At 45.4% G+C, this 57,671-nt stretch carries 45 protein-coding genes (1 of these 45 running past the window's edge); 15 read left to right on the top strand and 30 right to left on the bottom strand.

Annotation, left to right across the window (positions count from 1 at the left end):
* Positions 1 to 30: 30 nt before the first annotated feature.
* From AAEY83_RS06575 to AAEY83_RS06605, 7 genes are all read right to left on the bottom strand, one after another.
* Positions 31 to 9,282, bottom strand: coding sequence for an ESPR-type extended signal peptide-containing protein (locus AAEY83_RS06575; protein WP_351058736.1), 9,252 nt, complete (start codon positions 9,280 to 9,282; stop codon positions 31 to 33).
* A 949-nt stretch (positions 9,283 to 10,231) separates the two neighbouring features.
* Complete coding sequence (locus tag AAEY83_RS06580; RefSeq protein ID WP_025644046.1) at positions 10,232 to 10,930, bottom strand: class I SAM-dependent methyltransferase; 699 nt, start codon at positions 10,928 to 10,930, stop codon at positions 10,232 to 10,234.
* A 518-nt stretch (positions 10,931 to 11,448) separates the two neighbouring features.
* Positions 11,449 to 12,072, bottom strand: coding sequence for a hypothetical protein (locus AAEY83_RS06585; protein ID WP_025644044.1), 624 nt, complete (start codon positions 12,070 to 12,072; stop codon positions 11,449 to 11,451).
* A gap of 80 nt (positions 12,073 to 12,152) precedes the next feature.
* Positions 12,153 to 12,788: a hypothetical protein gene (locus AAEY83_RS06590; protein WP_025644043.1), complete on the bottom strand. Its 636-nt coding sequence runs from the start codon at positions 12,786 to 12,788 to the stop codon at positions 12,153 to 12,155.
* 14 nt (positions 12,789 to 12,802) lie between these two features.
* Entirely contained in the window at positions 12,803 to 13,552 is a 750-nt protein-coding gene (locus AAEY83_RS06595) for a PhnD/SsuA/transferrin family substrate-binding protein (RefSeq protein WP_025644041.1), read from the bottom strand.
* A 3-nt stretch (positions 13,553 to 13,555) separates the two neighbouring features.
* Positions 13,556 to 14,050: a PAS domain-containing protein gene (locus tag AAEY83_RS06600; RefSeq protein WP_025644039.1), complete on the bottom strand. Its 495-nt coding sequence runs from the start codon at positions 14,048 to 14,050 to the stop codon at positions 13,556 to 13,558.
* A gap of 97 nt (positions 14,051 to 14,147) precedes the next feature.
* Positions 14,148 to 14,510, bottom strand: a complete 363-nt coding sequence (locus AAEY83_RS06605) for a roadblock/LC7 domain-containing protein (protein WP_025644037.1) — start codon at positions 14,508 to 14,510, stop codon at positions 14,148 to 14,150.
* A gap of 1,155 nt (positions 14,511 to 15,665) precedes the next feature.
* Between AAEY83_RS06605 and gdhA the strand changes: the two genes are divergently transcribed.
* On the top strand, positions 15,666 to 17,012 hold the full coding sequence (gene gdhA, locus AAEY83_RS06610) for an NADP-specific glutamate dehydrogenase (protein WP_025644035.1): 1,347 nt from the start codon (positions 15,666 to 15,668) through the stop codon (positions 17,010 to 17,012).
* 142 nt (positions 17,013 to 17,154) lie between these two features.
* Here gdhA and AAEY83_RS06615 read toward each other — a convergent pair whose 3' ends face one another.
* On the bottom strand, positions 17,155 to 18,009 hold the full coding sequence (locus AAEY83_RS06615; RefSeq protein WP_025644033.1) for a hypothetical protein: 855 nt from the start codon (positions 18,007 to 18,009) through the stop codon (positions 17,155 to 17,157).
* Between the two features lie 517 nt (positions 18,010 to 18,526).
* Here AAEY83_RS06615 and AAEY83_RS06620 point away from each other — a divergent pair.
* Genes AAEY83_RS06620 through AAEY83_RS06630 form a run of 3 tightly spaced genes read left to right on the top strand, consistent with a single transcriptional unit; the run spans position 18,527 to position 20,888 of the window.
* Positions 18,527 to 19,360 carry an amino acid ABC transporter substrate-binding protein gene (locus AAEY83_RS06620; protein ID WP_025644031.1) on the top strand — a complete coding sequence of 278 codons (834 nt, stop codon included), beginning with the start codon at positions 18,527 to 18,529 and terminating at the stop codon, positions 19,358 to 19,360.
* The gene (locus AAEY83_RS06625) at positions 19,360 to 20,097 is read left to right on the top strand and encodes an amino acid ABC transporter permease (RefSeq protein WP_025644029.1); all 738 of its coding nucleotides are present in this window, start codon (positions 19,360 to 19,362) and stop codon (positions 20,095 to 20,097) included. The genes AAEY83_RS06620 and AAEY83_RS06625 overlap by 1 nt, the downstream gene beginning before the upstream one ends.
* Positions 20,098 to 20,144: 47 nt before the next feature.
* Positions 20,145 to 20,888, top strand: coding sequence for an amino acid ABC transporter ATP-binding protein (locus AAEY83_RS06630; RefSeq protein ID WP_025644028.1), 744 nt, complete (start codon positions 20,145 to 20,147; stop codon positions 20,886 to 20,888).
* A gap of 426 nt (positions 20,889 to 21,314) precedes the next feature.
* Here AAEY83_RS06630 and AAEY83_RS06635 read toward each other — a convergent pair whose 3' ends face one another.
* The 8 genes from AAEY83_RS06635 to uraD all read right to left on the bottom strand — a co-directional run bounded on the left by AAEY83_RS06635 (position 21,315) and on the right by uraD (position 27,762).
* Entirely contained in the window at positions 21,315 to 22,133 is an 819-nt protein-coding gene (locus tag AAEY83_RS06635) for an EamA family transporter (protein ID WP_025644026.1), read from the bottom strand.
* 188 nt (positions 22,134 to 22,321) lie between these two features.
* The gene (locus AAEY83_RS06640; protein ID WP_025644024.1) at positions 22,322 to 22,888 is read right to left on the bottom strand and encodes an ureidoglycolate lyase; all 567 of its coding nucleotides are present in this window, start codon (positions 22,886 to 22,888) and stop codon (positions 22,322 to 22,324) included.
* Between the two features lie 137 nt (positions 22,889 to 23,025).
* Positions 23,026 to 23,859 (bottom strand): bifunctional allantoicase/(S)-ureidoglycine aminohydrolase, encoded by an 834-nt coding sequence (locus tag AAEY83_RS06645; RefSeq protein ID WP_025644022.1) that lies wholly within the window; start codon positions 23,857 to 23,859, stop codon positions 23,026 to 23,028.
* A gap of 85 nt (positions 23,860 to 23,944) precedes the next feature.
* The gene (gene puuE, locus AAEY83_RS06650) at positions 23,945 to 24,937 is read right to left on the bottom strand and encodes an allantoinase PuuE (protein WP_025644020.1); all 993 of its coding nucleotides are present in this window, start codon (positions 24,935 to 24,937) and stop codon (positions 23,945 to 23,947) included.
* 73 nt (positions 24,938 to 25,010) lie between these two features.
* Positions 25,011 to 25,394 carry a cytosine permease gene (locus AAEY83_RS06655; RefSeq protein WP_025644019.1) on the bottom strand — a complete coding sequence of 128 codons (384 nt, stop codon included), beginning with the start codon at positions 25,392 to 25,394 and terminating at the stop codon, positions 25,011 to 25,013.
* Between the two features lie 64 nt (positions 25,395 to 25,458).
* Positions 25,459 to 26,754 (bottom strand): urate hydroxylase PuuD, encoded by a 1,296-nt coding sequence (locus AAEY83_RS06660; RefSeq protein ID WP_025644017.1) that lies wholly within the window; start codon positions 26,752 to 26,754, stop codon positions 25,459 to 25,461.
* A 57-nt stretch (positions 26,755 to 26,811) separates the two neighbouring features.
* Positions 26,812 to 27,180: a hydroxyisourate hydrolase gene (uraH, locus tag AAEY83_RS06665; RefSeq protein WP_025644015.1), complete on the bottom strand. Its 369-nt coding sequence runs from the start codon at positions 27,178 to 27,180 to the stop codon at positions 26,812 to 26,814.
* 66 nt (positions 27,181 to 27,246) lie between these two features.
* Positions 27,247 to 27,762, bottom strand: a complete 516-nt coding sequence (uraD, locus tag AAEY83_RS06670) for a 2-oxo-4-hydroxy-4-carboxy-5-ureidoimidazoline decarboxylase (protein ID WP_025644013.1) — start codon at positions 27,760 to 27,762, stop codon at positions 27,247 to 27,249.
* A gap of 309 nt (positions 27,763 to 28,071) precedes the next feature.
* Here uraD and AAEY83_RS06675 point away from each other — a divergent pair, with 309 nt between their 5' ends.
* Positions 28,072 to 28,731 (top strand): TetR/AcrR family transcriptional regulator, encoded by a 660-nt coding sequence (locus tag AAEY83_RS06675; protein WP_025644012.1) that lies wholly within the window; start codon positions 28,072 to 28,074, stop codon positions 28,729 to 28,731.
* Positions 28,732 to 28,938: 207 nt separating this feature from the next.
* Here AAEY83_RS06675 and AAEY83_RS06680 read toward each other — a convergent pair whose 3' ends face one another.
* The gene (locus tag AAEY83_RS06680) at positions 28,939 to 30,354 is read right to left on the bottom strand and encodes a uracil-xanthine permease family protein (RefSeq protein WP_025644009.1); all 1,416 of its coding nucleotides are present in this window, start codon (positions 30,352 to 30,354) and stop codon (positions 28,939 to 28,941) included.
* 485 nt (positions 30,355 to 30,839) lie between these two features.
* Between AAEY83_RS06680 and AAEY83_RS06685 the strand changes: the two genes are divergently transcribed.
* Together AAEY83_RS06685 and AAEY83_RS06690 are read left to right on the top strand one after the other, a co-directional pair.
* Positions 30,840 to 32,897, top strand: a complete 2,058-nt coding sequence (locus AAEY83_RS06685) for a TonB-dependent receptor domain-containing protein (RefSeq protein WP_025644007.1) — start codon at positions 30,840 to 30,842, stop codon at positions 32,895 to 32,897.
* Between the two features lie 257 nt (positions 32,898 to 33,154).
* Positions 33,155 to 33,910, top strand: a complete 756-nt coding sequence (locus tag AAEY83_RS06690) for a siderophore-interacting protein (RefSeq protein WP_025644005.1) — start codon at positions 33,155 to 33,157, stop codon at positions 33,908 to 33,910.
* A 26-nt stretch (positions 33,911 to 33,936) separates the two neighbouring features.
* Here AAEY83_RS06690 and AAEY83_RS06695 read toward each other — a convergent pair whose 3' ends face one another.
* The 4 genes from AAEY83_RS06695 to AAEY83_RS06710 all read right to left on the bottom strand — a co-directional run bounded on the left by AAEY83_RS06695 (position 33,937) and on the right by AAEY83_RS06710 (position 38,217).
* Positions 33,937 to 34,704, bottom strand: a complete 768-nt coding sequence (locus tag AAEY83_RS06695; RefSeq protein ID WP_025644003.1) for an iron ABC transporter ATP-binding protein — start codon at positions 34,702 to 34,704, stop codon at positions 33,937 to 33,939.
* Between the two features lie 40 nt (positions 34,705 to 34,744).
* Complete coding sequence (locus AAEY83_RS06700) at positions 34,745 to 35,641, bottom strand: iron chelate uptake ABC transporter family permease subunit (RefSeq protein ID WP_051397506.1); 897 nt, start codon at positions 35,639 to 35,641, stop codon at positions 34,745 to 34,747.
* A gap of 333 nt (positions 35,642 to 35,974) precedes the next feature.
* The gene (locus AAEY83_RS06705) at positions 35,975 to 37,084 is read right to left on the bottom strand and encodes an ABC transporter permease (RefSeq protein WP_025644000.1); all 1,110 of its coding nucleotides are present in this window, start codon (positions 37,082 to 37,084) and stop codon (positions 35,975 to 35,977) included.
* Positions 37,085 to 37,179: 95 nt separating this feature from the next.
* Positions 37,180 to 38,217, bottom strand: a complete 1,038-nt coding sequence (locus AAEY83_RS06710) for a siderophore ABC transporter substrate-binding protein (RefSeq protein ID WP_025643998.1) — start codon at positions 38,215 to 38,217, stop codon at positions 37,180 to 37,182.
* A gap of 552 nt (positions 38,218 to 38,769) precedes the next feature.
* Between AAEY83_RS06710 and AAEY83_RS06715 the strand changes: the two genes are divergently transcribed.
* Positions 38,770 to 39,120, top strand: a complete 351-nt coding sequence (locus AAEY83_RS06715; protein ID WP_025643996.1) for an IS630 transposase-related protein — start codon at positions 38,770 to 38,772, stop codon at positions 39,118 to 39,120.
* The gene (locus tag AAEY83_RS06720; RefSeq protein WP_037058605.1) at positions 39,107 to 39,613 is read left to right on the top strand and encodes an IS630 family transposase; all 507 of its coding nucleotides are present in this window, start codon (positions 39,107 to 39,109) and stop codon (positions 39,611 to 39,613) included. The genes AAEY83_RS06715 and AAEY83_RS06720 overlap by 14 nt, the downstream gene beginning before the upstream one ends.
* A 96-nt stretch (positions 39,614 to 39,709) precedes the next feature.
* Here the strand turns inward: AAEY83_RS06720 and AAEY83_RS06725 are convergent, their stop codons facing one another.
* Positions 39,710 to 40,252: a DUF2799 domain-containing protein gene (locus AAEY83_RS06725; RefSeq protein ID WP_227501957.1), complete on the bottom strand. Its 543-nt coding sequence runs from the start codon at positions 40,250 to 40,252 to the stop codon at positions 39,710 to 39,712.
* 296 nt (positions 40,253 to 40,548) lie between these two features.
* Here AAEY83_RS06725 and AAEY83_RS06730 point away from each other — a divergent pair, with 296 nt between their 5' ends.
* Entirely contained in the window at positions 40,549 to 41,202 is a 654-nt protein-coding gene (locus AAEY83_RS06730) for a hypothetical protein (RefSeq protein ID WP_025643989.1), read from the top strand.
* A gap of 290 nt (positions 41,203 to 41,492) precedes the next feature.
* On the top strand, positions 41,493 to 44,267 hold the full coding sequence (gene topA / locus AAEY83_RS06735) for a type I DNA topoisomerase (RefSeq protein WP_025643987.1): 2,775 nt from the start codon (positions 41,493 to 41,495) through the stop codon (positions 44,265 to 44,267).
* 223 nt (positions 44,268 to 44,490) lie between these two features.
* Here the strand turns inward: topA and AAEY83_RS06740 are convergent, their stop codons facing one another.
* The 5 genes from AAEY83_RS06740 to lon form a co-directional block, all read right to left on the bottom strand.
* Positions 44,491 to 45,414 carry an IS3 family transposase gene (locus AAEY83_RS06740; RefSeq protein WP_156923935.1) on the bottom strand — a complete coding sequence of 308 codons (924 nt, stop codon included), beginning with the start codon at positions 45,412 to 45,414 and terminating at the stop codon, positions 44,491 to 44,493.
* On the bottom strand, positions 45,318 to 45,836 hold the full coding sequence (locus AAEY83_RS06745; protein ID WP_025643983.1) for a helix-turn-helix domain-containing protein: 519 nt from the start codon (positions 45,834 to 45,836) through the stop codon (positions 45,318 to 45,320). Before AAEY83_RS06745 ends, AAEY83_RS06740 begins: the two co-directional genes overlap by 97 nt.
* Before the next feature lie 101 nt (positions 45,837 to 45,937).
* A complete protein-coding gene (locus AAEY83_RS06750) occupies positions 45,938 to 46,495 on the bottom strand; it encodes a superoxide dismutase family protein (RefSeq protein ID WP_025643981.1) in 558 nt (185 codons plus the stop codon).
* A gap of 173 nt (positions 46,496 to 46,668) precedes the next feature.
* Complete coding sequence (locus AAEY83_RS06755; protein ID WP_025643979.1) at positions 46,669 to 47,250, bottom strand: META domain-containing protein; 582 nt, start codon at positions 47,248 to 47,250, stop codon at positions 46,669 to 46,671.
* A 242-nt stretch (positions 47,251 to 47,492) separates the two neighbouring features.
* The gene (gene lon, locus AAEY83_RS06760; RefSeq protein WP_413771567.1) at positions 47,493 to 49,868 is read right to left on the bottom strand and encodes an endopeptidase La; all 2,376 of its coding nucleotides are present in this window, start codon (positions 49,866 to 49,868) and stop codon (positions 47,493 to 47,495) included.
* A 477-nt stretch (positions 49,869 to 50,345) separates the two neighbouring features.
* Here lon and AAEY83_RS06765 point away from each other — a divergent pair, with 477 nt between their 5' ends.
* On the top strand, positions 50,346 to 51,719 hold the full coding sequence (locus tag AAEY83_RS06765) for a Na+/H+ antiporter family protein (protein ID WP_025643975.1): 1,374 nt from the start codon (positions 50,346 to 50,348) through the stop codon (positions 51,717 to 51,719).
* 119 nt (positions 51,720 to 51,838) lie between these two features.
* Here the strand turns inward: AAEY83_RS06765 and AAEY83_RS06770 are convergent, their stop codons facing one another.
* The gene (locus AAEY83_RS06770; protein WP_025643973.1) at positions 51,839 to 52,708 is read right to left on the bottom strand and encodes a 5-formyltetrahydrofolate cyclo-ligase; all 870 of its coding nucleotides are present in this window, start codon (positions 52,706 to 52,708) and stop codon (positions 51,839 to 51,841) included.
* Between the two features lie 227 nt (positions 52,709 to 52,935).
* Here AAEY83_RS06770 and fumC point away from each other — a divergent pair, with 227 nt between their 5' ends.
* The 3 genes from fumC (at position 52,936) to AAEY83_RS06785 (ending at position 55,729) form a co-directional block, all read left to right on the top strand.
* Positions 52,936 to 54,336: a class II fumarate hydratase gene (gene fumC, locus AAEY83_RS06775; protein WP_025643971.1), complete on the top strand. Its 1,401-nt coding sequence runs from the start codon at positions 52,936 to 52,938 to the stop codon at positions 54,334 to 54,336.
* 307 nt (positions 54,337 to 54,643) lie between these two features.
* Positions 54,644 to 55,243: a hypothetical protein gene (locus AAEY83_RS06780; RefSeq protein WP_025643969.1), complete on the top strand. Its 600-nt coding sequence runs from the start codon at positions 54,644 to 54,646 to the stop codon at positions 55,241 to 55,243.
* 138 nt (positions 55,244 to 55,381) lie between these two features.
* Entirely contained in the window at positions 55,382 to 55,729 is a 348-nt protein-coding gene (locus AAEY83_RS06785) for a hypothetical protein (protein ID WP_025643967.1), read from the top strand.
* A gap of 229 nt (positions 55,730 to 55,958) precedes the next feature.
* On the opposite strand, the gene AAEY83_RS06790 is transcribed toward AAEY83_RS06785, so the two are convergent.
* A complete protein-coding gene (locus tag AAEY83_RS06790) occupies positions 55,959 to 56,774 on the bottom strand; it encodes a MipA/OmpV family protein (RefSeq protein WP_025643966.1) in 816 nt (271 codons plus the stop codon).
* A gap of 134 nt (positions 56,775 to 56,908) precedes the next feature.
* Positions 56,909 to 57,671: the 3' portion of a rhomboid family intramembrane serine protease gene (locus AAEY83_RS06795; protein WP_037058600.1), read on the bottom strand. The gene runs 260 nt beyond the window's last position; the window shows 763 of its 1,023 coding nt (coding positions 261–1,023); its start codon lies beyond the right edge, outside the window; it ends in the stop codon at positions 56,909 to 56,911.

Below are 57,671 nucleotides of genomic sequence, written 5' to 3' on the forward strand. Positions count from 1 at the left end.
TGGTTTGATTATTATCGTCAGGCTGCGTAATTAAAATCTCCCAAGTTTATGTGTACGGATTTGACGGCAGGGGTCAGTACCACTATCACCCCCAAAGTCTAAGCCTTGGTTGATAGTCGCATTGGTTTGATTCAGCTGGTAGACATTGACGGCATCAGTATCATCCTCACCAGCAGTAAGACCCGTAATTTTACCGGTATTCTCAGCGTTGATGGTTACCTCACCAAACTTCGGTGAATCAGCCATTTGAATCTCAATACCACCACCTTGTGTCGCAATCGTATTGATATTGCCTGATGAGTATGTACCAACCGCTGTTTTACTACCAACAATCTGCATCTCCTTGTTTAGGTTGCGAGTGACATAGCCAACAGTCGGATTATCGTTACCAGAGAAGCGTAAACCATCATCTTCTAACGTCGCTATGGTATGACTGTTACCGTCACCATCTTCGTAACTTAAGCGAGTGACGTCTGTGTCATCATCAAATACGTCGCCAGACTGGATTTCTGGACGCATGGTCAGCGTTGGACTCACACCGTCTATCCCTGCAGGACCCGTTAGACCGATTGTGCCATCAGCGCCATTAATCGCCACGCCAGATGCACCGTCTGCGCCATTCACACCGATGAAGCCATCTACACCATCTTCACCGTCTTGACCTGCTCCACCAACATTGAGGTTGTCGCCCAATGCAAAGTCGATTTCATTATCTGCCACTGTAGTGACGATACTGCCATCTGCACTGGTGTATTTGACCGTATCACCAAGTTTGACTTTGTCTTTAGTCTCACCAGGCGCTAATGAGGCGTTGTCAGCCGTGATGTCGAAACCTAAGTCAGTCAGATCCGTTGTCACGTCATTCAACTGATCAAGGTTCACCGCATCAGTACCATTGACACCTTTTCCAAGGTTGGTGATGGTGTTGGTTGGGTAACCCTCCTCATCAACGTTGGAACCCATATCGATACCCGTACTACTGATGATTGGACCACCATTATTGATCATGATGCTCTCAAGATCCGTTAGGTTCTTAGCCATCACTAGGTTTAGCTTGCTACCGTCACTGTCAACACGTAGGTTTGCACCTGATGCATCAGCAGAGTCAGCTAACGTACCTTCGATGTTCAACGTTTCATTGAGCTTCTTAGCAATGGTATCGCCCGTGTTACCGGCAAACTTCATACCATCTTCCATGGTGGCAACTTGGATATCACCAAGGACGATACGTGTAATGCCGTCCTCACCATTAACACCGGGTACACCATTGACGACACCGATGGTACCTGATGGAGCTGGCTCACCATTAAGACCTGCAGGACCCGTTAGCCCGATTGTGCCATCAGCGCCGTTGATGCTCACGCCTGAGGTACCGTCTGCGCCATTCACACCGATGAAGCCATCTACACCGTCTTCACCGTCTTGACCTGGACTACCAACACTGAGGTTGTCGCCTAACGACACAACCAAGTTGTTATCTTCATTGGTCACACTAATATTACCGTCACCGTTGATCGTAACGACGTCATCTGGCTTGACATTGCTCTTCGCGCCATCACCAGAATCAGTACGGACAAACCATCCTTTATTGGCTGTTTCGTTGACTTCGTTCAACTGATCAAGGTTCACCGCATCAGTACCATTGACACCTTTTCCAAGGTTGGTGATGGTGTTGGTTGGGTACTCATCCTCATCAGCATTGGAACCCATATCGATACCCGTACTACTGATAATCGGACCGCCGTTATTGATGGTGATGCTCTCAAGATCCGTTAGGTTCTTAGCCATCACTAGGTTTAGCTTGCTACCGTCACTGTCAACACGTAGGTTTGCACCTGATGCATCAGCAGAGTCAGCTAACGTACCTTCGATGTTCAACGTTTCATTGAGCTTCTTAGCAATGGTATCGCCCGTGTTACCGGCAAACTTCATACCATCTTCCATGGTGGCAACTTGGATATCACCAAGGACGATACGTGTAATGCCGTCCTCACCATTCACACCGGGTACACCATTAATGACACCGATGGTACCTGCCCCTGCAGGACCCGTTAGACCGATTGTGCCATCAGCGCCATTAATCGCCACGCCAGATGCACCGTCTGCGCCATTGACGCCGATGAAGCCATCTACACCATCTTCACCGTCTTGACCTGCTCCACCAACATTGAGGTTGTCGCCCAATGCAAAGTCGATTTCATTATCTGCCACTGTAGTGACGATACTGCCATCTGCACTGGTGTATTTGACCGTATCACCAAGTTTGACTTTGTCTTTAGTTTCATTAGGGGCTAAGGAAGCATTGTCAGCCGTGATGTCGAAACCTAAGTCAGTGATAGTGCCACTAAGCCCTGACAACTGTTCTTGAGTAGCCGCTATGCCACCAGTATAGGTCGTTGTTGGATCAAAGGTTCTATTGGTTAGACCTGAGATTGTACCCGTATTACCATTGATACTGACAGGATTGGTTGTGCCAACTTGAATCATGTCAGCTAAGCCAAGTTTAATGCCATCACCTAATGGTAATGCTGTGGTAGTCAGATTGCTATCGGTGTCAAGCTTGATTTCTTCACCTAAAGCAAAGGTACGTTTTAAAGTGCCACGACTGCTAGCATCGTTTACGTTAAACTTAATACCCTTGGCAATCTCATTATTTGTCTCATAAAGTTGGCCACCATTAATGGCATCCTTACTGTTTAGACCTATCAGTCCATCATCAACGTTAACAACCTTCTTATTACCAGCATTGACACCGCCACTCTTAGTGATGCTTGGACCATTCAGGATGGTCAAACCATTACTAGTTAAAGCTGCGCTAGAAGGATTGAATGGATTTAAACCTGTTACTGTGACACCTGCACCACTGACCGTAGTAACGCCACCCGTTAGCAATCCACCTGTCACCATGCCAAGGCGATTAACGTTAGTGCCACTTAACACGTTACCTGTGGTGACAGTGCCGTTATTGCCTAAATCGAGATTGTTATTAAGCACGACTTCAACTTTGCCACTGTCTACTTGCGTAGTAATGTTGCCATTAGAGCCTATAATATCTACTGTCTGACCTAGGTTCTTCTGAACTGTATTATTATCAGCAGCCTTGATACCGAAGCCTAAAGTGGTTACGTCCCCGATGGCATTGTTTAGATCGCCGATGTTGGCTGCGTTGTTCTGATCATTTAGATCTGTTAGTGAGCCTCCACTGGCTACCCCTGTAATCTGGTTGCCACCGTTATGTAAACCAGCATCGCTTAACTGTACGCTGCTACCGCCAAGGAAGGTAACACCATCATTATTACTCATTACCGTATTGCCAGTAGTCACACTATCAAGACCGGTTAGGTCTTTTGCCAGCTTGACGGTTAGAGTCTTGTTGGTATCGTTAGCAACTACACCGATATTGTTATCTGACAAATTGGTCGCCCCGCCTTTTACTGTGAGCGTATCGCCCATTTGGCGGGTGACGGGGGTGCCAGTATCCCCATCAAACTTAAGCCCTTGATTCACTACTCCAGACAGACCTTTTAATTGCGCCACGTTTACCGCGTCGCTATCATTGGTACCTGCAGCTACATTGACGATCTGACGATTGCCGCCCTCAGCTCCATTTCCTACTGAGACAGCACCATACCTTGCACCACTTTGGGTAGCTTTGATAGCGGCATCGCTACTACCGGTTGGATCATAGCCCATAGCACCACCTGCTACATTGGCCACTGACCCTGCCCCAAGTGCTACTGAACCTTCAGCGACGGCTGAAGACCCCATACCAAAGGCAGAAGAGGCATCACCGGCTGAGCTGGAACGCACACCAACAGCGGTAGATAGCGCACCCTCAGACAGTGCTTTTGCACCAATGGCGATGGAGGCTGCACCATCCGATTCTGTGTTTACCATATAAGGCGGTGACTCAACAAGGCTACTACCTGTATAGGCTGTAAACATAGCTCCAGCATCTGCTGAGGCAGCATCTAAATCATCACCACCAATGGCGATAGAAGAATTACCACTTGATACAACGTTGGCACCAATGGCGATAGATTGCTGACCACTAGCTACGGTGTTCTGACCACTCTCACCACTACCAATGGCAATGGCTTGACCACCTGTAGCACTGGCGTTGCCGCCCATAGCCATAGAGTTTGGTCCCTGTGCACCATCGTTGTTTTTGTTTCCTGTAGCACCACTTTTTACACTGTAGTACTTGGTTTTGTTGGCGATAACTGTACCACTCAAATCATCAATTGCTTCGTTAGTAGCATGTAACTGACTACCATTGATGGCATCAGTACTGTTATCACTAATACGTCCAGCAGCTACATTAGTAACGGTACGTTCTGCACCTACAGATCCGACACTTACTGTGCCTTTTGGTACAGCTCCAGCAAAAGTATACGTTCCGTTAGCTAGTACAATGCTAGATGTGCCAATGGCCGCAGCTGTTTTAGAGAACGATCCTAAGGCTACTGAGTCTGCATCCTTAGCTTCAGAGAAACGACCCAATGCAGTACTATCTTTACCACTAGCTTTTGCATTAGTGCCAACAACGGTTGCACCTTGACCTGCGAAGCTCTGAGTACCTAATGCTACTGTTCCGCTATTTAGGGCATTTGCATTCATACCTAAAGCAATGCTATTACGACCAGCTTGAGCTTTGTTACCAACAGCTGTTGCATCGATAGCTTTAGCGAATGCATTAGTACCAATCGCCGTCGCACCCTCCATTGCAGCTTTCGCTTTATGACCGAAGGCGCTAGCCTCGACAGCCGTTGCTTCAGCTTCAAAACCAACAGCTGTAGCGTTTTCACTTTTAGCTTGAGAGAAACCACCTAAAGCCATTGCACCTGATCCGTCTGCTTTAGAGCGACGACCTAAAGCAGCACTGTTTTCGCCCCGAGCGTTAGCAGTAGGACCAACCGCTGTAGCACCTAAACCTTCGGCGTTACTCTTGACGCCTAAAGCAACTGATTCGCCGCCTTTAGCCTTAGCTTCAAAACCTGATGCTAAACTGCTACGAGCTGTAGCTTCTGCGCCAGAACCGAAGGCACTAGCTTGGATACCAATAGCTTTAGCGTTTTCTCCAACACTGGTTGAGCGGTCACCGTTTGCTATAGCATTAGAGCCAACCGCCAATGCATTGGTACCTGTTACTGATGTAGTGTATGGCTGCACATTACTTGAACGGATAGGGAAGTCGATGTCACTAATCGCTTCGTTAGTGGCATGTAACTGACTACCGTTGATGGCGTCAGTACTGGTTGCACTTACTTCGCCTGCAGCTACGTTAATTATCTGACGTTCGCCATCAACAAAACCAACACTCATGACACCATTTGTAGCAGAGCCTTTACCGGCATAACTATAATTCGTTCCATTAATGGTGATGCCAGTTTCAGTCGTAGCAGCACGATCAGTAGATAAATGACCTAGCACAACGCTGTTGTCTTGTGTTGTGCCAACATTATTACCCAGAACAAAAGTATTGTTATTAGCAATATTGTTGTTATTACCCACCGCATAACTACCAGTGCCACTAATAATATTAGGGTCACCAAAAGCACCTGAGTTGTCGCCTGAAACCACATTACCAGTACCAACACTGATGGACTGCTTGCCGCTAGCAATAGCACCATGACCCATAGCAATAGAATCATCCCCTGTCGCTTCAGCATCTTGCCCTAATGCCATACTATCTTTAGCAGACGCTGTGGAATTTAGTCCTAATGCTATAGCGGCAGTATCACGACCAGCAAATGCATTGCCATTACCAGAAGCTGTGGCTCCATGCCCTAATGCTATACTATTATTGCCCACTGCTTTAGCCTCTCGTCCTAACGCAGTACTATATACTCCAATCGCTTCGGATTGGCTTCCTATAGCGGTTGAGCCTTTCTTTTCAGCCTTAGACCTCTCTCCTATCGCAGTAGAGGCATAACCCGCTGATGCGCCATATCCTACCGCCGCAGCATTATTATGGTTGGCATTAGCTTGATGACCTAGAGCAACTGAGCTTCTACCTTTAGCTTTTCCATTAAAGCCAACTGCAGTACTCCATTTTCCCTCAGCGTTCGAAGCAGAGCCAACTGCAGTGGCATCTAAGCCTACTGCGTTAGCATTGACTCCAGCTGCCATCGCATTATTACCAGTCGCGCCATTGTTGTTGTAGTTGCCCGCGGTCGGATCTGTATTATTGACACTATAAAAGTGCGTTTTATTAGCCACAACCGTATTATTCAATTGTTTCAACTGAGAGACATTCACTGCATCAGTGTCCGCACCACCCGCAGCAACATTGGTTAAGCGCCGCTCATTATCTGCACTACCGACACTGACCACATTGCTACCAGTTGCGGTTCCTACAACACTAGTTGCGCCAGTAGGGACAAAGCTAGTGACCGTAGAAGCTGTGACAGTAGAGTTATTACCAATACCAACTGCACCGTCTAAGCCCGCTGCGACAGTAACGTTATTACCGACCACAAAGGCGTTATCCGCATCGATGATATTGTTATTACCAACCGCATAACTACCTGTACCGTTGATAATATTAGGATCACCAAAGGCACCTGAGTTATCGCCATTGACGATGTTACCTGTACCAATTGCGATACTATTAACACCGTTCGCTTTGGATCCGTCTCCGATAGCCACACTAGAATCACCACTGGCAGTAGTATTATACCCCAGCGCTACAGTATTCTTTTTAAGTGCTTTAGCCGCGCGTCCTAAGGCTGTACTGTACTCTCCAGTCGAGACAGACTTGCTTCCTATCGCTGTTGACCCTTTTTTGGTCGCTGTTGCGGCATCTCCTATCGCAATTGCAGCATAACCCGCGTTAGCAGCATACCCTATCGCAGTGGAGTGTTTATTACTAGCATTAGCTTTATAACCTAAAGCAATTGCGTTTCTATCTTTAGCTTGTGCTTTATAACCAATCGCAGTGCTCCGCGTACCTTCAGCGTTAGAGTTTGTTCCTAGCGCTGTCGCATTCTCACCCTCCGCTGACGCATCAATTCCAGCTGCCATGGCATCAACACCAGTCGCACCATTGTTATTGTAATTGCCACGAGTTGAATCTGTGCTATTTACACTATAGAAGTGCGTCTTGTTAGACACAACTACATCACTTAAATCTTTAACAGACTCGTTAGTAGCATGTAATTGGCTACCATTAATACCGTCCGTACTGGTTTTACTTACTTCGCCACTAGCGACATGCTTGATTTGACGCTCACGCTCTTCTGAGCCAACAGAGACCTGTGCTCCTTTATCATTGGTCGCGCCAGCGTAAAAATAATCCTTATTACCAATAGTAAGCTTCTCTTGGTAAGTTGCATCATTAAGCGTAGTAGAACCTGCACCTAGTGCCACCGAACCGTCTTTACTTGCTGATGACCCCATACCAAAGGCAGAAGATGCCTGTCCTGATGAGCTTGAACGTACACCAACAGCGGTAGATAAGTCACCTTTAGACAGTGCTTTTGCACCTATCGCTATAGAGGCGGCACCATCTGATTCTGTGTTTACCATATAAGGCGGTGTCTCAACAAGGCTACTGCCTGTATAGGCTGTAAATATAGCTCCAGCATCTGCTGAAGCAGCATCTAAGTCATCACCACCAATGGCGATAGAAGAGTTACCACTTGATACAACGTTGGCACCAATGGCAATAGACTGCTCACCACTGGCTAAAGTGCGCTGAGCGGAGCCTCCTCCTACACTACCAATAGCAATGCCTTGACTACCAGTCGCACTGGCGTTTCGACCCATAGCCATAGCGTTGACACCCGTTGCACCTTGGTTGTCATCGTTGCTACCGCCCATTGATTTCACGCTGTAGTACTTGGTTTTGTTGTTCGAGACAGCATCGTTTAGATCACCGATGTTGGCTGCGTTGTTCTGATCATTGGGATCTGTTAGTGAGCCTCCACTGGCTACCCCTGTAATCTGGTTGCCACCGTTATTGAGACCGTTTCCACTTAAGCTGACGGTGCTACCACCTAAGAAGGTGATGTTGTTCATGTTAGTGAGGTCTTTGGCCAGTTTAACCGTTAAGGTATTGTCACTATCGTCAGCTACCACACCGATGTTACCACTTGACAATGCCGTGGCGGCGCCGCCTTTGACGGTGAGTTTCTCACCCAATTTACGACTGACCGTATTACCTGTATCACCATCAAAGTCGAGCTCTAAACCTGCAAGCCCCTTAAGTTGGCTGACGTTCACCGCGTCGCTGTTGTTGGTACCTGCTGCAACGTTGACAATCTGACGACGAACCGCTGCTTTCTCGTTGGAGGCAGATCTACCCACACTCACAGCACCAGTCGTACTTTTTGTGGCTGTGATGGCAGCATTATTATTACCTGTTGGATCATAACCTGTGATGCCACCTGCGACATTGGCAGTTGAGTATGAGCCTAAAGCGACACTGTCCTCTTTTAAACTTTCTGCACCGCTACCTAAAGCGATGGAGTCTTCGCCTTCCGCTAAAGTCTGCTGATTGATTTGGTATGTGACGCCTTCTTGATCACCCTTCTTCCCAGCATTAGCAATATCTGCAGAGCCAATAGCAATCGAGCGGTAACCTTCTGCTCTAGCAGAATGACCGACTGCTAAAGAGCCTGTACCCGTAGCAGAAGCAACATTACCGATTGCTTGAGCAAAGTCAGCTATTGCGGCAGATTGACGACCTAAAGCAAGTGACGTATTACCTTTGGCTAGGGCAGCGGGCCCAATAGCGAGCGCTGCTACATTGTCAGATTTTGCTTGAATACCTAAAGCTACGCCTAGATTCCTGGACGAAGCATGCATGCCTATCGATGTACCTGCCTCTTTAGCTTTGGCGCCAGTACCAATCGCAGTAGAGTTAAAATCCGTATTTGTATCAACAATAGGAGGTTTGTTATCAGGATTTTCTCTATCATAAAAATATATATTAGGATCAGATGATAAGTCTGCAACAGAATCGCAACCCACTGCGACACTATCAGTCTTCCCTGCTATTGCGCTTGTACCACAACTGGTTACGCCAGTGGCTACTGCACCATTTACTCCAGTAGCAGAGAATACCTGTGGCGACATAGTAAGACCAGCCGCTATCAGTCCTATTCCTATGGTAGATAAACGAAAAAAACGAGTAGAAGAAAGGTTAGAAGTGGTATTAATGCTAGCATTCGCGCTAACGCTGGATTTGGAAGATTTGCCGCGTGTTTTGGCGTATTCACCCACTGCGGTGAAGCAATTTAAGGCTTCATTCCATATGACTTTATATATGCGGTTCATGAGCTGAATTCCTTTTCAGAGTTGGTGCTAGCATTAGATCGGCACCAAGATAATGTAAGTAGATAAGCTGAGTTAAGGAATTAGCGGTTATAAGGCACTTATTAATTAGTACTAAATGGTATAAGTAGATATCACCGTTTAAATACCAAAAATTACTCACTATGCTCTTAACCCTTCTGCTATTTAAGCAGCCTTGGAAAACTTACCTACTCTATATATTAACTTTACCGAATATAAAAGCAATGCCACTCAAACCAAATTTACAACCGTCTATCCGTTTATGTGAATATATAAATGAGAAACGAGCTAATTAGGTCTAGATAACTATGTCTATAAAAGAAAAAGTAAGAGAGTTAAAGGCTTTGAAGCTACAGGTTAGCAGTAATGCCTTTATGACACACTTCTAAAATAAGGACGATGAACCGGATAAAGTTGCAGATAAGAGGTATCGGCTATTTTTAGCTAAAATTTTTTATAAAATATAAACCGTTTATCCTCAAAAACGACCTTCTATAATTTTTTATAGATTAACTAAGAATGACTTGAATGATAATTACAGGGACGTTAGAGCTAATTAACTATCTTTGATAAGGTTTAGATAAGGAGTAGGTAGGAGTTTAATCAACACTTTATTTAGGAGTTAGTAGGCAGGTTTTTTATAATATAAAAATCATATAACAGGCCGGTATGCTGTCTGGGAAGTGTTAGATAAGAATAAGTGTGGTAACGAATTATATTAGAGAGAATAGTGATCAAGAGGAGAGTGGAATGGGGTGAGTCTAAGTATAGTCATTTCTAGTGGGTATAATAAATGCTTATCTATTGTTTTTTGCTTGAGCCTGCTATTGGAACTAGCCGTTTAATAGTATAAAAAAGTGCTTAGTAACCTAGACAGACGAGGTATCAAGCACTGTTTTTTAATAAGTAGTAACATACTATCTAATTAATATTAGGTTACTTTAGGCTTTGACTGACGCAAAAACATCAATAAATGCCCCTTAAAGGGCTGATCCAGATAGATCGTATCTATAGGTTTTTGCTGCTCACTACTAAACCCTTGTTCCTCCATCTTAGCGATGAGTTTGTTTTTCCGGCCTCGTCCCGGATCGACGATGATGACCTCGCAGTTTGGCTTAGCATGTCGTCCAATAAAGCCTGCCAGTAGCGCCACGTGCGGCTCTTCATAGAGCAAATCGCTACCGATGATAGTATCGAATAGACCCAAATCGCTTTTATGCTCTGACCACTCCAAACGCTCAAAAATGATACGCTTATTGCCATTGAGCTCTGCATTTTTGTCTAAGAAATACTGCACTGCTGGATGGTAGTCCGTCGCGGTGATATCTGCTTGACGATGATTGAGCAGCAGGCTTGAGAGCGCCATACCGCAGCCAACCTCCAAGATGCGCTTGCCTGCTATATCGTACTCTAGCATATGATGAGCTAGTACCAAGCTTGATGGCCACAGCACCCCAAAGATTGGCCAGGAGGCTGAGCAGATACCCAAAGTGGCTGCTATACCGTCCGGATCGCTATACTCTTGATTGTCGCGTAAGGTACAGACATGAATATCTATATCGCCAAACTCAAGCGTTTGATAACGTAAGCGTACATCCATAGGGGTAGTTGGATCAGTCGGAGTAGTCATAGCGGATCCTAAACAGAGGGGAAATGGCATAGGGGAGTACATGGAAATGGTTAAGGAAGATCGAACAGTAGGGAAGGTTGCACTATGCCTAGTGACCTAACTCAAAGCGATGACTGAGTCAGGATAAAAACTTAAATAGAACCGTTAATACAGCATACTTTTAACAATGGTAAAAAGGAGTGATAGGGGGGTATTTATAACAACTGCAGCTTTACTCGCTAATAAGCAAACACAGCTAGGATAGTATGCCCTATTATGCGCTGAGTTGTCGCTATTTATTAGCCTAAGTTTTTATAAATAAACCATTTTTTTAGAAGGTGGCTTGCCGATAAGAGTAAGACAGGGTTTTGAATGTTACAACAAAAAAAGCCTTGCGCATCTTCTTTATTGATAGAAAATGCTCAACGCTTTTTAAAAAAAGTTCAATCATTGTTAGACTAAGCAGTCTTTTAGACGAAGTAAGCTCTAGGATAAGTAGATTAGGAGAATTGATAAACAGGCAGTCTAGAGTTTCATTTCTAAGCTTCTGTCGTTTCAAACTTTAGCCCTGAGGTTTTGATACCCCAAATCAGCTCAACGAAGGCACGGTTATTGGTTAAGGGCTCACCATCGATGATGACGGCATAACCATCATTATCAATCCACAAAAACACAAAGCTTGTCTCAGGGATGAGCAGATCCACTTGTTGAAAGAACGAGATGGCGCGGCTATCCAATGACCAGCCACGCTGCTGCTGCCTAAGCATAAACCCTGAAAAGTCCGCCGCCGCGACACTCAGCATATCCGCTTCTTCTTGACTATAACCAATCCGTGCCAAACAAAAGCCCTCATCTGAGGCGATAGCAGCACGGCGCTTGCCTGAGAGGCTAGCGACGACATATGGCAAAAACTGATCTAGCGGTAGGTTAGGCGCAGGTAAAAAGGTTGAGAGCTTCTCAATAAAGCCCTGCTCAACGAAACCCTCAAGCCACAGCTCAGGAAACGCTTTGAGCCAATCGGCGACTAACATAGTCTCTCGGTGCGATAACAGCGCTTGTAGAGCCAATTGCATCGCCGTAGGCTTGGGCTGTGAGAAGGCTTCAAAAACGCCCGCTGGGGTCAACGTGATATAGGTTTTTTCGGCATGAGCAAAACTGGACATAAAGGTAACCTTATTTGTAGTGCGTATCTAGTTGCTGAGTGAAAAAGTGAGATAAGAGCTCAGAAGGAGCTAAGCTGTAGTTAGGCGTCTGTTGCTACTGATGCGACTTGGGTTTGCTCCAAGTGCTCTTGACAGCTTTGCCAGCGCTGATCGAACTGCCAGTCGCTCTTACCTAAACGAAACCAGACGATAGAGAAGGCGAGACGATCGTTACAAGCTAAGCAGTGCGCAAAAAACTCGTTCTCTATCTGCTCGATAGTGCTCCAGTCCTCATTATCGCGCGCGCTCATCAGCTCAGTGGTGATGTTCTTAGCGATCTCTTTCGCGTCATCGCTACTGATACGCAGGCGGTGCGTATCGACATTGAGTGAAGGGGTAATCAGCACGCTCCAGCGCGTGGCAAACTCGCTGCTATGCCGGATATAGTCAATCTTATTAATACAGTTACGAAACGCGCGCTCTATCTGCGGATGCAAGCGGTTCTGGATACGGATAAATATATCCTCAACATCATAGGGAATGTCGTACCAACAGCCATAAAAAAAGTCAGCGACCGCGCCTTGTAGCGGCTCTTTTTCTTTGAGGAGCAAGGCGGCGTTGATGCGCTGCTCATGATAATAGCGATTATTGGGCGCAGAAAATATCTTGCGCGAATAAAAACGAAAATCATGACGAGCAGTTGCTTCTTGCATCGCGGTGGTAGAGAGGTCATTCATAGCAGTATCCTAAACTAATCAAGCAAAGTTTCCATTAGATCTATCATAAACTCGCCGTCTTCTTCGCTCATAGCCTCAAACCCTTGCGCCATACCGAGCTCAGTGAGTACTTCTTTGCCATCTTCGTCTTTATGTAGGTTTAAGATCGCATCCATCAAGACTTGACTATCAGCAAAGCCTTCTTTGACAAGTAACACATGACTGATATCTGCCAAGTCGCTCTCGATTAGTACTGAGAGCTGAGCTTTGGTCAACCTTGAGAAGCTATGAAAGATCTCAGCTAAAAAGAACCCGACTTGCGCCTCGCCTTTGATGACTTTGCGCGCCGCGGCTTGGTAAGTTTCAGTGATATCCCAGCTCAGATCAGGCTCCATGATATCGACCGCCTCGAGCAAACGTAGGCCAATCAGTTTGACATCGCGGTTATTGGCCATTGCGACGGTCATCCCAGTAGTAACGTGCTCTAAACTGCCAATCTCGCCATTACTTGCAGCAGCAATGACCATCTCGTCTGACTTACCAATAGGACGCGCCACGGCGCGATAGCCCTGCTCACGAATGAGGGCCGCAGCATCGAATGGATTGGCATAAATGACTTGAATATCACCTTGAGCGATAATGTCTTCTTGCTCAGCATGAGCTGCTGGCATATTGAGATGCATATTGATGTTGGCGCGTTTTTGGATCAACGTGTTGAGCATGTGCCAGCCTGCAAACCGCTCAGGTGAAAAATCAGGGGCGATTAACATATTATGTGTCGTCATGATTTAACCTTCCTCATCTTGTTTCATTTGCGCATATTGCGTGGTGGCATCGGCTATCTTACTGCGTGATGGCTTACGGCGTACTGACGTATAGCCGACAGTCTCACCGCGGCGAACATTTGGTACAACGGTGGCGTAGACCCAGTAGTGGCTGCCATCTTTACATAAGTTCTTCACATAGCCATGCCACTTTTGGCCGGCTTCAGCGGTACTCCATAGATCTTTATAGGCCGCTTTTGGCATATCAGGATGACGCAAAATATAATGCGGTTTACCGATGAGCTCATCGATATCATAGCCACTGATCTCAACAAAAGCGTCGTTGACGTGGGTAATGTTACCCGCCAAGTCAGTACGCGAAACAATGAGTTTGCCATCGGGATATGGGCGCTCAATCCCAGTATCATAGATGATGCGTGATGCGCCGTCATGATAAGTCATGGTGATAGGTTCTGCAGTAGCGTCGGGCTTAGTGGCATCCGGTAGGGAAGCGACCATAGCAATCTCCTTTATTTAGCCTAATCATAGTGATGTCGTCATTACTATGGCAGGTACTATAGTGATAAATATAAAGTCAACAGGTGAAAATGAGCGGTTAAATTAGTTTGGCTAGTGCTTCTGAAGCGCGCTTGATGTCCAAAAATATCAGCCCAAGCTTAGCGTTCGGCTTTGCCATGACGGTTAAGACCGCCTCGTCACCAGAGGAGGTCATAATGACGTAGCCTTTTTCGCCCTGAATCATAATGCGATCGATACTGCCACGAGCAAGCTCACGGCCTGCACGGTCACCTAATGACAGCAGCGCGGCAGACATAGCGCCAACCCGGTCTTCGTCAACGCCAGTCGGTAATGCTGAGGCAATCATAAGGCCATCGTTGGAGATTAGTGCTGATGCTTCGACGTCTGCTGATGAGCTATTTAGGTCTTCCAAGATTTGTTGGAATGAATCTGTACGCATAACTTTTCTCTACAATTGGTGGTGAAATAAACATTAGGGCGTGTTGAACATTCGACCATGGCACTGACAGCGACTATTTTTTAGGCGATTCGATGTTAAAAATAATAAGTTTAGTCATTCTAAGCGCTTATTTTTAACGATGAAGCGGCAAAAAAGAGTCCTGTCCCTGTTGTTGTCGTGAGGGCTGATGCTAAAATTGCCCCATACTGCGTTACAAATCTCGCTAAGGCATCTGCATTATCGTCGCTTTGTGCCTTGTCTGGAACAATTTTAGCGATCAGCAGTGCCTATTTGCGAATGCTCAACACGCCCTAGATAAAAGATAAATAGTCTGGCAAACTAGACTGAGTATTATAAACCCTTACTAGCATTAATGATATAGATTGATGGTCTGGATATCTTAATGTTTGCTATTTTCTTACCTTTTATCTTGTTTTATTAACCTTTCGTGCGTTTATAGCTGCTTGAATAATTGACAAGTTATATATGAATTTGACAGCTACAAGGATAAAAATTAGTATAAGTTGTGCGTCTGCACTGCTATCAGTAATGATCACGGCTTGATTGAGCAAGGTTATAATGTGATGTAGCACATCTTTTGTTCACAGTTATAGCTTAAGCGACAAGGTCTAGCATCACTACAGCAACTTGCTTGTCAGCCGTTTATCTATCGCCATCTAGCTATTGTCAGCAAAACAACATGACCGCCGAGGACTATTATAACTTCCGATGATATGGTTATTTACTAGACTCATACGCGCAAAAAATGATATATAGTCGTATCGAAACTATGGTTTCATTAATTCGATTTCATTAATTTGATTTCATCGGTTTTATCCTTTTGGTCGTCAAATAAACGCTTGGAGCGCCTGCTAAAATTGTCCTTTAACAGACTCGCTTTAATAGACTTGTTATAGAGCAATGAGCAAGCGATGAACGCCACGCTATTGAGCGACCAAACTCGGATGTGTAAATACCTTGAATATACTAGTACAAGGATCTACATAGGTCGCCGTGTGCTATTCTCTCTTATTCTAATAATTAATCCTACATCGTTATGGACAGTACCTTGCTTGTAGTGCAAGCAGGTGATAGCACGACACCGTTATACCATGATCAATTATAGAATTATCATCTCTACTTTAAGGACGCTATATGAGTATCAGTCAAGCCATCGAAAAAGTCGAAACCCGCTACGCCCATCAGCCCGAATTTGTACAAGCCGTAAAAGAAGTTGCGCTTACTATTGCTCCTTTATATGACGCCCATCCTGAATACGAAAAAAATAAGATATTTGAACGCTTAGTAGAGCCTGATCGTATCCTTGCTTTTCGTATTAACTGGGAAAACGACAAAGGTGAAGTACAAGTCAACCGCGGCTGGCGGGTACAGTTTAGTAATGCGCTAGGGCCTTATAAAGGCGGCGTCCGTTTTCATCCTACCGTTAACCAATCGGTACTCAAGTTCTTAGGCTTTGAGCAAATCTTCAAAAACGCTTTGACTGGTCTGCCAATAGGCGGCGGTAAAGGGGGCTCAGATTTTGACCCTAAAGGTAAGTCTGACAGTGAGATTCGCCGCTTTTGCTACGCCTTTATGCGCGAGCTGCATCACTACGTCAGTAAAGACATGGACGTACCTGCAGGCGACATCGGTGTCGGTGGCCGTGAGGTCAGCTATATGTTTGCCATGTACAAGAACTTGACCCATGAATACAGCGGCGTGTTAACCGGTAAAGGTGTCGGGTTCGGTGGCAGCTTGATGCGTACCGAAGCTACAGGGTATGGCGCAGTGTACTTTTTAGAGAACATGCTTAAAGTACAAAACGAGAGTATCGAAGGCAAAAGAGTATTAGTCACAGGCGCCGGTAACGTCTCACTACATGCTGCCGAAAAAGTAGTGATGCTTGGCGGCATAGCTATTACTGTCTCGGATTCTAAAGGCACTTTGTACGACGAAAGTGGCTTCGATCAAGAAAAAATCGACTGGCTGAAGAAGCAAAAAGATCAAAGCAAGCCTTTGGCCGACTATGTTGATAAGTTTGGCGGTGAGTGGTTTGCAGGCAAAAAGCCTTGGCACATCAAAGGTGATATCGCTATCCCATCAGCGACGCAAAACGAAGTCGATGAAGACGATGCTAAGATGATGGTCGACAATGGTATCAAGTATGTGGTGGAAGGCGCGAACATGCCACTCACTGCCGAAGCGATCGATCATATCCGTGAGCACCGCGTCCATTATGCGCCAGGTAAAGCGGCCAATGCTGGCGGTGTTGCGGTATCAGCGCTTGAGATGTCACAGAACTCTGTACGTCAGTACAAGAGCTTTGAGCAAATCGATACGCGCCTAAAAAACATCATGAAAGATATCCATGACAGCGCTGCGTCTGCTTCTGACAAATACAACCAGACCGATAATGGTTATATCGACTATATGGCAGGTTCAAACATCGTTGGCTTTAAGCGCGTTGCTGATGCGTTATGCGCTTATGGCATCTTGAACTAATAGCGGCTTAGCGTAAGCTTGCTATCTGTGAGCTTGCCTAAATATTAGTATACAAAAATATCGCGCTTGGCTGTTTAAAAGCCAAACGCGGTATTTTTTGGTTTAGAGTTTGGGTTTATTGAATTTATCATTTAAATAAACGCTAATACTGACGGATAATTTTCACCCCAACAGGCGGCGTAGCGAGCTCTTGACGCTCAAAAGCCCAATTATGACCTTCCCAAAAGTGCGCCGTCTTGTCGTCGTCATTAAAGCCAAGCAGCAGTATCTCTAAAGGCGCGATTGTTTTTTGTAGATGATTTATACTCTGCAGGCGCGGCACTGCCTTGCGAGCCGCTAATAGCAATCGATACAACAAAAACCCAGAGGTCGGCGCTGAAGAATGGATGTCAGCAAAGCTCGGATAGTCAGCGACCACCGGATGCTGCTCGGATAGTACGCGGCAATACTCCGTGCTATCAAAGATAGCCTTTAAGTCGTTCGTCATACTCAAGACTCGCTTGTCGCTGATAGGATCATCGTTCGGTTTAGGGTCATCAGCAGGGGTAGGGAACTGATAACTGATATTACTAAGAAAAATACCCAAAGTGGCCTGCTGCGCTATCTGCTCGATTGCGATTAAGTTATTGCTTCTCGGCGGCAAGCCAAAATGCAATTGACTATCGCCAATCTGCCTAAAAAATAATAGCTTAGGTAAGGTTTTGGCAAGTGCATGAGTGGCAAAGAAGTCAGCATGAATGAAGTCATTGAACAGGACTAAGATATCGGTAGGCTTCAGAGTTTGCTCTAACGTTTCGATAGTGATTGAGGGGTTGTTAGCCATAATGACCAAGCGTTTTTGGCTTAAAAGTGCTTTTTGTATCGTTGCAGGTAAGCTTTCATACGCAAGCGCCGAGATGTCCGTATTATTGCTATTATTCAAAAGCAGCTCAGAGTTGTTGTTAGCGTTATAGCTGCTAGGACTAGCATAAGATAAATCTGATAAGGCAGTTTTCATAGCGGGCTTAATTCTTAGAAGGTTAAGGAAAGATATAGAGGGAAAGAAAGTGAGTATTTTGAGTAAAGTTATGCAAGTATTTTTATCCGACTACTTATGGAAACATCAATAATAACAGTCCTAAAATGGGCGCGTTATTATAGCATTTACAAGTAGCAAGCAGCAGCCAGCTACATGTTACATCACTGTTGAGACGTGATAAATTCTATGAGCCTAATAACGATGACACGGTAGCAGCGTTTTTTTTATCAGCCCCAAATCTAGGAAGCCTCAATCACTGATTGGGGCTTTTTATATATGGCAAACTCAAAAATATAAAACTTTCTTGCCCCATCCTCACTAGCTACTCTTGCAATTTTGCTGTGCAACCTCAACCTTCTGACCTCTGCTCACTATTTTTGTACGTTTTTTTTTGCCCTATGATTACCGAGTCAAGTTAAACTAGTGGTAAATAACCGCACTGATAATAATAACTTTTAATTTGTAACTTATTTAATCTGTAACTTAAGGATATCCTATGAAACGCCGTGCCCTATTAACTTTAGCAGCTAGCACTGTATTGCTAGCGGCCTGTAGCCAATCTACAACTGATGAGACAGCTAGCAATGCTGATAGTACTACTGAGGGTGGCTCAGAACTGCTACAGCGTATCAATAATGGCGGCACGATCAATGTCGGCACTGAAGGTACTTATCCGCCGTTTACCTACCATGACCAAAGCGGTGAACTGACCGGCTACGACGTGGAAGTCACCCGTGCGGTCGCTGATAAGCTCGGCGTCGATGTTGAGTTTAAAGAAACCCAGTGGGATGCAATGCTAGCAGGTCTCGACTCGAAGCGTTTTGATATGGTGGCCAACCAAGTTAGTCTCACTACCCCTGAGCGCCAAGCAAAGTATGACCTCGCGCAGCCTTATAGCTGGTCTGGCGCTGTGGTACTAGCGCCCACCGATGACAATCGTTATGGCTCGTGGGATAACCTAAAAGGTCTACGTAGCGCCCAGTCGTTAAGCAGTAACTATGGTGAGTTGGCCGAACGCTATCAAGCCGAAATCGTCCCTGTCGATGGTATGGCGCAAGCGATTCAGTTGGTCAAGCAAGACCGCGCTGACTTTACCATGAATGACAATTTGGCCGTACTTGATTATCTAAAAAAATTCCCAGATAGTGGCCTTGAGATCAAACTGGTTGCCCCGGCCGACGAGCAGCGCGGTTCAGGTTTGGTACTATTAAAAGGCAATGACGCTGTCGTGACGAAGTTAAATGAAGCCATGAGCGAGCTGCATGCCGACGGCACGCTGACCAAGCTTAGCGAAGAATTCTTTGGTGCTGATATAAGTCAACAAAAATAATGCTAGCGTCTCTTACTTCAGCGTTAACAGATTTATTGGCACTACTGCCCTTTATGAGTCCTGATCGGGCGCAGATCGTCATCGATTCGTTTTGGCCGATGCTCAAAGGCGGTATCTATTACTCAATACCGCTGGCTTTGATTTCGTTTGCCATCGGTATGATGATTGCGCTGGTCGTGGCGCTGATTCGTATCGTGCCACGTACCGGCTGGCTGCATGAGATTGTCTACCGTCTGGCTCGTATTTATGTCTCGGCGATTCGCGGGACACCGATGCTGGTGCAGTTGTTTATTATCTTTTATGGCCTGCCAAGCGTCGGCGTCAAGCTCGACCCGTTTCCTTCAGCGATTATTGCCTTTTCGCTCAATATCGGTGCTTATGCCTCAGAGACGGTACGTGCCTCGATTTTGTCGATTCCAAAAGGTCAGTGGGAAGCAGGCTCGACGGTCGGTTTGACGTATCTGCAGACCTTTCGCCACGTGATTTTGCCGCAAGCGCTTAGAGTATCCGTGCCGCCCTTGTCTAATACCTTTATTAGTTTAGTCAAAGACACCTCGCTAGCTTCTTTAGTGCTGGTCACTGAGCTCTTTAAACAAGCGCAGATCATCACCGCCCGCAACTATGAGTTTATGCTGGTCTATACTGAAGCGGCCTTTATTTATTGGGCCATTTGTCTGTTCTTGACCTTTATCCAAGGCAAGCTTGAGACGCGTCTTGATCGCTATGTGGCAAAATAGCTTAACCATTAACTGCTAGCTTTTCATTTGTAAACGGAAACGTCTTTATGATTCAAATCACGAACATCCACAAAGCTTTTGGTACCAATCAAGTGCTAAAGGGCATAGATTTGAGCATTGATAAAGGTAAGGTGGTGGTGATATTAGGGCCATCAGGATCAGGCAAAACTACTTTTTTACGCTGTATTAATGCGCTGGAGATTCCTGACCAAGGGGTGATCGCTTTTGATGATAATAGCTTAAGTGTAGATTTTAGCGCTAAGCCAAATAAAAAAAAGCTATTGGCCCTGCAGCGTAAGTCGGGCATGGTGTTTCAGTCTTACAATTTATTTCCACACAAGACGGCGCTACAGAACTTAATGCTTGGGCCGACCGTAGTGCAAGGCGTCTCAAAAGCTGACGCGCAGGCGCAAGCGCTAGCACTACTCAACAAGGTGGGGCTTGCGGACAAAGCCGATCTGTATCCGTTTCAGCTATCAGGTGGTCAGCAGCAGCGCATCGGCATTGCCCGCGCTTTGGCCATTGAGCCGTCGCTGTTGCTATTTGATGAGCCGACCTCAGCGCTTGATCCGGAGTTGGTACAAGATGTGCTTGAGACCATGAAGCAGCTGGCAAGTGAGGGCTGGACGATGGTTGTGGTCACACATGAAATCAGCTTTGCGCGCGATGTCGCCGATCATGTGGTATTAATTGAGGATGGCCATGTGGTTGAGGAGGGCAGCGCTCAGCAGATGTTTGAGCTATCCACTCACCCGCGTACGCAAGCGTTTTTGCAGCGTATTGAACAATAATAGATTTACAGCCATTCAAATCATCTATCAAATCTTATAGCATCAACCTTTAATTTTAAGCGAAATAAAGCTCCAACTGTGGTGTCATGGTTGGGGCTTTTTTGATAACGATTAGGGCGTGTTGAACATTCACAAATGCGCACTGCTGATCGCTACTAGTTAATCAAAGCTGTGTTCTAGTCGTCGTTAAAATTGCAGATAATGCTTATTGCATTGGCTAGCTGATTTTATTTAAACAGTCGCAACGACTAGGGCGATTTTAGCATCAGCCCTCACGACAACAACGGGGACAGGACTATTTTTTGCTGCTTTATTGATAAAAATAGACGCTTAGAACGACTAAACTTACCATTTTTATCTGCAAATCGCCTAAAAAATAGTCTCTGTCAGTGCCATGGTCGAATGTTCAACACGCCCTAATAAATACTAGACTTTTTGCCGTCGTCGCAGCCACCGTGGCACTCGAGTAGTAGTACCGTTAAGTAGCGCATTAAATAGCGCGGCGAGTAAGATAAGCATGACGCCTAAATACTGAACAAGGCTAAGCGACTGGTTCAATAGTAATATTGCTAAAGCAATAGCGGTCAGCGGCTCAAAAATAGTAAACACTGAAGCGCGAGAAGCGGGTAGTTTTTCTAGCGCTTTCATATATAAGGCAAACGGCACGACCGTACCAATCAGTGCGAGCCCTAATGCGTAGCCTAAGCTCAATACAGGCAAGCTCAATAACTTGCTATAAGTATGATAAGTCTCAGGTAATAATAACAGTACGCTGGCGCTAATCACGATAGAGGTAAAAAACACTAAGGGAGCCGGATGCGCGTAGTGCATAGCGCGTTTGCCAAGCACACCATATAACGAATAACACACCCCTGCTAATAGTCCTAACCCTATGCCCCAGTTGACTTGCGCGCCAGCACCAACATAGGACACAGCAAAGAAGTAACATAGCGACATACCCAGTACGCCAATCAGCGATTGCAATGCCAAGCCGCCCCATTGTTTGGCGCTAAGCTTGAGCAGCTGCGGGTATAGTTTGGGCAGCATAAAAAGAACAATTAACGACGCGGTCACGATACGCAAGATAGTCACCTGCCAGCCACTAAAGCCTAATTGGTTCAGATAGGTTGAGAATATCCCAAGCGTACCCCAGCAGACTGCAGCGGTGATAATTTGGATCGTACCTAACCACTGTCCTGATCCTCGTATCGATCCTTGCTCTGTCAGTAAATTGCTCTGTGTCATACCTTAGTCTCTTAAACACTAATACAAATTTGGGTAGATGACGTTTATCAGATAACGCTATAAAGGGATGCCTTACATATAAAAAGACAACCCTGTAAGGGCTGTCTTATCTAGACGCGCACGGACTGTATCTAGCTTTATGGTAACTAAATGAAGTAGGTATAAAGCTAATCGTTCAGTACCGACATCTAAACCTGTTCTTGCTCTACTCGTTGCGCTTTAGGGTCAGGTTGCTCGTTTTCGATCTCAATCGTGACGCCCCAATCATCAATATTTAACTCATGGCAGTTATTGCCAGGGCCGTTGATGCGATCGACGACTAAGAAGTCGCAATCAGCACCTAGCGCTAGTAGTGGGTGGTGCCAGACATTTCTATCGTATTGCACTCCTTGATGCGACTTGGCATAAAACACGGTCAAATCATCAGCTGATTTTGGCGGCTCGCCTGCAGGGGCCACGACTACGACGTAGTCTCGGCCATTCATGGAAAAGAAGGCTTGCGTGCCAAAAGGATGATATTCCATCACGGATAACCTGATAGGGTGGTCGCGCTTTTTGGCCCGAAAAATACTTAGGCCAACTTCACCGCCATCTAGCGCTACTTTGGTAATAGCGTGATGACGACAAGCATAACCTTGGTTGATATGATAACAATTATCAGGCGTTTGTTGCTCATCATCATAAGGTTCAATCACCGTGCCATAGGGAGCAAATTCAGCTTTAGTTAAAGGTTTTGCAACGATCGTAGTACTCATGACTTTGCCTTACTTTTATTATGACTACCTGCAAATTCCTTACAAATTTGCAGGCGACTTAATACGCCATTTAAGTGCAAATGGCGTATTAGAATGAATGCTGGTATTTGATACTATCTACTATTCCAGATGACCTATTATTCTGGACGAATAAAAGGCATATGTCTATTCACATCTTTATAGAGTAAGTATCTAAAGGGACCAGGGCCGCCAGCGTAGCAAGACTGCGGGCAAAACGCACGTAGCCACATAAAATCACCGGCCTCAACTTCGACCCACTCAGCATTTAAGTGGTAGACCGCTTTGCCTTCTAGCACGTATAAGCCGTGTTCCATTACATGCGTTTCATCAAATGGAATCACGCCGCCTGGCTCAAAAGTAACGATGTTTACATGCATATCGTGGCGCATATCAGACTGCTCAGTGAACCGCGTGGTTTTCCAGACGCCATTGGTATCTGGCATGGCGATCGCTTCGACCTCATGGTCACTGGTAACAAAAGCTTCAGGAACATCGATGCCTTCTACATACTGATAGGCTTTACGGATCCAGTGGAACTTGACGTGGGTGTCGCTATTGTTTTTCAGCGTCCATTTGCAGCCAGGAGGTAAAAACGCATAACCACCGGCCTCCATATGATGCGTCTCTCCCTCGATAGTCACGTCCATCTCACCTTCAACGACGAATAATACGGCTTCGGCTTTCGCATCGAGCTCAGGCTTGTCAGAGCCGCCATTGGGTGCGACTTCGACGATATATTGTGAAAAGGTTTCTGAAAAACCGCTTAACGGACGAGCAATCACCCACATACGCATACCTTCCCAAAAGGGCAGGTAACTAATCACGATGTCAGTGAGGACACGTTTAGGGATAATAGCATAAGCTTCAGTGAAGACAGCGCGATCGGATAGCAGCTGGGTTTGCGGCGGTAAGCCGCCAGTTGGTGCATAATACGTGCTTTTTGTTGACATAGTTAAGAGTCCTTAGTCATTAGGGGCCGTGATAAATTTGAGTCTAAGACCATGATGATATCTATTCCGATGATATCGATCATAGTTACATCCAGTCTGCGGTATTATCCTTAGTCGCTGGATGGTTGTCGTACCAGTGTTTAGCGATCTCATCGCGGCGACAGACCCAAACGTCAGGCTTATTGGTAATATATTGCAAGAATTTTTTGAGTGCGACAATACGCCCAGCGCGGCCTATGATACGGCAATGCAGGCCAATGGTCAGCATTTTGGGCGTGTTTTTGCCGTTTTTATCCCCTTCCTCATACAGCGTGTCAAAGCTGTCTTTGAGATACTGATAAAAAGGCTCAGCATTGGTGAATCCAGGGCTGGATGAGAAACGCATATCGTTAGTCTCAAGCGTATAAGGAATAACCAGATGCGGCTTACGTAATATTTTATCGCCATCTTCGCACTTGACATTTAGCCAATAAGGCAGCTCATCAGCGTAGGAGTCAGAATCATAACTATAACCGCCTTGCTCGACGACCAGCTCACGAGTATTGGGACTATCACGTCCGGTGTACCAGCCTATAGGCTGCTTGCCGAGCATACGCTCAAAGATCTCAGTAGCACGGCGCACATGCTCACGCTCGATTTCGCGGTACATATACTGGTAAGTGATCCAGCGCAGGCCGTGGCTAGCAACTTCGTGGCCATCTTCTAGTACACGTTCAATGATATGCGGGGTTTTTTCTGCGGCCGCAGCACAAGTGAATGTCGTGATGGGCAGGCCATACTCTTTAAAGACATCCAAGACGCGCCAAACGCCGACGCGGCTACCGTATTCAAACGCCGATTCGATAGACTGATGACGATTGTTAAACGAAGGCGTGCCCAATATATCAGATAAAAACCGCTCTGATTCGCTATCACCGTGGATGATACTATTTTCTGCACCCTCTTCAATATTCAAGACGAACTGAACAGCGATTCTAGCGCCGCCAGGCCAGTTGGCTTTAGGGGGAGTATCAGCATAGCCTTTTAGATCACGCGGATAAGCGGAGTGATCAAAGTCGCTGGTGATTTTTTGCGTCATAATGTTTTTCCTTCTATTCATACTGTTTGCTAACCATCTAGCTATTTATTAGCGCCTTAACAGTACACAGTGCTTATTTGTGCGTTAAAGTTTTATTGAGCTCAATGCCATATTTGCGCATGAGAAGCCAGTAAATTAACCCGCCGATTGCTGCGCCTAATAAGAAGCCGTAACCTTCGAATTTTGCCAAATTAGGTACGAGTACTGTCGCGACAGAAAACAAAGCGCCGATAGCAAAGGCGATAAGACCACGGATATTCCAGCCTTTGGTATAATAATAAGCGCCCGTTGGCTGCGCAGAAAACAAGTCATTCATGTTGATGTTTTGACGTCTAATAATGTAGTAATCGATGACCAAAATTCCAAAGAATGGCGCAATGATAGCGCCCACGACGTTGACAAAACCGACGATACCAATTTTACTGATGACTGATAACCAAAGCGCGCCGACGGTCAAGCGAATTATTCAATATTGTATATTGGCCTACCTTTGCCGTCTTATTTTAACCGCTTAAAGCATTCTATAGCCCAGCGGCATACGCCACAATTTGAGCGCGCTCCTCATCGGTTAATTGAGTGATATTGCCTAATGGCATATAGCCGGTTTGTACCGCAGTGACCACTTTAGCTTGATGAGTTTTCATATCTTCAGGGGTTTGCAATATAATGCCAGCAGGCGGCGCGTTAAAGCCTTGCTGCGTCGGCTGCGCCATGTGACAAGTTGCGCATTTTTCTTGTACCACACTCATAACCGCATCGTTAGCTGAGACAGTTACGGCTTCCCCAGTGCTATCAGCCGCAGCTATTGCTGGATTAGTTGCGTCAGTAGGTGTCGGCGTCTCAGGGGCAGCTTCTACAGGAACCGCAGACTGTACGGGTGGTACAGGAAGCGGCTCAATAGGTGCAGGGCGCATCCAAATAATCAATAAAACAGTCAATAAAGCTGGAATCCATAGGAATTTGGGCTGCGTATTGCCCAGATGCTTTTGGTTAAAATAGTGACGTACGAGCGCAGTAATGACCCCGACAAACACTAGCACTAACCAGCCATGCGCGTGTGAGTACATCATCGGATAGTGGTTACTAATCATGGTAAAGATAAGCGGCAGGGTAAAATAATTATTCATCAAAGAGCGGTTCTTGGCCATAAGTGCCAAGTCTGCGACTTCTTTACCCGGCTTTTCGCCTCTACGTACGCAGTCCACTAGCGCGCGCTGAGCGGGCATAATCCCAAAAAACACGTTACCCGCCATAATCGTACCTAAAATAGCACCGACATGGATAAAAGAGGCGCGATCACTAAACAGCTGGTATGAGCCCCAAGTTGCAAGCACTAGCAGGATAAAGATAGTAGAGCTAAACACTAACGCATTCTTGCCGATGCGGCTACGGACGATAACCTCATAGACAAAGTAGCTACCGAACAAGAAGAGTAAGCTGGTCGAGATAGCGCCAACATGACTACCAAAAGCGACTTTGCTGGGGTCAATCAGATAGGCGGTCGCATTGGCGTAGTAGACAATCGCCATCATCGCCGCACCAGTTAGCCAAGTGGTATAAGCTTCCCACTTGAACCAATGCAGCGTCTTTGGCATCTCTTCAGGTTCGAGCTTATATTTAGCGATTTCATAAAACCCGCCACCGTGTACCGCCCACAAGTCGCCAGAGATACCTTTATCGGCTTTCCACTGCGGCGGCTTACGTAAGCTCAGATCGAGCCAAACAAAATAAAAGGACGCACCAATCCATGCTACGCCGGCGATAACGTGAAACCAGCGAAAAAATAAAGCGACCCAATCAAGAAGATATGCACCCATGCGACTACTGTCCTTTTATACGATGTCTTAAATACTGCGTTTGATACGAAAAATAAATTACGAGCCGCGATAAGTGCTGTAACCGTGAGCACTTAGTAATAGGGGCACATGATAGTGACTGTCGTCACTGACCACAAAGTCGATGATGACTTGTGGATAAAAAGCCGTTAGTTCTTGAGTGTCAAAATAGGCTTGCGTATCAAAGGTAAGGGTATAGCGACCCGTACTCAGCTCACGATCAGCTGCGCTCACGGCCTCATCAAACTGCCAGCTATCTGGGCTTACGCGGCCATCACTATTGGTAGTGCCATGAGCCAAAAGCGTGGCGTTTGAATGGTTATCAACTCGGCGTAGAGCAACTGCGATATCGGCGGCAGGTCTGCCCAAATGAGTGTCTAAGATATGCGAGGAAAGAGAAGCTGACATAATAAATCCTTTGATGTTTTTGGTATTTTCAGTGTTTTAAAAGTACGGTTAGTTGAGCTAAACGGCTTATTCAAATAATTTGTTTAAACGCAAGCGCGTGATTTTATTTTGTTCTGTCGCGGCGTTGACAAGCTCAGTGGCGCGCTCATTCGGCAAACGCGCTAATAGTAAGTCGAGCATTTGCTTAGCGCTTTTGCCTGTGGCAAAGACGATAAAGATAAAGCCAAACTTATCAAGATAGGCTTGATTGCCTTGTGCTAGAGCTTCAAGAACCTCATCATCTGCTTCATTCGCGCCTGATTGTTCATGAGCAGCGCTATCTGCAGTATTGCGGTACTTTTCTTTGAGCGTGGCGACATTACCGATTTGCGGATGGCCGTCAAGCGCCTCTAACAAGTCCGACTCTTGCTGTTGCACTTTGCTCCATACCGTATCGCTATGAGCGATCAGAGCCTCTAGCGTCTCGAATGGTCGAGCGCTTGCTACGTTATGCGCCCAGCGAGAGCTGGTACAGCAAGTAAGTAGTGCGGAGGTGGCTTGGTCTTGGTCAAAGTCGTTGAATTGCGCTAAGGTTAAACTCACGATGAAGTCCTTTTCTTGTAGGGTGGAAGCCTCATAGCCTTTCAAATCATAGCGTATCAAAAATAAGGACATGCCTTAGGTGTTTGGCAGTCTATTGGTATGCTAAAGTGATATCGCTGAGAGTGATAATAAAAGTGTAAATAAGTCGCCAAATGGTTTATATTGGCTATTCTGCTTAAAGCTGACCAAATGGTCAACTACTTTATACAATATATCATAATTTATCGCATTTAGTACTCAATAATTTAAGCGTTATCAGCATTACTTAACCACTAAGCTGTCATTATTTGCTTTTTATAGGATACATTTATGACTTTTACCACCGATGATTTGAGCACTTTAGATAATGACACTCACCGCAGTCAGCAAGACATTCGCGCTCATAATCAAGCCGTCATTCTCAAGGCTGCTGAAGAGGAGTTTGTGCTAAAAAGTTTCCGCGGCGCTACGATGCAGGGCATTGCCGATCGTGCCGGACTCCCCAAAGCCAATGTACATTATTATTTTAAGAATAAAAAAAACCTCTATGAAAAAGTACTGCGCGCCATTATTGAGGAGTGGAACGAGGGTCTTGTAACAATGACGGTAGATAGCGACCCAAAAACCGTCATTGAGAAGTTTGTCAGAACTAAGCTGCACCAAGCTTTTGCTCATCCCAATCGCCATAAGCTTTTCGCTCTTGAAGTCATCGGCGGCGCTCCGCATTTGCATGATTTTATGTCGTATACGATGCAAGACTGGGCGCTTGATAAGGTGGAGGTGATGAAAACTTGGCATCAGCAAGGCAAGATAGGTATCAAAGATCCGCTTCAATTGCTTATTCTGATTTGGGCGACCACCCAGCGTTATGCTGAATTTGAAACTGAGATTGTTGGTTTGTTGCAAAAACAGGCGTATGAAGAGAACGATGAAGCGCGAGCAGCCGAGTTTTTGATACCGTTTATCTTACGCGGCTGTGGACTTGAGTAATTAGCGCTCCAGCGGTATAGCAATGCAATAATGCTAAGCCAGTGAGGTACTCAATGCTATCACTTCGTTGTTAGATTCATCAATACAAAACCGCCATAAAATAATCTTATGGCGGTTTTTGTACTTTTTATTCTAACAATCTGCCTTAGTAATAATCTATCCTAGCGATAGTCTATGACGACATTATCACTACCATCACTTTTATCACTAGGGTGCATGACTGCCTGTCTTTAAGCCATCATCTATATGCTGATCAGCCGTATCAAATTCAGCACCATAGCTCTTAGGCAAGATAGTATCCAATAAGATAGCAACCACACCAGACATCGTTACCGCTGAGCCAAAGATATTGCGGAACATCTGCGGCATTTGTGCAAACACATCAGGGACAAAGGCGACGCCCAAACCCAGACCCAGTGAGGTGGCGATAATTAATACATTACGATGAGTGAAGTTGACTGTCGCTAGAATACGAATACCTGCAGTCGCTACGGTCGCAAACATCAGTAGCGTCACCCCGCCAACGACTGGCTTTGGCAGCTGAGTAAAAATAGCACCAAGAAAGGGAAACAGACCCATAACAAATAAAATGCCTGCTACAAAAAAACCGACATAACGGCTGGCGATACCGGTCATCTGAATGACCCCGTTATTTTGGCTAAAAGTCGTCACAGGAAAGCTATTAAATACCCCAGCGATGGCGGAGTTGACACCATCGCCTAATACTCCGCCCTTGATACGTTTTTCGTATAGCGGGCCTTTGATCGGTTCACCTGAGATCATCGAAGTTGCAGTGAGATCTCCTGAGGTCTCGATACTGGTAATGATGTACATAAAGGCGATTGGAATAAAGGCCTGCCAGTCAAAACCAAAACCGAACTTGAACGGAACAGGCACGGTAAAGAGAGGGGCTTCAGCGACCAACGAGAAGTCGATACGGCCCATAAACATAGCGACAGCCAAACCCAGCATCAGTCCAATGAAAATAGCGCTTGAGCGAATGACTTTATTATTGACGATACTGATCAGTACGACGCTGACCAAGACCCCGCCGCCAAGCATAAGGTTAGGAATGCTACCAAAATCTTCTGCACCCACTCCGCCTGCTAGATCAGTCAGACCTACCTTAGTCAGTGACAGACCAATGGTCACAATAACGCAGCCGGTCACAATCGGACTCATAAGCGACTTGAGCTTAGTGATGAACTGACTCAAAAATATCTCGACAAAAGCACCAAGAAAGGTCACCCCGAAGATAACTGAGAGAATCTCCTCAGGACTACCGCCGCGGTTTTTGACCACAAACCCTGCTGCTAGTACTGCGGCTAAGAAGCCAAAACTAGTGCCTTGTAGCGCCATAAGTCCAGAACCGACGGGACCGACTTTGCGTGTCTGGATGAAGGTGGCGACGCCAGATACCATCAGTGCCATACTAATCAGGTAGGGGATGTGCTCCCCTAGACCTAAAGCACCGCCGATGATTAACGAGGGCGTAATCACCCCAACAAAGGCGGCTAGTACATGCTGTACTGCGCCCAAAAATGCTTTTCCCGCGGCAGGGCGATCGTGCAGTCCATACAGTAAGTCTGGATTTCCTTGCGTCTGTACAGTCGTTTCACTCATGATAACTTCCTTTTATATGACCTTTGCAGTCCTTTGGAACAAAGAGTAGTACTTGTCCATATGCTAATAAACAAGAATAATTGTTTAGTTACTCTATCGAACGTTAACGATATAACCTGACCATTTAGTCAGCTATCTGTAGGATATAGTGAAAGGGTTCATTATTGCAACGCTTTTTTAGCCTAAAAGTGGCAATTACTAACAATAAAAGCTGCTAGTAAACTTAGTGACGAGCTTATTTCTATATCAAAGCTTTAATTCATTGTTGCCAAATTATAAATACTTCGCTATTATACTTTCCGAAATGTTAATGATAATAATTATCGTTAATATTATCATATAGGGTAGTGGATGGTTATAGCAGTTGAGCTGCGAATGAGATACATCATTCGTTAACAGCCGATCAAAAATGCGGCTTTACTGTTTTATACATCGTTCACTAACTTTTGGGCATAGATTTGGCAGTTAAATTAAGTGAGTATTTTATGGGCGTAGTAACGTTTTCAAGTCGATTATCGGTTTTATCTATAGGGGTAGCCACAGCGCTATTTTCACAAATGGCTAATGCTGCAGAGGCGATGCCTAGCACGACGCTACAAACGATTACGGTAACGGCAAACACCTCAGTACGTGAAAATGTACAAGAAGACTCAGTCTATATCGACAACTATACGCCCGCAGCGCAGGCAAGCCACTTAAGTGATTTTTTGGATGTGATACCTGGAGTCGAGGTCGGTGGTACTTCAACGGTGAATCAGCGTATCAGAGTGCGTGGTCTTGACGATACCAATCTTAAAGTCACCGTCGATGGCGCGCGTCAAGAGGGTGCCCTCTTTTATCATATGGGCGATGTCACTCTTGATCCTGACTTGCTAAAACAAGCTGAGGTAGCGGTCGGTAATAACTCAGTCACGCTGGGTAACGATGCCTTAGGCGGCGCGGTCGCGTTTGAAACGGTCGATGCTGCAGATTTATTAAAGCCCGGTCAAAAGATCGGCGCAAAACTAAAGGCAGGTTATGCCAGTAATAATGATGAGCTACTTACGTCAGCGACTGTGTATGGTGCGCCAACAGACAATATTGACCTATTGGCTTATTATGGCAAGCGCGATACCGACTCTGGCGAAGATGGCGACGGCCGTGAGCTTTATGAGGACAGTGAGAGCGAAAACATCTTATTAAAAGCAGGCGCGTATATTGGTGACGACCATCATGTCGGTGCAAGCTTTAGCCGTACCGAAAAAGAAGGTGTTTTCCCTTATCGACCAGATTTTCCAAGTCTTCCTAACAGTCGTGGTCCTGATGTCATCCCACAAGAAATAAAGCGCGATACTTATACGCTCGATCATAACTTTAATCCAGCAAACTCACTCATTGACGTTGATACCACCGTTTATCAAACAGAAACGCAGATTCTGCGTGATTCTGAAGACGTAGGCAACTTTGATTTTGATGCAAAAGTAAAAACCACAGGTGTTAAGATTGAAAATACCAGTGTTATTGACACAAATAACGGTCGTCATAAGCTAATCGTAGGCGCCGAGCACTACGAAAAAGAGTCAGAGATGGCACGTGATGGTTCTGCAACTGCGAATGATGATGCCAATAACACCTCAGTCTATCTAGAAGACCAATGGCAAATGGGCAAACTGACGCTGACACCAGGTGTACGCTACGACCGCTATGAGTCTCCTGAATTTGTGGCGGGTGGTTCTACTTACGACAATGTGGTTGGCGCGCTAGCAGCCAGCTACGAGGTTGCGCCGCGTACGCAAGTGTTTGCCAGCTACACAGAGCTGTTTAATGGCCCAGATTTAGGCCCAACTGTCTTTAACAGCAATGGCGAGGGTATTTATGTCAATGATGATCTCAAGCCAGAAGAAGGCTATAACTCTGAGGTAGGTGTGACCACCACGCTACGCGATCTAACCATTGCTGATGATGCGCTACAATTGAGTGCAAAATACTTTAGATCTAATATCGAGAACTATCAGCAGTTTATGCGTACAGGTAGTCGCCCTGGTAGATTTGGGATTGACTGTGAGACCGGCGCGATAGGCGGTGACTGTCAAGGTATGTTCAACAGTGATGAAGACTATAAAATAGATGGTGTTGAGCTGGCTGCTAACTACACTACTCGTGACTTTGGTATGGGGCTGAGCTACTCACGTGCTCGTAGCGAAGGCGATAAGACAGGCAATAGTATCCCATCAGTAAGTGGCAGTGGTGCTGACTCAGGCGATCGCTACATGGTGAACTTAGATTATGCAGCTAATGATATGGTTGATTTAGGCTGGCGCAGTACTTATGTAGCATCTATTACTGATAATCAAGGTGAGACTAAGCCAAGCTATGATGTGCACGATATCTATATGAATTATGCGCCCCGTCAGCTCGAGAATGTCAAAGCCACCGTTGGGGTTTATAACTTATTTGATGAGACTTATGCCAGTCACGCATCGCGCTTAAATACGGCTGATGCTACGGCTACAGATTTTGAGATGGGTCGTAATATCAAAACCTCTTTGACCTATCAATTCTAAAAGTCGTTAACTCTAAAATCTATCAGCTCTGACTGCATAATCGTAGTGTGACTGATGAAAAATAAAAAGCCAGCTGTCTGACGAGGAGAGCTGGCTTTTCTTATCGTAATTTTAGACCTCACCAAGATGGTTGTATGACTGTGCTACTGGTATAAATTTTCTTTGCGTGCTGCTTACACAGAGGCTGCACAAAATTCATCCCAGTAGCATGGTATCGTTTTTAAAGTGGGTTAACTAGACAGCTAAAAGGATAAAAAATGACCAAACCTAATCCAAGAGTATTAGAAGTAAAAGGCATCAAAGATATCACCCCAAACATGCGCCGCATTACACTTGGTGGAGCGGGCATGCAAGACTTCCCAGCAGATCAAGAAAGCGCCTATATCAAACTGATGTTTGCAGGGGAGGCAGGAAAAAAGCCCATCATGCGCACTTATACCATTATCCAGCAACGTGACGATGAAATCGATGTTGACTTTGTCTTACATGGTCTCAACCACAAAGGCGCTGAAGGTCCTGCCTCACATTGGGCCAAAACCACACAAGCCGGTGATACCATTCTGATTGGGGGACCAGGCCCCAAAAAGCTTATCAATCACGAAGCGGATTGGTTTTTATTGGCGGGAGACATGACCGCGCTGCCCGCCATCACGGTAAACTTAGCACAGCTGCCCGAGGATGCCGAGGGCTATGCCGTCATCGAGGTGCTGAGTGAGGATGATATCCAGCCGCTACAAAAGCCGAAGAATATAACGCTTGAGTGGGTAATCAATGCCGAAGCAAGCAGCAGTCATTACCCCATTCTTGAGCGTATTAAGACGCTAGGCTGGCCGGCTGGTGAAGTGGCAGTGTGGGCGGCGTGCGAGTTCAATAGTATGCGAGCGCTGCGTCAGTACTTCAAACAAAAAGAAGTGGCTAAGAGTCATCTTTATATCTCTAGCTACTGGAAACTTGACAGCAATGAAGATGAGCATAAAATCGTCAAACGCGAAGATGCTGCATTAGGGTTATAAGGTGACGTAGCTACAGTCTTGCTTAACTATAACTGTAACAATGTATCGACAATCACTGGCCGACCTTGATGGTTAAGTACCGTCACATCGACGTTATATAAGTCTTTCATGGTATCTTTAGTGATGACATCGACAGGCTGCCCAACCGCCATCACTTGGCCAGTTTTCATCATGACCACAGTATCGGCAAACTGCGCGGCTTGGTTGATATCATGTAGGACGATGACTACGGTTTTTTGCTGACTGCAGCTAAGCTCGCGCAGCTCACGCATCAGACGCCCTGCATGGTACATATCCAGATTGTTTAGCGGCTCATCGAGCAGTAGATACGGCGTGTCTTGGCAGACAATCATCGCAATCAGCACGCGTTGCCGCTGACCACCAGAGAGCGTCGATAAAAAACGCTCGGCTAAGTGCTCAAGCTCAAAACGCGCGATCACTTCTTGTACTTTTTGCTTATCCTGTGCGCTTGGCTGTCCTTGATGATACGGGTAGCGGCCAAACATCAGCAGCTCATGCACGCGCAGGCGACCTTGCACTTGGTTGTCTTGCCCAAGCATCGCCACCGTCTTAGCCAAAGTGCGCGCAGGGCAGCTGACAATATCATGCTCACCAAACATCACCTTCCCAGACTGTAGCGGTTGTAGCCTCGCCATGACCGAAAATAAGGTGGATTTGCCCGCGCCATTGGGGCCGATTAGGGCAATCACTTGGGCGCTTGGTAAGGACAAGCTGATGTCATGCAGGATTTGTTGTTTGCCGATATGGTGGGAGATATTATCGAGTTTAATCATAATAATTCTTATTTTTTATATAGGTTAATACGACATGTCATCAACGCCGCTGGGTCATAAATAACAGTAGCAAAAACACCAAGCCGCCCGCCAGTTCAATCACCACGGATAACACTCCCGCCATACCCAATACTTGCTCAAACAGCGTCTGACCGAGGACCAAACAAATCATCGCCACCAAACTGACCAATATCAAACGCTCGCTATGATACATATGCCGTGCGATGCGATTGGTCAAAGCGCAGACCAGCAAGCCAAAAAAAGTCACCGGCCCGACCAGTGCCGTGGCGGTGGCGACCAATACCGCAATGACCGTCAATAGCCCAAATGCGAGGCGTTGATAATTAATGCCCAAATTAATCGCTTGCGCCTTACCGAGCATTAAGACATCGCATTGATAGCGCCAGCGCCAAATACACAGCGCGCTAATGGTGCAAATAATGAAGCTAATCCCCAATAGCTGCGGGTTGACGGTATTAAACTGCGCGTAACTGGCCGACTGTACCACGACAAAATCATCGGGGTTAATCAGGCGCGCAATTAGTGCTGATAAGCTGCGAAACAACACCCCAAAGATAACGCCCACTAGTATCAGCCGCGTCAAATCCTGACTGCTTTTTGAAAACAGCACTCGAAACAATAATAACGACGCGCCAAACATCAGGACAATCTCAAGGGTGAATTTGGCAATAGGATTGATGCTGGTAAAGCTCATTGCCCCCAAAAAGAACACTAGTAAGCTTTGGAGCAGCACATACAGCGAGTCAAAGCCCAGTAGAGAAGGGGTCAAAATAGGATTGTGTGTTAAGGTTTGAAAGAGCAGAGTCGATACGCCAATCGCATAGCCGACCACCATGAGCGCCAGCAGTTTTTTACCTCGTAGTGGTAGGGCAAAATCCCAATGACCATTGACATTGAGCGTCAAAAATAGCGTCATCGAGACCAGTAAAATAACTGCCGCTACGGCGCGCGGATATTGAGTGCTAGTTTGCCAAACTTGCAATAACGCGCGCGCTAATAATGAGCTATCGGCTTGAGAATCAGCTTTGTTATCAGTGTCTTTGATAGTTGATGAGGAAGGGGAGAGCATACGCTATAGTCGATCCTAAATAAAACTGAAACATTTTTGTCATGTGTTGTTGGTATGAATTTTACGCAGCCTCTGGAGTGACAAAGTCGCACAGCAAGCAAGAAAAATTTATACCAACGGCACTACACCGTTTTCGAAGTGTCTTAACTATAACCTTATAAAATAAAAGGAGAGAGAGCATTAAGACTCGCTAGGCGTACGTAATAACAACCATAAAAATACCACCGTGCCCACCACACCAAACACCGTTGCTACGGGCACCTCAAACGGATAACGAATAGAGCGGCCAATGATATCGCACAAGAGTACCGCTGAGGCACCAAGCAGCGCTACTGCAGGCAGACTTCGCCGCAGCTTGTCGCCCATAATACGGCTAACAATGTTGGGCACCACTAAGCCAATAAAGGGAATCATCCCGACTGTGACCACCACAACCGCGCTCATAATCGCTACCATCGCAACACCAAGCCAAGTGACTTGGCGTTTGTTAATGCCTAAGTTGAGCGCGATATTGTCTCCTAAGCCGACGATAGTGAGCTTATCAGCGATAATGTAAGCGATGATACATAACGCGCCCGTCAGCCATAACAGCTCGTAGCGCCCTGCTAGCACCCCAGAAAAATCACCAAATTGCCAAACACTGAGCATCTGCAGGGTTTCGGTTTGATAAGCAATAAAAGTCGTCACCGCCTCGATGATCCCGCCAAAGACGATACCGATGAGTGGAATCATCAAATAATCCGTCGGCGGTATGCGGCGGATAAGGAGCATAAATAACATCATGCCAAACACAGCTGAGACAGTGGCGACACTCATCTTGACAATAAGGGCGCTGGCTGGAAACAGCAAGCTGACCATGAGCAGCCCTAATGCCGCGCTTTGGGTCGCGCCCACCATAGAAGGCTCAACAAAACGGTTTTTTAGCACTACTTGAATGATCATCCCTGCTACCGCCATAGCGATACCAGTGAGAATGATAGCGATAGTACGCGGCAACCGGCTGACCAGCATCAGCGAGCTGTCGGCATTGGCATTATGATTGACAAGGCTTTGTAAGACCCCGGACCAAGAAAAATCCGCCACCCCAATCGATAAGCTGATCAAAACCAATAGCCCCATCAGCACTAAGCTACCCGTATTGATCAGCCACGGCGGTATCGCAGCGCGGCGCGGCTTAGCGCGAGTACCATAACTACTAGAGTGACGCCAGCTTGCAGCCCCTATAGAGGAGACGTCAGCAGAGGAGACGTCAGCGGTTTTTCCATGGGCACGAGGTGAAAATAAGGACATAACGGCTACAAGCTTAATAATAAATGATGAAACAGCTATAAAGTCTGAGCCATAGCTGCAACTTTAGACCAATATAATATAGCGCTTATCAACGCTTAGTTGGCTTTAGTAAAAGCGTCTTTGATCGTGGTTAGATCCTGCATCCATTGGTGGTAGCCGCCGAAAGCAAGATAGGAGTCTGGGCTCAGATAAACCACTTGGTCTTTTTGCCACGCGGTGGTTTGGGCGACCAGCGGATTGTCTAAGACTGCTTTGGCACCCACGCTGTCTTCACCGATAGCGGCGCTACGATCGACGACGAATAGCCAATCAGGGTTGGTCTTTTGTAGATATTCAAAAGAGATCGGCTGACCATGAGGACCGTCTTTGATTTGATCGTCAGCGATCGGCACATTGACGACATTATGAATAAAGCCATAGCGTGAGTCAGCGCCATAGACAGACATTTTATTGCCATTGACCATCACCACCAGACCGGTGCCACTGTCTTTGGTGACCGCTTTGGTCTCTGTGATTAGGCTGTCGATATCGTTTTGTAATTTGGCTGCTTGATCGCTTTTACCAAACAGCGCGCCAAGATCATGCAAACGCTGTTTACTCGACTCATAGATATTAGCCGTATCGATAGTCATATCTAAGGTTGGCGCGATGTTTGCGAGCTCATCGTATTTTTCCGCCATACGCGAACCGACCAAGATAGCTTGTGGCTGCATGGCGTTTAGGGCCTCAAGATCAGGCTCAAATACGGTACCCACCTGTTCAGGATCAGGCTGAGTCTCTGAATGCAAGTTGTCTAAAGGTAGGTCACTTGGCACCCCAGCGACAGCGACATCAAGCGCTGCCAAGTCTTGCAGCAATGTCATGTCATAGACTACAAGCGGCGCGGGATTAATCGGTAGGCTGACATCGCCTCGTACGGTATCTACTTCGATAGTTTTGACTGAGACTGCGTCATTATCTGCGACGTTGGAGGCCGCGTCAGCGGTGTGGTTTTCGACTTTGGTATCATCAGTTTCACTAGTGTTAGAGGAGCAGCCTGTCAAACTGATACTGACCAGTAGCGCGGCCGTCACAGTCGCTAGCAGTGGACGTTTAAATATAGAAGTTTGAGCAGTAATATTATTATTAGACATAAAAGACTCGGAATATCGTGATAGTTAAGATGCAGCTTATAGGACTATAAAAGTGATCAGCCAATAGAAAATAAAAAAGAGCCCGCCTGACGCCAATAAAAAAGCGCTAGAGCACTGCTCGTTAATCAAGAACCAAATAGAATGCCCTTGATTTAATAGGTTAATGACTGGACGTTTTGCAATTAACTGCTAAGAAGTATGAATAGACGCTCATGATAAAGTAACTCAGAAATTTTATCAATGATAATGATTGTCATTTGTATCATAGTTTATATCTATGACTATGCAGTGGCAATTTGAGTGAAGTGCTGAACGTCGGTAATTGCAGATAGATAAAGACCGGGCTTTATACAAGGCAGTCGCTCGGATAACAACAGCGAGTTCTTGAATCACATAGAGGAGAGTTTTCTTTGCAGATAACTCGTGGACAAACCACTCAATCAGTAGCCATTAAAAAAACAGGCTACCGATATAGACCAATAAGCTTAGTATAGTTAACCTTAAATAAAACCGATACAATATTCATAACTCATTCATTTAATGAAATAAACGATGACCTATTCAATCGACTTTCGCAAGCAAGTACTGCGTAGCATTAAAGACGGCATGACCATTCGAGAAGCCGCTGTTTTTTACCAGCTTAGCACAAGCTCGATCCACAGCTGGCAGCAGAGCTTAGTTCCTAAAACTACCAGAAATAAAGCACCGACTAAAATATCAAATGAAGCCTTATTGAAAGATGTTGAGCAGCATCCAGACGATTATATGTATGAGCGAGCACGGCGTTTAGGCTGTAGTAAATCAGGTATAGAAGCTGCATTAAAACGGTTGAGTATCACTCAAAAAAAAGACCTTAGAGCATCCAAAAGCATGTCCGATAAAAAGAGCGATATATCTAAGTAAGCTTGATCGCTTTACACAGCAAGGCTATCCCATTGTCTATATGGATGAAAGCGGCTTTGAGCACGAGACCATTCGTTCTCATGGCTATGCACCGGTTGGTAAACCTTGTATCGATAGCTACAATTGGCAAGCAAAAAAGCGTACGAATGTTATCGGTGCTCTGTATGAAAAGATGCTGTTTGCCATAGATTACTTCGAGCAGAACATTAACAGCACCATATTCTATGACTGGTGCAAATACACACTAATTCCAAGTCTCAAAACTAAATGCGTGATTGTGATGGATAATGCTCGGTTTCATAAAAACAAACGTATTCAAAAACTACTGAACAGGCACGGCCATCGTATTTTATGGCTGCCACCCTACAGTCCTGATCTGAATCCTATTGAGAAAAAATGGGCACAGGCTAAGTTTCTGCGCCAAGGGTGGATGCAGAATAATCTACCTAAACTGTTTTACGATATGGGTTGTTCCAGTTTTATTGTGGATTGACTATAGTAGAAATATCACTAGTATAAGAATAAAGAATATGAGAATAATAAGGGTGATCTCCAACCGTACTTATTGAGGTTTTGTGCTCTGTCTTTTTTACCACCCATAGCCAAAGGGTGTATAAAAAGGACTGTAACCAAAACGGCCTCCATAGCCAAACGGATAAGGCGAGCGCAGATAGTCCAAATCACGCTGACGGATATAGTAATAGCGTCCTTGCGCATAAGCCTCTTCTAGCTTCTCTATTCCTTCAAGCGGACAGACGGGCTGCCAATCATAGCCCTCACGGCCAAGCTTATACGCATTAAGCTCAGTACAGTAGTTTTTTAGGCCTTGCTGGCGACCTTGCTCCCATAGTACTCGATTGGGCGTAGCGCCAATCACGCTTGCACATTGATTGGCATATTGACCAAAGTAAGCGCCTGAGCGTCCACGTAAGCCGTCGGCGTAGCCTACTTCTTGCCAGTTACTGGTTTGGCACTGCTGCGGGGTAAGGCTTTGCGTAGTGGCACAGCCAGATAAGGTTAAAGCCGCCGCAGTGATGAGAGAGACAGCAGCACTAGCTTTGCCAAGTGTCTTCACTGATAACAAAGGCGCCGACGACGAAGCTGACTGGCATTTTGTTAGATAAGGCATCATAAACTTTCTCACTTGAACGGGTCATAATATAGGTTATGATAGCAGCTTTTATTATACTAGCTATCGAAATTGTGTTAGAGATAGGTGTGTTTTTATGAACTAAGTTTATGATTTTTAAAGCATAATATGATTGAAGTCATCTCAATGAGCTAAGCAATATTAGTAGCCTATAGATAGCTAAGCTTGATTTTTTAACTTTCGTACTTATTATGAGTAGCACTTATTATTGTCAGGCGTCGCAAGTAACGGTCGCCTGTACTATCTTCAACAGTCCCTAATCAAAAAAGGCAGAATTTATGGGAATATGGATTGCTATCCTTATTGTACTTTTTGTATTAGGGAGTATGATGGCGCTCAAGCCTAACGGTATCGATCAGCGTTTGGATAAACTACGCATGACTGCGCGGCGCTTACAGCTCAACCCAAAGCTTGTGACTTGTCCTGAATGGCTTCCCGGCCGCGATGAGGAGTATGGCCGCGGTATGATGGGGCAGTATTGTTTGGTACTAGACAATGTGCAGCTGCCGCATACACGCTATCGAGTGATAGACGGGCAGTGGCGTCCCGATAGTCGTTTCGTTGATGAGAGTGTTGATGCGGTCGCGCTTAATATTCCAAGCGCTATTCGTAATCATGCTGGCAGTCAAAACAACACTATCAAAAAGACGGATTTTGGCTTAGATAAGACGCCCTTAGATCTACCTGTGGGCATTGAACCTTTTGTTAAGGGCCTATGGACTAAGGCCAATAGCATCATTATATATTGGGAAGATGTCTCCTACGTGCGGCCTATGACTAATCCAAGCTACCGCGCCCAAATGATCGAAGAGGACTTACTCGCTCTAAAATCGAAGCTTGAAGAGTGGGCAGAGCAGATAAAAAAGCCAGCATCTCGTACTAATAGTGCGGATCATGATATAAGCATTACGGCTGATAATTATACTCATTAACAGCACACTCATAGCAAACTAACTGTTTTTGATAGTGCAAATGACTGTCCAAAAAACAGTCAGTTTATTAAGCGCTTTATTTAATAAGTTGACATTTTAACGCTTAGCAGTGTAACTTCCTTATAGGCTTGATCTTATTTTATTAATATTTACCAGTTATTTTACATTTTATAACTATTTTTTTATAACCGTTTTGTAGGCAGCGCTTAAGATAATTTCATTTGTAGGTATAAAAAGCTTGGCTGCCAATTCCTATTTTATTTTTACCCTTTATTATGGTGTCGTCAAATATGGCAAAAACCACAACAAAAAAAACAACGAAGTCTGCTGCTAGCGAAACCAAACCTAGCAGAGCCGCCGCAAAGACTAGCGCTACCAAAACGACGAAAGCGAAGGCTACTAAAGCAGCTAGTGCCAAGGCTACTAAAACGACCACTGCCAGTGCAGGCTCTAAAGGCAAGTCGCTGGTGATTGTCGAGTCACCAGCCAAAGCCAAAACGATTAATAAGTACTTGGGCTCAGACTTTGTGGTGCGCTCGAGTATTGGTCATGTGCGTGACCTTCCTGTAGGCGCTAGCAAAGGCACCAAAAAAGCTGCTGCTAATAAAGATGAGAGCCTATCTAAAGAAGAAAAGGCGCAGCAAGCGCTTGTCCGCCGTATGGGTATCGATCCAGAGCACGATTGGGCGGCGGTCTATGAAGTACTGCCTAATAAAACTAAAGTGATTAAAGAGCTAAAATCTCTAGCCAAAGACGCTGACAAAATCTATCTGGCAACGGATATGGATAGAGAGGGGGAGGCCATCGCTTGGCACCTCAAAGAAGTCATCGGCGGCGCGGATAATAAATACGAGCGCGTGGTGTTTAACGAGATTACCAAAAACGCCATTCAAAATGCCTTTAAGCAGCCCTCCAAACTCGATATCGATCGCGTCAATGCTCAGCAAGCCAGACGTTTTTTGGATCGCGTCGTCGGCTTTATGGTCTCGCCAATTCTTTGGCAAAAAGTCGCTCGCGGTCTATCCGCAGGACGCGTACAGTCCGTGGCGATGCGCTTAGTCGTGGAGCGTGAGCATGAAATTCGCGCTTTTATCCCCGAAGAGTATTGGCAGATTCATGCCGATACGCACGTTGCTGACGATAAAAAAACCAGCAAAAAAGAGGGCGATGAAAATGGCATACGCTTAGAAGCGACTAAACAAAACGACAAAACGCTAAAGCTTGTCAATAAAGAGCAGACGGATAAAGTTCTACAAGTCCTCAAAGACAACGACTTTATCGTTAAACAGCGTGAAGAAAAACCCACTCAGTCGCGTCCTAGCGCACCCTTTATCACCTCAACTTTGCAGCAAGCAGCCAGTACGCGTCTAGGGTTTTCGGTCAAAAAGACCATGATCTTAGCGCAGCGCTTATATGAAGCCGGTCATATTACTTATATGCGTACCGATTCGACTTTTTTGTCGGGTGATGCTTTAGCAGGGGCGCGCGGCTTTATCGAAGACAGCTATGGGCAAAAGTACGTACCCGAAAAGCCAAACTTCTACGGTAACAAACAAAACGCGCAAGAGGCGCACGAAGCGATTCGTCCCTCGAATGTCAACATGAAATCGACGCAATTAAAAGGCGTTGAGCGTGATGCTATTCGTCTATATGAGCTGATTTGGCGGCAGTTTGTGGCTTGTCAGATGACGCCTGCTAAGTATCTATCAGTCAATCTTTTGGTAGAGGCGGGTAATGTCGAGCTAAAAGCGCGCGGCCGTACGATGACTTTTGATGGCTATACTCGTGTTATGCCGCCGGCCAAAACTGATGATACGCTGCTCCCTGATGTCAAAAAAGGCGATAAGCTCACTCTAAATAAGCTCGATCCGAGCCAACACTTTACCAAGCCGCCACCGCGCTATACTGAGGCAAGTCTGGTCAAAGAGCTTGAGAAAAAAGGTATCGGTCGTCCCTCGACTTATGCTTCTATCATCTCGACCATTCAAGATCGCGGCTATGTCAAGCTTGAGAATAAGCGTCTATTCGCCGAAAAGATGGGCGATATCGTCACCGATAGATTGACCGACAGTTTCCCTGACTTGATGGATTATACCTTTACTGCGGCGCTCGAGGACAAGCTTGATCATGTTGCTGAAGGCGATAGCGACTGGAAAGATGTACTAGATAACTTCTATGTGGATTTTAAGCATAAAGTCGAGCATGCCAAAGACAAAGACGGTATGCGTCCAAACGATCCCACCGATGTGCCCGATGTGCACTGCGATATATGTGATCGCCCCATGCAATTACGTACCGGCTCTACAGGTGTATTCTTAGGCTGCACGGGTTATAACTTACCGCCAAAAGAGCGCTGTAAAGGCACTAAGAACCTCATGCCAGTTGAAGCGTTTGCCAGTCTTGACGATGGCGACACAGATGATGAGGCCGCTGAAGTCAAAGACTTGATGGAGAAAAAACGCTGCCCGAAATGTGGTACTGCGATGAATGGCTATATCGTCGATGGCGGTCTCAAGTTGCACGTTTGCGGTAATAACCCAGACTGCGATGGCTATATTTTAGAAGAAGGTAAGTTTGAAGTACCTGGCTCTGATGCGCCAACCATTGACTGCAACAAGTGTGATGGGCAGATGGAGCTTAAGACTGGACGCTTCGGGCCTTACTTTGCTTGTCAAAACTGCGACAACACCCGTAAAGTATTAAAGACTGGCGAGCCTGCGCCGCCGCGTATGGATCCTATTCATCTGCCGGATCTTAAGTCCACTAAGCACGATGATTATTTTATCTTGCGTGAGGGGGCAGCTGGTATGTTCTTAGCTGCGTCTAAGTTCCCTAAAGTACGCGAGACACGTGCGCCGAAACTCGCTGAGCTGCGTCCTATTCAAGATAAAATGGACGATAAGTTCCAGTATTTATTTGAAGGGCCCGATGAAGATCCAGATGGTAACCCGACTATTTTGCGCTGGTCGCGTAAGAAAAAAGAGCAATACATCGGCTCTGAGAAAAACGGCAAGGCCACGCGTTGGGGCGTCTACTGGCGTAAAGGCGAGTGGGTAGAAGAATAGTAATATAGCCAGTTTGAAGTAAAACGGTTATAAACTGGGGCGCTACTGGTATAAATTGTGCTTGCGTGCTGTTATCACAGATGCTGCGCAAAATTCATCCCAGCAGCGCCGTGTCATTTTTAAAAGGTATCGATTATATCTTTTGTTCACTCTAATAGTTATTAAACGCCATAAAAAAACCTCTTAGCCAGTGAACTGACCCCCAAATGTTGGACGGTTTAGTTTATACCAAGGACTGAGTTCTGTACTGTACAGGACTCAGTCCTTTTAGTTTGAGTTGAATACGCTCATTATTGTAATAATGAATATACTCATGAATCTGTTGTTCTAACTGCTCAATCGATTTTGGTTTCTCAATATAGATCGTCTCACACTTAAGTGTACCAAAGAACCCCTCCATCAGTGCATTATCCAAGCAGTTGCCTTTTCTGCTCATGCTTTGCTTAATACCATGCTGTTTAAGCGCCTTACTAAACGGTCTCATCTGATAATGCCAGCCTTGATCTGAATGCAGCATTAAACGGTTGTTCTGGTGCGTATCTATCTTATCTAACGCCTTATCTAGCATCTTGCTCACTAAGTCATAAGTTGGGCGCTTTGAGAGCGTATAGCTGATGATCTCATTGTTATAACAATCGAGTATCGGTGATAAATACAGCTTATGATCACCTACCTTAAACTCAGTAATATCGGTCAGCCAGCGTGTGCTTGGTCTATCTGCATGAAACTGACGCTTTAAATAATTCTTTGCAATTTTGCCTTGTACGCCTTTATAAGAGCGATACCTTTGTCGTCGAATCCGTGCGCTTAAGTTTAGATGGCGCATAAGCTTAGCGATGAGCTTGTGGTTATGATGACTGCCTAACTGCTTTAGCGCTGCCGTTATCCTGCGATAGCCGTACCTGCCTTTATGCTGGTGATATAGTGTGGCAATACGCTGTTTTAAGTCAGCATGCTTATCTTTATCACCAAGCTTTGCTCTATGATAGTAAAAGACGCTTTTAGGCATCTTAACGATGTCTAGCAAAGCTGATAAAGGATAGTCTTGCCTTAGTCCTTCGATGAGCCTTGCTTTTTGCCTGCTTGTTCCTCCGCTTTGAGCAAGGCATCGAGCTTTTTTAGGTAGGCGTTCTCCGCACGTAGGTATTCATTCTCACGCTTCAATTCTGCTAAGCTTTTTTCATCATCTGGTTTGTCTGTGATAAAGGGTTTACTCATGGTAGCTCTACCTTTGCGTTTAGATGTTAGTCCAGACATACCTTGTAGCCGATACGCTTTGTGCCAGTGGCTAATAAGCGCCGGTGAGCTGATGTTATACCTTAACGCAACTTCCAATTGACTTAAGCCTTGGCTAAGCATCGTTGTAAGCACTTTGTGTTTAAACTCGCGACTATAGTAGGCTTTGCTGGTCTTTGGCTTTATAGCATCAATACCACCGCTTTGATATTGCTTAACCCATTTGATAACTATCTTATTATCTAGGTTAAATTCCTCAGCTGTAGCACGACCAGTATGTCCTTGCATATAGTATGCGATGACTTGAAGCTTAAAGTCTAGATTATAACGCATAAAAATACCCCATAAGTTGTGTCCAACTTATGGGGGTCGGTTCACCAGCTAAGAGGTTTTTGTTATTCATAATATAAAGTCTTATATTAGCAAGTCTTATCTTAGACAGTACCGATAATACCACAAGCTACGCGTGCACCTGAGTCACCTGAAGGCTGACTCGTATAATCATCAACGCCGCCATGAACGATAAAGGCTAAGCGATTGACACTGTATTTACCCGTTTTTGTAGCTGCTATCTTTTTACTGACGTAGTTTATTGTGGCTACGCCATCTTCGTTAGCGGTTAAGTTTGGCAAGTCACCCGCGTGACCATTCATGTCGTCTGGGTTTGAGTGCGGGTTATTGTCAGGATTGAAATGTCCACCTGCCGCTTTACCCATGTTGGCACAACTACCAGTCTCATGAATGTGTAATGATACAGTCTTACCTGGCTGCAAGTTCATCAGCTTACCATAGACTTGTACGCCGCTCTCTACTGGACGCAAGTAGACTTGACCTATTTCGCGATTGCTTGCATCGGTAGTTTTAATCACCGACTGCAGCGTAGGCTGATCGATAGGATTACCCGTTTGCAGCTGACCTTCGACGGTTTGACAACCGGTTACCGCTAGAGCTGAACCACATAATAGGGCACTACTAAGCATTAACTTATTCATTATTCTCTCCCACTGTAATTATTTTATTTTTTGAATTTGGTACAACATGCGTTGATGTCAAAAACAGTATAGCGAGAGAGTATCGACAACTATTGGGCAAAAGCGCAACAATCGGTTAATAAATGTAAGTTATTCGCGTAGAGTTTTAATAAGCCAATAACTTTGTATTTAATCTATTTATTGATAAGGGCGCTGTTTTTCCAAATTAAAGTCTCACCGGTCGCCATTTGTTGGGTGAGTAAATAATAAGGTAAGCTTGGATTGTCGATATTGCTATTTGCAAGCTGCGTTAAGGTAAGCTGACTACGGCTCAATTGCTCAAGCGCTCTTATTTTGTCTTCTGCCGCCTCGCGTTTAGGGCCGCAGCCCATCATGGTTTGTGGCCCTGAGCCGATCAGTAGAATATGGTCAGGCGTTAAAGTATAAGGGCCACCGACACCATTACAGTCAGAGCTAAAGCCGACGTGATACTCATCATTAAACCTATAACCAAAATTAGCCACTACTGGAAAGCCGGGACGACTGAGCTCTGTAATTATTTGGTTGTCGCTATCAGTTGCGCTGACCAGTCGCCATCGATAACGCCCCAATAACTCGTAAGTAATAGGCAGATCTGTAATAGGTTCAGTGCCTTTTGGCGCTTTTGTGATTGTAGGAGCAGGAGCCTTATTGAGGGTTTGACAGCCGATTAAACCTAATATAGCAAATACCACGATTAAAATTGTAACCTGCAATTTTTTTATGAGATGCGTCATCAACTTTATCCTTAAGTTTTTTTGTTCAGAGGTCTACTTTATTCACGTGACTTTTTTTGTCGTTCTGCCAAATAAGCGTTCCGCTCGTTTTTTTAAAACCATTACGGCTGATCAAACAAACATTTGCCTAAAATATAGCACAGCTTTGAGCTGAATTAATTTATGGGAATACGCATGACACAAAAAAGCCGCTTACTCTAAAGTAAACGGCTCTCGTTAAGTAGAACTTTGATAGTTGTCGCTTAGCTATGCAATGACTTCTTTGAAGTAGTATCCACTGTCACTTTAGCAGGCTTTAGCGGTGTTGGCATACTGACTAAGGCCGCTTTAAGTACTTCATCAATCGTTGCTACCGGCTGAATGGTTAGACCTTCCTTAACGTTATCAGGAATATCCGCCAAATCGCGCTCATTAGTCGCTGGGATCAGCACATGCTTGATACCACCGCGATGCGCCGCTAATAACTTCTCTTTGAGGCCACCGATACGCAGGATTTTACCACGTAGGGTAATCTCACCCGTCATCGCAATATCCGGACGGATAGCGATACCGGTGATGGCTGAGACTAATGCCGTCGTCAACGCGCCGCCAGCTGAAGGCCCATCTTTTGGCGTTGCACCCTCTGGCATATGCACGTGAACGTCAGTAGTTTTAAAGGTCTCATAATCGATACCTAAGCTATCACCGCGTGCTCGTACCACGCTCATCGCGGCACGAATCGACTCTTTCATCACGTCACCGAGAGAGCCGGTAAAGGCCAGTTCGCCTTTGCCCTTCATCGCTACCGCTTCGATAGTGAGGAGCTCACCGCCAACTTGCGTCCAAGCAAGGCCAGTGACCCGGCCGATCTCAGCGTCTTTTTCAGCTAAACCATAGTCATACTGATGCACGCCAAGGTAGTCATTGATATTGCTATCATCGACAACCACTAGCTCACGTTCATCTTTTTTCGGAGCACGCGCGCCATGATTCTCAACCGAGCCGCGAACCACTTTACGGCAGATCTTATTGACTTCACGCTCTAGGTTACGCACACCCGCCTCTCGCGTATAGCTACGCACGATACTATGCAGCGCCGCTTCGACAATTTCAATCTCACCGTCCTTTAGACCGTTTTGCTTAATCGCTTTTGGCACAAGATACTTCTGGGCGATATTGACCTTTTCTTCTTCGGTATAGCCCGGCAGACGAATGACTTCCATACGGTCTAAGAGCGCAGGCGGGATATCCATACTGTTGGCTGTACAGATAAACATCACTTGTGAGAGATCCAAGTCCATATCTAGGTAATGATCGTTGAAGCTATCATTCTGTGAGGGATCGAGCACTTCAAGCAAGGCTGAAGCTGGATCACCACGGAAGTCTTGCGCCATCTTATCGACTTCATCTAATAAGAATAGCGGGTTTTTGACTTCTACTTTCGCCAGTGACTGTACGATTTTACCCGGCATCGCACCGATATAAGTGCGGCGATGACCGCGGATTTCCGCTTCATCACGCACGCCGCCAAGTGCCATACGTACGAACTTACGACCGGTTGCCCGCGCGATAGATTCACCCAATGACGTTTTACCGACACCCGGAGGACCTACCAGACACAGAATCGGACCACGAAGCTTTTTCACTCGCGACTGCACGGCGAGGTATTCTAAGATGCGATCTTTTACATCTTGCAAGCCATAGTGATCTTCATCGAGGACGTTTTTGGCTTTTTCTAAATTGATCGATACTTTGCTCGTGGCATTCCACGGCGTGTCTAATATCCACTCAATGTAGTTACGCACCACTGAAGATTCACTAGATGCAGGCGGCATCATTTTTAGCTTCTTCAGCTCTTGCTCCGCTTTTTTGCGCACGTCTTCTGGCAGATCTGCCTCTTCTAAGCGCTGTTCAAGCTCGCTGACATCGTCCTCACCATCGAACGCGCCGTCATTCATCTCTGACAGCTCGTTCTTTATGGCTTTCATCTTCTCGTTTAAGAAGTACTCGCGCTGATTGTCTTCCATTTGCTGACGCACGGCATCTTGAATATCTTGTTCGATATTCTGCTCAGCGCTTTGCTTAACAAGATACTCGGTTAAAGTATTGATATGCGCTTTGAGATCGTCCTTTTCTAAGAACGATTGCTTCACATCCAAATCCATCGAAACCCGAGTAGAGATAAAATAGATGAGCTCTAATAAGTCATCGATACGCTTGGCCACGCGAGTCAGCTCTCGTGCGTTACGCAGACGTGCTTCAGCATAAGCTTCAAACAAGCCAGTCAGCGCTTTGATAGTGTTTTTTTGTTGGCTATCGTCGAGCTTAACCTCAAGATCAGCGCGCTCAAAAGTTGCCATCAAGACGTCGTCTTGGCTGTCTGCATGGTTTTCTATAGCATCGACGCGGGCACGATATTGGCCTTCGATCAGCACCTTGATGCAGTTTTCATCGCTATCATGCGGCATCGTGCTGACGATGCGGCAAACCGTACCATACTGATAGAGGTTATCTTGGTCGATATCTTCGGTCAGCGAGTCTTTTTGTGCGACGACGAGTACTTTATCGCCATATTCTGCTTGCGCAAGCTCCACTGCTTTGACCGACGGCGTGCGACCTACAAATAGGGCGATTTGCATGTGCGGATAGACGACCACATCGCGTAGTGCCAAGAGTGGCAAATGATTGTCTGAGCCATTATCGGCAGTGTTTTTATCAACATTTTGTTCATCAGTATCAGGCGTTGCTGCTGACACATCGATGTCGATATTGTCTTTATCAATATTATAGTCAGTCATATATTCATTCCTTATTCACTAAACTTGTTCAGTCAAGTTAGTGTTTCATGATAGATAAATGGTGTTCTTAGATTAAATTACAAGGCTTATCCTTTAATGCACTACAAATAAGGGCAAGGAAGATGATGACGCGACTTTTGGCTTTAAGACGTGCTTTTAACTCTATTCTGAGCTTTGTCTAGGTATCAGGCTATCGGGTTTTGCGCATAGGCTTTATCGTTAGAATCAGGTAAAATAGCGCCCGTCTTATAGACAGGTTAATTTTGAATTTTTTGATGAGACGACAAGTAATATTGAGGCTAAATAGGGGCAAAGAGTATGACCATTAATGCGGTGCTACTAGCGGTAGTGATTATGCTTGGGCTGTCACTGGCGCGAGTCCATGTGGTACTCAGTTTGCTCATCGGTGCTATAGCGGGCGGCTTGCTCGCCGGTTTAGGTATCACTGCAACTTTAGAAGCCTTTCAAGAAGGTATCCAAAACGGGGCAGGTATTGCCCTCTCTTATGCATTATTAGGTGCTTTTGCGGTAGCGATTGCGCATTCAGGATTGCCGCAGTCTTTGGCAGGGGCAGTCATTAAGCGTATTGATGCGGGCGGTACCAGTCTCATGATTAAGTACACGCTATTTGCAGGCCTAGTGATGATGAGCTGTTTTAGCCAAAACCTCATTCCCATTCACATTGCCTTTATACCGCTGCTCGTGCCGCCGCTATTGCTCGCCTTTAATCGTATGCAGATAGATCGCCGACTTATTGCTTGTCTGATTACCTTTGGCCTTGTCACCACTTATATGTTTATCCCGTATGGCTTTGGTGATATTTATCTCAACCAAATTATGCTCAAAAACGTCGGTGAAGCCGGTATCGATATTAGCGATATCTCCGTCACTAAGGCGATGGCGATTCCGGCACTGGGTATGTTTCTTGGCCTTTTGACTGCGGTGTTTATCAGCTATCGTAAGCCGCGTCAGTATCAGCAATTAACGATAGATAAAGACGCTCGCGATGCTGTAATCGATAAAGAGTCCACTAGCGACGACTTGAGTCAAACTGCCACACGTGTGCCCATGCAAGGCAAACTTAAAACGCTTATCGCGCTAGCGGCTATTGTTACCGCTTTTGTGGTGCAGCTGTATACCGACTCGCTGCTCTTAGGCTCGATGTTTGGTTTTGCGGTATTTATGGCGACGGGTGTGGTCAAATGGCGTGAAGCCGATAGCGTGTTTAACGACGGTATCAAGCTGATGGCGATGATTGGCTTTATTATGATTACCGCGCAAGGTTTTGCAGAAGTGATGAAAGCGACAGGGGAGATTGCGCCGCTGATTGATGGTGCGACTAACCTGTTTGCAGGAAATAAAGCGATCGCTGCCTTTGTCATGCTAGGGATTGGCTTAGTAGTGACCATGGGTATTGGCTCGTCGTTTTCTACTATTCCGATTGTGGCGGCTATCTATGTACCGCTATGTATATCACTAGGATTTTCACCACTAGCAACCGTCGCTATTATTGGTACGGCTGGCGCGTTAGGTGATGCTGGCTCGCCCGCGTCCGACTCGACGCTTGGGCCAACGTCTGGTCTAAACGTTGATGGTCAACATGACCATATCAGAGATAGCGTGGTGCCAACATTTATTCATTACAATATACCGCTACTGGCGTTTGGCTGGATTGCGGCGATGGTGCTTTAATTCATAATCTAAACTTTGGCAATAGATATAAAAAAGGCGAGTGATTTGATAATCATTCGCCTTTTTTGATTTTTTATAAAGGTTTAATTTACATTTTTCAGTCTGCTGTTCGATGTAAGTCATTTTTCACTGTTATTATCACCCTCATCAAAATCCCCAATCTCACCAGTTAAACTAGCCAAAAACTCGTCACTCTGCGCTAGCAGCTCATTTAAACGCGCCTCATTAATAACGCTTGATAGCTCATCAGAACTAAAGTTTTGTTCTTGACTGTAATAAAGCATTTCCCTAGCGTCATCATTACCTAGTGTTTGTAAGTAGCTATCAACCGTATCGGCGCTAGAGGTTTCTAGTTCAGACTCATCAATATGAGTGGGTTTAAACCACATTAAGCCACTTGGCGTAATCAAACCGTCTAACGGCACATCCCATGGTTGACGCGCTAATTGTTCAACCACTTGAAATTCATAACACCAGCCAATTTTTAATGGTTTCTTGACCCCTGAGCGATAGCTTTTGCCAAGCGTCGTATCATAAAAACCACCACCCATGCCCATACGATTGCCTTGTTTATCTACCGCTACCAGTGGACAGATGATGACGTCCAGTTCTGTTGCCCATAATAAATGCCGATGTCGGTTTTGCGGCATCCCTAAACGATGAATATAGGTCGGTACGTTGATAAGTTTTGAGTGATAAATGGGCACAAAGCGCAAGCGTTTATCGTCGTCTCCTTTATTGTCACGACCGAGCGAGCCGACCACTGGCAGATATGCCCGGTAGCCTGAGCGCTGACACCAGTCCAATAGTGGCTGAGTAGGAAGCTCACCAAAGCCATCATAATATAAGCCAATACGCGCACGCGGAGGCAAGCGTTGTTGCAATTTAACCAAGTGCAAACTTGCCATGCGTGCGTATTGTCTGCGCTCACCATCTGTTAGTTGGCGGCGCAGGCGAGTAAACTGACGTCTAGGTGGATTGGTTATCATAATAGTATTTACAGTATTGGTTAAAAAGATATGTGGCGATCAATCACTTTTACTTAGTATCTATTTGTTCAGTGTCTAGTAAGTATAAATACTCGCATCGGCTTGGAGAAATTTATGATAAGCCATGCTATCATAACCTCACTTTACAGCCTATTTTCCTTATGTGCAGCTTTAGTTGCACTTTTTATGATAAACCATTTATTAACTATTAATAAAAGAGGATCGTTATGTCACAAAATCAGGCCACCCGTACCGAAAAAGACACCATGGGCAATGTCGAAGTCCCAGCAGACGCTTATTGGGGCGCGCAAACCCAGCGTAGCCGTGAGAACTTCAAGATTGGCGGTGAGACCTTGCCGCGTCCGATGATTGAAGCGATGGCATTAGTCAAAAAGGCCGCTGCGATTACTAATGCTAGTCTAGAGCGTATTGAAGGCGATAAGCGTGATCTCATCGTACAAGCCGCTGATGAAGTCATCAACGGCGGTCTTACCGATCAGTTTCCATTAGTGGTATGGCAGACCGGTTCTGGTACGCAGTCAAACATGAACATGAACGAAGTGCTTGCTAACCGTGCCAATGAAATCGCAGGCTCTGAGCGTGGCACTTACGCACCGATTCATCCTAACGATCACGTCAATCACGCTCAGTCTACTAATGACAGCTTCCCAACGGCGATTCGTGTCGCTGCTGCGCGTCAGATCAATAGCCTACTTATCCCAGCGGTCAAAGCGCTACGTGATACCTTAGATAAAAAGTCCAAAGAGTTCGATAGTATCGTCAAAATCGGTCGTACGCATTTACAAGACGCTACACCTTTGACCTTAGGTCAAGAGTTCAGCGGTTATGTCAGCCAACTTGACCATGCATTGACTCGCATCGACAACGCACTACAAGGCTTATATGAGTTACCACTCGGCGGCACTGCAGTAGGTACGGGTCTAAACGCCCACCCTGATTATGCGGTAAAATCAGCGGAGCAATTGGCTGAGCTAACAGGCTTGCCATTTGTCACATCCCCAAATAAATTTGAAGCACTAGCGGCGCGTGATGCCGAAGTCTTTGCGTCTGGCGCACTCAAAACCCTAGCAGGTAGCTTAAACAAAATCGCTAACGACGTACGTTGGCTCGCTTCAGGTCCTCGTTGTGGTCTTGGCGAATTGACGATTCCAGAGAACGAGCCAGGCTCTTCTATCATGCCAGGTAAAGTGAACCCAACTCAATCAGAAGCAATGACTATGGTTGTGGCGCAAATCATGGGTAACGATACGACTATCAGCATGGCGGGCGCGTCAGGTAACTTTGAGCTCAACGTTTATAAGCCCGTGATTGCCTTTAACTTACTACAGTCCATCCAATTATTAGGCGATGCGTGCAATAGCTTTAATGACAACTGTGCGGTTGGTATCGAGCCTGTTAAAGAAAAAATCGATGACTTCTTGCATAATTCGCTCATGCTTGTGACCGCATTGAACCGTCATGTCGGTTATGAAAATGCCGCGAAAATCGCTAAGACCGCGTATAAAGAAAACAAAACGCTGAAGCAAGTCGCCGTTGAGCTTGATCTAATGAGTGAAGCGCAGTTCGATGAGTGGGTAACCCCCGCTGATATGGTGCATCCTAAGTAAGCAGTAGACCAAATAATGACCTGCTACGGCGTTAGACTCGCTTAATGTACGATAAGTACCATTTGCACTCGTCTTTCTAGTAGCAGCGTCATATTTGTGCCACTGAGAACCTAGAAATAAAAAGACCTTGTCATGTGGCAAGGTCTTTTTTTGCTGTCACCTTGGCTAAATAGTTATGATGTATAAAGATTATAAATTATACACTCTCTGATATTTTGAATCAGCACAGATTAATTTAAAATTATATATTGCATCAAAATTGAATCTGTTGTATATTTTAATTACTTTCAGTAAGAGGTAAATTGTTATGTCAGATATAAAGAGCATGATTCGCGCTTCGAAAAAAGCGAAAAGTGATTTAGTAGCGACCACAGTGAGAATTCCGAAAGAACTCCAACTCGTGATTGAAGATCTTGCAGAATATCTGTCAGTTTCAAAGCAAGATGTTATGCTTAAACTAATCGAGGAAGGAGTCAAGGTTGCGGAGGAAGCGATTACAGAAGGTGGAATCACCGATGAAAATTCAGCAGACTTCTATGTTTTAAATACTAATAAAAAACATGATTTGAACGATCATAGAGAGATGTTGAGTGAAGGTGTAGCAGCAGCTTTTTACGATCCATGGAAGTTCAATATTAATAAAATAAAGAAAAACGATACAGTATTTTTATATGAAAATGGCGTAGGTATCGTAGCCTATGGAAAAGGCTCAGGCGAGACTCTTAAGAAAGACCACTATGGCGATAAAGATGCATGTCATTATCAGAATCTAGTAGACTTCGTTGTGTTAGAAACACCATTACCAGCATCTAAAATTAAAAACATTCTAGATCGTAACATTGTTTTTCTTCGTACAATGTCTGGTATATCTGATGGTCAAAAAATCTTAGATGAAATTGCTATATAAGATAATTATTAAATGTCTCATTGATAGGCACATTAGTGTTTAAACTGCTTATAGTTAGCTCATAGGTTGGGTGTTGTAAGTTTCACACAATTTACAGGCTACTAACTCTATATTTTTAACCAAAACTAAGGATTTATTATGTTTGTAGATGATGGTCATAGAATACACGACGTCTATCAAATTACTGAAGAGCAGAAAGGCAAAATAAAGGCTTTCCTGCAAGGTGGTGTTTATTGCTGGTGTAAGAATAGAAAAGATGAATGGTTTTCGTTAAGAGATTTGATGGGTGGTGATAATTTTCATTGGCAAGGAACGCCTTTGATTGAACTGTATGAAAAGCATAAAGATAAAGAAGACTCTATAAAATCAGCTGGCATAGATGCAGGTTGGCTATTAAAAGCAGTAATAAATGAAGATCAAAGAATATTCGAAACTAAAAAAAGCGGTTTAATAAACCATTACCGTTGGATTGACAGCAATATTTAAGATTAGAAAGAATGATTATATATAGTCAATCAATATTAAAAGTGGTACAAGGCAGACGAGTGCAAGTACTACAGTAGTAGGCTAAACGAGTCTAACGCTGTAACACTTTAATAGTGGTTCGACTATATTAAGAAAGTGTAGTTATATTACAGTATGTCTTCTAACTTAAAAAAAAGACCTTACCATATTACACAGTAAGATCTTTTTGTTATCAAATATTCAATCTTAATTAAAACTTATAAAGCAAACCAAGCGTCGTCGTAGCATCAGTACGCGAGTCGACCATAGGGCTATCGTATTGCTCATTAGGCAGGTAGCTTAAGCTTTGATTAAAAAAACCTGCCCAGCGCTCGTTGAAATCGTAGTTAGCGCTAACGTTAATATAAGGGTTTAAGCTTGAATTTGATTTATAAGCGGTGACGCCTGTCTCCGCTGACTCTTCTTCACTGACGCCATAGTAGTATTCATTGTAGGCCGCATCATGGTACTCAAAGCCGATGCTTGGATAGACCGTCAGCTTGTTTCTAGTAATTTTGGCAAGGTAGGTTAAACGACCCGTATTGCCGCCACTTTCGTCCAACACATCGGTCGCAAACTGACCACGAAACGCACCGATAGGCGTGCGACGCTGGTAGCTAATACCTGCTTCTGCGGATAGTTTGCGCTCATCGAGACCTTGCAGGGCACCATTAGCATCATCAGGATCAAACGAATTCCCTGCGAGCTGCGCGTAAGCAGAGAGCTGATTGACACCATCATTGATCAAATACGCACCCGCTTGAGCACCGCGCGCATAGATCCTATTATTGTCATAAAACACGCCCGGTAACACACGCATTTCAGTGCTGTCTTCGAGATCATAGGCGGATTTTACCGCCATGGCATTGACCCCAACGCTCAATTCGGCGTCTTTGTCAGTCGGTAGGTTTTTATTAAGAAAAGGGATGGCACTAGACATGCTAGACACACTGAGTAATGCCGTAGCGGTTAATGTGCTCAGCATGGCTCGCGTAGAGAAGTGAGGTTGCGCTGCAAGTTTTGACATAATTGGGTCTCGTAAGTGAGTATAAATAACGGGGTAGTAAGGTCAGGTAAAAAACGAGCAAAAAGCGAATAATTAGTCTAAATAACTCGGCTGTTATTGGTAGTTATTTAGCAATGATAGATAAGTATGAGCATTTACTCAATGGCTTTTAGCACTTGTAGGATTTGCTGATGAATATCTTGCCACCACCACAAGAAACCAATGACAATAACGAGCATGACTAGCCAAGGCAGTAGTCGCCAGATCAGGCTCACGTCAACAGACTCTGGCGCAAATTTCTTGGGATCAATATAAGTGGGGTAGCTATTAATATAGCCACCACTTTGGTCGAAATCGGCAGTATCCGCGGTGTTGTTTAAGTCTACAGGGGTTTGGCTATTATTATCAGCAAATATATTGGTAAGCGGCGGATTATCGCGCTGATTATCGCGTAAGCTCGTTTGATAGCTTGGCTGATGATTGCTTGCATAGCTCGCTTGAACCGCGTTTTGATAAGCTTGCTGAGCTTGCGCCATAGCTGCTTGCTGTGCCAGCTCTCGCTTACGATAAGCGAGAGCAATAGGCAAGGCGATAAGCAAGCCAGTAATCGCGCCGCCGATATGTCCGGCGTTATCGATACCCGGCACTGCAAAGCCGTAGACTAAGTTGATGCCCATGATGATGACTAAGCTTTTTAGATTGAGCACCATGCCATTGACTGACATCTTAAAAAATGCCGCGACGAGTAAAGCCGCACCGATGCCCATAATTCCGCCAGACGCGCCAGCCGACAGTCCAGGCTGACCGCTACCGTCTATGATCGCTTGCCAAGTCACATAGTTATTGAGGACGTTACCGCCGACCACTGCGAGCAAGAATAGCGCCAAGAATTTAACGGAGCCAAACATCGGCTCAGCG

The sequence above is a fragment of the Psychrobacter sp. TB20-MNA-CIBAN-0197 genome (assembly GCF_040309765.1).
GTDB lineage: Bacteria > Pseudomonadota > Gammaproteobacteria > Pseudomonadales > Moraxellaceae > Psychrobacter > Psychrobacter submarinus.

What these genes read in the sequence shown, in the direction of transcription:
- AAEY83_RS06575 (WP_351058736.1), bottom strand. Translation starts at nt 9,282, where the DNA reads ATGAACCGCATATATAAAGTCATATGGAATGAAGCCTTAAATTGCTTC.
- AAEY83_RS06585 (WP_025644044.1), bottom strand. Translation starts at nt 12,072, where the DNA reads ATGTCCAGTTTTGCTCATGCCGAAAAAACCTATATCACGTTGACCCCA.
- AAEY83_RS06615 (WP_025644033.1), bottom strand. Translation starts at nt 18,009, where the DNA reads ATGAAAACTGCCTTATCAGATTTATCTTATGCTAGTCCTAGCAGCTAT.
- AAEY83_RS06765 (WP_025643975.1), top strand. Translation starts at nt 50,346, where the DNA reads ATGACCATTAATGCGGTGCTACTAGCGGTAGTGATTATGCTTGGGCTG.
- AAEY83_RS06770 (WP_025643973.1), bottom strand. Translation starts at nt 52,708, where the DNA reads ATGATAACCAATCCACCTAGACGTCAGTTTACTCGCCTGCGCCGCCAA.
- uraH (WP_025644015.1), bottom strand. Translation starts at nt 27,180, where the DNA reads ATGTCAGCTTCTCTTTCCTCGCATATCTTAGACACTCATTTGGGCAGA.
- AAEY83_RS06755 (WP_025643979.1), bottom strand. Translation starts at nt 47,250, where the DNA reads ATGACGCATCTCATAAAAAAATTGCAGGTTACAATTTTAATCGTGGTA.
- AAEY83_RS06580 (WP_025644046.1), bottom strand. Translation starts at nt 10,930, where the DNA reads ATGACTACTCCGACTGATCCAACTACCCCTATGGATGTACGCTTACGT.
- AAEY83_RS06675 (WP_025644012.1), top strand. Translation starts at nt 28,072, where the DNA reads ATGACTTTTACCACCGATGATTTGAGCACTTTAGATAATGACACTCAC.
- lon (WP_413771567.1), bottom strand. Translation starts at nt 49,868, where the DNA reads ATGCAAATCGCCCTATTTGTAGGTCGCACGCCGTCGGTCAAAGCAGTG.
- AAEY83_RS06605 (WP_025644037.1), bottom strand. Translation starts at nt 14,510, where the DNA reads ATGCGTACAGATTCATTCCAACAAATCTTGGAAGACCTAAATAGCTCA.
- AAEY83_RS06635 (WP_025644026.1), bottom strand. Translation starts at nt 22,133, where the DNA reads ATGACACAGAGCAATTTACTGACAGAGCAAGGATCGATACGAGGATCA.
- fumC (WP_025643971.1), top strand. Translation starts at nt 52,936, where the DNA reads ATGTCACAAAATCAGGCCACCCGTACCGAAAAAGACACCATGGGCAAT.
- AAEY83_RS06685 (WP_025644007.1), top strand. Translation starts at nt 30,840, where the DNA reads ATGGGCGTAGTAACGTTTTCAAGTCGATTATCGGTTTTATCTATAGGG.
- AAEY83_RS06790 (WP_025643966.1), bottom strand. Translation starts at nt 56,774, where the DNA reads ATGTCAAAACTTGCAGCGCAACCTCACTTCTCTACGCGAGCCATGCTG.
- AAEY83_RS06620 (WP_025644031.1), top strand. Translation starts at nt 18,527, where the DNA reads ATGAAACGCCGTGCCCTATTAACTTTAGCAGCTAGCACTGTATTGCTA.
- AAEY83_RS06725 (WP_227501957.1), bottom strand. Translation starts at nt 40,252, where the DNA reads ATGATGCCTTATCTAACAAAATGCCAGTCAGCTTCGTCGTCGGCGCCT.
- AAEY83_RS06625 (WP_025644029.1), top strand. Translation starts at nt 19,360, where the DNA reads ATGCTAGCGTCTCTTACTTCAGCGTTAACAGATTTATTGGCACTACTG.
- puuE (WP_025644020.1), bottom strand. Translation starts at nt 24,937, where the DNA reads ATGACGCAAAAAATCACCAGCGACTTTGATCACTCCGCTTATCCGCGT.
- AAEY83_RS06715 (WP_025643996.1), top strand. Translation starts at nt 38,770, where the DNA reads ATGACCTATTCAATCGACTTTCGCAAGCAAGTACTGCGTAGCATTAAA.
- AAEY83_RS06600 (WP_025644039.1), bottom strand. Translation starts at nt 14,050, where the DNA reads ATGGTCGCTTCCCTACCGGATGCCACTAAGCCCGACGCTACTGCAGAA.
- AAEY83_RS06590 (WP_025644043.1), bottom strand. Translation starts at nt 12,788, where the DNA reads ATGAATGACCTCTCTACCACCGCGATGCAAGAAGCAACTGCTCGTCAT.
- AAEY83_RS06690 (WP_025644005.1), top strand. Translation starts at nt 33,155, where the DNA reads ATGACCAAACCTAATCCAAGAGTATTAGAAGTAAAAGGCATCAAAGAT.
- AAEY83_RS06780 (WP_025643969.1), top strand. Translation starts at nt 54,644, where the DNA reads ATGTCAGATATAAAGAGCATGATTCGCGCTTCGAAAAAAGCGAAAAGT.
- AAEY83_RS06785 (WP_025643967.1), top strand. Translation starts at nt 55,382, where the DNA reads ATGTTTGTAGATGATGGTCATAGAATACACGACGTCTATCAAATTACT.
- topA (WP_025643987.1), top strand. Translation starts at nt 41,493, where the DNA reads ATGGCAAAAACCACAACAAAAAAAACAACGAAGTCTGCTGCTAGCGAA.
- AAEY83_RS06640 (WP_025644024.1), bottom strand. Translation starts at nt 22,888, where the DNA reads ATGAGTACTACGATCGTTGCAAAACCTTTAACTAAAGCTGAATTTGCT.
- gdhA (WP_025644035.1), top strand. Translation starts at nt 15,666, where the DNA reads ATGAGTATCAGTCAAGCCATCGAAAAAGTCGAAACCCGCTACGCCCAT.
- AAEY83_RS06660 (WP_025644017.1), bottom strand. Translation starts at nt 26,754, where the DNA reads ATGGGTGCATATCTTCTTGATTGGGTCGCTTTATTTTTTCGCTGGTTT.
- AAEY83_RS06645 (WP_025644022.1), bottom strand. Translation starts at nt 23,859, where the DNA reads ATGTCAACAAAAAGCACGTATTATGCACCAACTGGCGGCTTACCGCCG.
- AAEY83_RS06730 (WP_025643989.1), top strand. Translation starts at nt 40,549, where the DNA reads ATGGGAATATGGATTGCTATCCTTATTGTACTTTTTGTATTAGGGAGT.
- AAEY83_RS06595 (WP_025644041.1), bottom strand. Translation starts at nt 13,552, where the DNA reads ATGACGACACATAATATGTTAATCGCCCCTGATTTTTCACCTGAGCGG.
- AAEY83_RS06745 (WP_025643983.1), bottom strand. Translation starts at nt 45,836, where the DNA reads ATGCGTTATAATCTAGACTTTAAGCTTCAAGTCATCGCATACTATATG.
- AAEY83_RS06710 (WP_025643998.1), bottom strand. Translation starts at nt 38,217, where the DNA reads ATGTCTAATAATAATATTACTGCTCAAACTTCTATATTTAAACGTCCA.
- AAEY83_RS06695 (WP_025644003.1), bottom strand. Translation starts at nt 34,704, where the DNA reads ATGATTAAACTCGATAATATCTCCCACCATATCGGCAAACAACAAATC.
- AAEY83_RS06630 (WP_025644028.1), top strand. Translation starts at nt 20,145, where the DNA reads ATGATTCAAATCACGAACATCCACAAAGCTTTTGGTACCAATCAAGTG.
- AAEY83_RS06680 (WP_025644009.1), bottom strand. Translation starts at nt 30,354, where the DNA reads ATGAGTGAAACGACTGTACAGACGCAAGGAAATCCAGACTTACTGTAT.
- AAEY83_RS06750 (WP_025643981.1), bottom strand. Translation starts at nt 46,495, where the DNA reads ATGAATAAGTTAATGCTTAGTAGTGCCCTATTATGTGGTTCAGCTCTA.
- AAEY83_RS06705 (WP_025644000.1), bottom strand. Translation starts at nt 37,084, where the DNA reads ATGTCCTTATTTTCACCTCGTGCCCATGGAAAAACCGCTGACGTCTCC.
- AAEY83_RS06700 (WP_051397506.1), bottom strand. Translation starts at nt 35,641, where the DNA reads ATGACGCTATTTTTGACGCTCAATGTCAATGGTCATTGGGATTTTGCC.